The following is a 56,479-nucleotide window of genomic DNA, read 5'->3' as shown; positions in this document are numbered from 1 at the left end:
CGCTGTCCCTCATCCTGACCCAGATGGCGCTCATGAAGCGGCACAGGGTTCTCGCCGTGGACCTGGACCCCCAGCGCAACTTCACGGACGCCCTCTCCTTCATCCGGGGCTACTTCAAGGAGAGCCTGCGAGTGAAGGGGGCCCTTGCCCCAGAGGACGCCGAGGCCCCGGAGGATTGGATCGTCCTGGACTGCCCGCCGTCGATGGGGGCGATCTCCAAGGTCGCGCTGAACTTTGCCGACATCGCGCTGGTCCCCGTGCGGCCGGACCTCTTCTCGCTCTCCAACCTGGGCGTGCTCTACTCCGTCGCGCGGGAGTGCGGCAAGGACAGGAGCCAGCTGCCGCTGGTCAAGGTGGGGTACGACGCCACGCGCCTCGCTCAAATGGCGGAGGAGGTCATCGCCGGCGAGAGGTATCCCGTGGCGGCCAGCCTGCCCCTCAACCGCCTGATCCCCTACAACATCGCGTCCGGCCGCATCTGGTCCACCGGCCTGAGCGCGGAGGCCCGCGCGCCCTACGAACGAATGTTCGCGCGCCTCGTGACCGCCTATCAGCGTATGCTGGAGGGGGACTTCAGCACGGCCTGGCAGTAGGAGCCAGGGGCGCATCGAGCCCCTTTTGCGCGTTTCCTCGCCTGCGGTGACAAGGTTCTTTTGTGAAGTGATATAATGGGAGAGCATTTTTTAAAAAACTTCAGTATTACTTGCAAGGTGAGGCTGATAGTTGATGCTGCGCTATATTCTACGTAGGCTCCTGATGATGATTCCCGTGTTGGTTGGTGTTACGTTCATCGTCTTTTTCATCCTGGCCCTGACGCCTGGGGACCCGGCCGCCATCATCCTGGGTGACGGCGCGACGCCGGAGCTCCTGCAGCGGACGCGAGAGGAGCTCGGCCTCGATCGGCCCATCGTCGTGCGCTACCTGATCTACATGAAGGACGCCCTGCACGGGGACCTGGGGGTTTCCTACCGCAACCGAATCGACGTCATGGCCATGGTGCTGGAGCGCTTCCCCGCGACCTGCGTCCTGGCCCTGGCCGGAATTTTTGTGGCGCTCCTCATCGGAATCCCCACCGGTATCATCTCGGCGAAGCACCAGTACACCCTGCTCGACTACACGACGACCGTCCTGTCGCTCATCGGGGTCGCCATGCCCAACTTCTGGTTCGGGCTCCTGGTGGTCCTCATCTTCTCGCTGGGGCTTGGCTGGCTGCCCTCGCAGGGGATGGGCGAAGGGTTCGTGCCCCTCATGAAGAGCCTCATCCTTCCCGCCCTGACGCTCGGCACAGGCTGTGCGGCGACGATCGTCCGGATGACGCGCTCCAGTATGCTCGAGGTGATCCGACAGGACTACATCAGCACCGCGCGCTCCAAGGGCATTTCGGAGAGCGCCGTCACCATGCGGCACATGATGCGCAACGCGCTCATCCCCATCGTCACGGCGGTGGGGCTTCAGTTCGGGCACCTCCTGGGCGGCGCCATGCTGACGGAGACCATCTTCTCCTGGCCGGGGTTGGGGAGGCTCATGGTGGACTCCATCAAGTCCAAGGACATGCCGCTGGTGCTGGGGTCCGTCATCTTCCTGGCCGTCATGTTCTCCGTCGTCAACCTGGTGGTCGACATCATCTACGCCTTCGTGGACCCCCGGATCAAATCTCAGTACCAGAAGGCGTGAGGTGCCCCATGAACGATCGGATTTCGCAGGACAACGCGCAGCGCGAGCAGAGGTCCCTCTGGGAGGAGGCGTGGCGCCGGTTCCGCAAGAACCGGCTGGCCATCCTTTCTCTGGCCTTCCTGCTCCTGTTGGCCGCCGTCGCGGCGGTGACCATACTCTGGGATTTTGCCGACGGCCGGGCGTTCTACAACGCGCACGTCATCAAGCAGAACCTTCGCCTGAGGCTGAAGGGCCCCAGCGCGGAGCACATCTTCGGCCTGGACGAGTTCGGGCGCGACATGTTCCTCAGGATGCTCTGGGGAATACGCTATTCCCTCTTCATGGGGATGGCGGGCATCGCCTTTTCGACGCTTCTGGGAGGGCTCATCGGGGCCGTCGCAGGGTACTACAAGAGACTGGACAACGTTTTGATGCGAGCCATGGACGTCCTGCTGGCGATCCCTTCCATGCTCCTGGCGACGGCCATCGTGGCGGCTCTGGGGCCGGGGCTGGTCAACGTCCTGATCGCCATCAGCATCGCCTACGTCCCGACGTTTGCCCGCACGCTCCGCGCCTCCGTGCTCACGATCAAGGAGCAGGAGTTCATCGAGGCGGCTCGATCCGTCGGCGCGGACAACCCGCGCATCATCATGCGCTACATCGTCCCCAACTCGCTTGCCCCCCTGATCGTTCAGTCCACCCTGGGAGTCGCCGGCGCCATCCTCTCCATCGCGGGCCTGAGCTTCCTGGGCCTGGGCATCCAGCCGCCGACCCCGGAGTGGGGTTCCATGCTCTCCAACGCCCGAACGTACATCCGCGATGCGTGGCACATCACCATGATCCCCGGCGCGGGGATCATGCTCACCATCCTGGCGCTCAACCTCGTGGGCGACGGCCTGCGCGACGCGCTGGACCCGAAGTTGAAGAGCTGAGGCGGCCGACATGGAAAAGCTGATCGAGATCAAGGACCTTGCCATCCACTACGAGACCGACGACGGCGTCGTCAAGGCGCTGAACTCCGTTTCGCTGAGCCTCGTCAAGGGGCGGACGCTGGGCGTGGTCGGGGAGACGGGCGCTGGGAAGACGACGCTGGGCAAGGGCATCCTGCGGCTCATCCCCGCGCCGCCCGGACGGATCGTGTCGGGTTCGGTGCTGTTCGAGGGACAGGACCTGCTGAAGCTGTCGGAAGCGGAGATGCGCAAGATTCGTGGGCGCAGCATCTCCATGATCTTTCAGGACCCCATGACGAGCCTCAACCCCGTCATGACCGTCGGGGATCAGATCATGGAGGTCATCCAGGCGCACAAGAACCTCCGTCGTCAGGAGGCCTGGCAGGAGGCCTGCCGCATCCTGGAGATGGTGGGGATTCCCGGACAGAGGGGCAGGGAGTATCCCCATCAGTTCTCCGGCGGGATGCGGCAGCGGGTTGGCATCGCCATCGCCCTGGCCTGCGCGCCCACGCTCCTCATCGCGGACGAGCCCACGACGGCGCTGGACGTCACCATTCAGGCTCAGGTGCTGGAGATGATCCGGGACCTCAAGAAGGCGTTGGGCACCTCCGTCATCCTCATCACCCACGACCTGGGCGTCGTCGCCCACAACTGCGACTACGTGGCGATCATCTACGCGGGAACGCTGATGGAGTACGGGGTCCTGCGCGAGATCTTCAAGTCCCCCCAGCACCCCTACACGATCGGGCTCTTTGGCTCCATCCCAAGCCTTGAGAGGAAGTCGGACCGCCTGCGCCCCATCCCCGGCCTGATGCCGGACCCGACGAACCTGCCTCCGGGCTGTCCCTTCTCGGAGCGGTGTCCCCACAGCGCGGAGGTCTGCAGCAGGGAAGTTCCCGCGCTCGTGCAGCTTGGTGGCGAACACGCGGTGCGCTGCGTCCTGGCCAGAGGGAGGGTGTCGCATGACCGATGAAATCCTGAGGGTGGAGCACCTGAAGAAGTACTTCAGCACGAAGGGCGGGACGCTTCACGCGGTGGACGACGTGTCCTTCAGCATCCGCCGGCGCAGGACGCTGGGGGTGGTAGGGGAGTCGGGCTGCGGAAAATCGACGCTGGGCCGCAGCATCCTGCGGCTTCAGGAGCCGACGTCGGGCACGGTGCAGTTCAACGGAGAGGACATCCTGGGGTTTGGCGCGGCGCGGCTCAAGGCGCTCCGGCGCGAGATGCAGATCGTCTTTCAGGACCCCTTCGCCTCCCTGAACCCGCGGATGACCGTCTTTGAAACGATCACGGAACCCCTGTTGATCCAGGGCGTCTACGCCAGCCGAAAGCAGCCGGAGCTCCGGCAGAAGGTGCGCGAGATCATGGCCCTCGTCGGACTGTCCGAGCGCCTGATCAACGCCTACCCCCACGAGCTGGACGGCGGGCGGCGGCAGCGGATCGGGATCGCCCGTGCCCTGGCCCTCAGCCCGCAGTTCATCGTCTGCGACGAGCCGGTGTCGGCCCTCGACGTTTCGATCCAGGCGCAGATCCTGAACCTGATGCAGGACCTGCAGCGCGACCTGGGCCTGACCTACATGTTCATCACGCACGACCTCTCCGTCGTCAAGCACCTGTCCGACGAGATCGCCGTGATGTACCTGGGTCAGGTCGTGGAGCTGGCGTCCGCCGACGAGGTCTTCGCCAACCCGCTGCACCCCTACACGAGGGCGCTGCTCTCGGCGATCCCGACGCCGGACCCGGACTTTGTGACGGAGCGCATCATCCTGCGGGGCGAGATCTCCTCGCCGATCGACCCGAAGCCGGGCTGTCGCTTTGCCGGGCGGTGCGTCGATGCCACGCCGGCCTGCTCGGAGGCGGACGTGCCGCTGCGTGAGGTCGCTCCCGGCCACCTCTGCGCCTGCACGCTGTGCTGAGGCGGGCGTCACTCGACATAACCCGGGAGGCCCCGGTTATGGTGCTTAAATTCTTTTACAGGAGGTCTGTTTTATGAAGCGGTTCCATTCGGCATTGCTCATCGCGGCGCTCGTCCTCTCGCTCTCCCAGCCGGTTGCGCTGTCGGCGGCGGAGAACAAGGACACGTTGACCTGGGCTCAGGGAGCTGACGTCACGTCCCTGGACCCCCACATCGGCAAGGAGACCCCTGCCGTCATGGCGACGAACCAGATCTTCGACACGCTGTTCACGACGGACGACGAGGGGAAGATCGTGGGGCAGATCGCGGAGTCGTGGAAGTACCTCAGCGACACGGAGCTCGAGGTCCACGTCCGCAGCGGGATCAAGTTTCACGACGGCTCTCCCCTCTCGGCTTCGGACGTGAAGTTCTCCCTGGATCGGGCGATCGCCTCCACCGCAGTTTCCTACATCGTGAACTTCATCAAGGAGGTCCGTGTCGTGGACGATCACACCGTCGTCATCGAGACGGCCAAGCCCTACGCGGCGGCGCTGCGGAACCTGGCGCACCCCTCCTCGGCCATCGTTCCGGAGGCCTACGTGAAGGCCGACGAGGCGCGTTTCCGTCTGAACCCCGTCGGGTCGGGGCCCTACAAGTTCGTGAGCTGGAAGCAGGGAGACTCCCTGAAGCTGGAGGCCTTCGACGAGTACTACGCGGGCGCCCCCAAGACGAAGAACCTCGTGATGAAGGTCGTCCCGGAGGCCGCGCAGCGTACCATCGCTCTCGAGACGGGCGAGGTGGACATCGCAAACGACATCCAGGCCAACGACCAGCAGAAGGTCCGCGACAACCCCGACCTGACATTGAACGAAAAGGCAGGCCTGAACTGCTGGTACCTTTCGTTCAACATGAAGAAGAAGCCCTTTGACAACAAGCTGGTGCGCCAGGCGATCCGGCACGCCATCGACGTGAACACGATCATCGACTCCATCATGTACGGCGGGGGCGAGCCGGCCGGCGACCTCATCGCGCCGGGCGTGTTCGGCTACGCCGGAGACAAGCCCTATACGTACGACGTCGAGCTGGCCAGGAAGCTTCTGGCCGAGGCGGGATATCCGGACGGCTTCTCCTGCAAGCTGTGGGTGAACGACAATCAGACCCGCATCGAGGTCTGTCAGGCCATTCAAGCCATGCTGCTGGAGGTCGGCATCCAGTGCGAGGTGGAGGTCATGGAGTTCGGGAGCTTCATCGAGCGCACCTCCAAGGGCGAGCACGACATGGCGTACTTCGGCTGGACCACCTCGACGGCGGACGCCGATTACACCTACTATTCCCTGGTGTACTCCACGCAGACCGGCGCGCCGGGGAACCGCAGCTTCATCCAGGACCCCAAGGTCGATGAGCTGGTGGACCTGGGCCGCGGCAACACGGACGAGACGATCCGCCGCAAGGCCTACGCCGACCTGGAGCAGATCCTGCAGGACCTCTCCAACAACGCACCTCTGGTCTACAGCACGCTGAACTCCGGAACGTCCAAGAAGGTCCACGGCTTCGTCCTGGACCCCGCGGGATATCATAAGCTGGAGAACGTCACGGTCGAGAAATAGAGCTTTGCCGGGACGCCTCCAGGAGGCGGGGCTGTCGTTCCGGTCGGCAGCCCCGCTTTTCATTGCGGATTTTCTGGGCCGATGCAGGGGCGTGACCGAGGCTATGGGCTGAAGGGCCGAGTGTTGGAGGGGCATTGGACGGAGGGCAGGGCGTCGTTGACCGCTTTGGGGTCATAGGCGCTTCTTCATTAAGGCTTAGAGTGGCAGATAGGCGGTTTGATATGACATGCTGAACGATCGCACCGCGGACTTGGCTTCCCTCCTGGACCGCGACGAACTCTACCAGGATTTCCTACGGATTGCCTCCTTCGTGAGGCGCTCGGACGGCGAGGGGGAGGAGGCTGCCAGGCAGTACATCCAATCCCGGCTTGCAGGGGCTGGCGTCTCCTGCTCTCGAAGCGCGGAGAAGGGCCTTCTGGCCTTTGGGGGGCCGGGCGTTGTGACGCTCGCCGATGGGGCGTCCGGGAGGAGCTTCCCGGCCAGGGCGTGGAACTTCTCCGCGCCGGCAGACGGCGTGCGCGGCGTCGGCCACAGGATGGGCGCGGAGGACTTCCCCGTCTCGCCCCTGGACTACCTTTCCTCCCGCGTCCCGCACGGCACAAAACAGGACCTTGCGGGGCGCATCGTGCTGTCGCGCTCCTTCTCTCCGGAGGCCGTGCTCTCCGCCCAGGATCGCGGGGCGGCGGGCTTCGTCATCTGCTGGCCCACGGAGGATGAGCGGGAAATCCACCAGAGCGGCGTCGCGATGATGTGGGGGACCCCCCTTCCGGAGGAGACGAGGTGGCTGCCGGGCATCCCCGTGCTGGCAGTGAACGGGGCGGACGGCCGCGAGCTGATGAGGCGGGACGGCGCGGAGCTCTCTCTGTCCTGCTCCAGCGAGGTCCGGGTTTCGGACGTCGTCCGCCTTGAGGCGCGGGTTACCTCTACGGAGGGGCAGCCGTACTTCCTGCTGGTGGGAGCTCACCTGGACAGCAAGCACTACGGGGCTACGGACAACGCCACCGGCGCCGCTCTTGCCCTGGCGCTGGCTCTGGCGGCGGCCCGCATGGAGAGGCGGCGCTTCGGCCTGCGGGTCTGCTGGTGGTCCGGACACGAGTTCGGCAAGTACACGGGGTCCTCCAACTATGCCCGGGAGCACTTTGGGGAGGTTTTGAAGCACTGCCTCTGCTACACGAACATCGACATGCCGGGCATGAGGGGCGCGTCGGACTTCAGTTCCGTCACCGCCGGACCGGACCTGTTTGCCCTGGCGGCCGATGCGGTGTACGGCGTCACGGGACAACGAGGGGCCCCGGTGGGGCGCGTGCGCTCCTGGGATCAGTCCTTTCAGAACATCGGCGTGTCCCCCTTCTTCATCTGGACCTCCGCGCTGCCCCAGGGCGACCCCAACAGGACGGGCGGCACCTCCATGCCCTGGTGGTGGCACACCGAGGCGGATACGGTGGACTTCTGCGATCGCCAGGTGCTGGAGACGGACGCCGGGATCTATGCGTCGGGCCTGTCCGGCCTGATGAAAGCGGGAGAGGGCGTGCCCTTCGACGTCGCGGCGCTGTGCGACGCCCTGCAGGAGTGGCTTAAGGAGCTGCGGGGGGCCCTGCGCCCCTGGCTGGACCTGGGGACTCTGTGCGCGGCGCTCGACGGGTTTCAAGACGCATGGCGGGAGCGCGGCGGCACGGACCTCGCAGTGGCGCTGAGCGCCGTCAGGCTGCTGAACCGGATGTACTACGCTGCCCGCGGGCCTCACCTTCAGGATTGGAGCGGAGGGGCGGACTTCGTCCCCGGGCTTTCGGAGGCGGCCCGCCTCCTGCTGCGCGGCACGGGGTCGGACCGCGCCCAGGCCGTCCTCCTCAACTACGCGGCGTCGCAACTGAACCGCCTCCTCCTGTTGGTCGACGCCCTGAACGCTTTGCCCCTCCGCGGGGAGGGACCCGTACGGAGCACGGAATTGTTTTGACATTGTTTTGATTTTGAAAGGCAGGCGCGAGAGATATGGGAATGTGGGATAACGCATTTGAAACAAGGTGGTCCTGTGTTTTTCTGGCGGCGTACGTCGTCGTGATGCTGCCGGTCAAGTGCTTCTACTCCACGGAGTACGTTCCGTCGTGGAAGGGGCTGCCGCTCTTTATGGTGGGCTGGTTCTGGCTCACGGTGGCCGTCATGGTCCTGATCTTCCTGTTCTACTGGCAGGCGATGGGGCGTGAGGAGTATCGGGCGTTTGGGACGGAGGACTAATGGTCCGCGTTCCCTTCAGAGCTAAGGAGGATTTTGCAAATGGACGTCAGCACGATGTTGGTGCCTGCCACGGGGACGTTCTTTCTCGTCCTGGGCGGGTATTTCCTGATCATGGCCTTGATCGGCTTCTATTCGGCGCGCGAAACCAACTCGCTGAAGGAGTTCTTCGTCATGGGCGGCAAGGCCGGCGCGATCGTCAGCGGCATCGCCTACTTTGCGACGCAATACAGCATGAGCACGTTTATGGGGGTGCCCGCCGCATGCTACCGGCAGGGATATCCCGGATTGACGGTCTCCGTCCCCGGCCTGGTGTTCAGCATGATCATCCCCGCGCTGGTCGTGGGCAGGAAGCTGATCAAGCTGGGGCACGAGCAGGGGTTCATGACGATGGCGGACTACCTGGGCGACCGCTACGAGTCCAACCTGCTCCGCGGCCTTCAGGCGGTCCTGATGGTGTTCTTCATGGTCCCGATGATGGGGGCGCAGATCATCGGCGCGGGCATCATCTTCAACACGTTCACGGGCTATCCGGAGTGGATCGGCGTCGTCGCGACGGGGCTCATCGTCATCGTCTACTGCATGAGCGGCGGCATCCGTGGCGCCATGCTGACGGACGTCATCCAGGGGCTTCTGATGGTCGTCACGGCGGTCGTGGCGTTCTTCGTGGCTCTCGACATGGGCGGCGGCCTCGAGGCCATCAACGCAAAGCTGTTTGAGCTGAACCCCGCCTACATGGCCCATCCCGGCGCTACGGGCGCCTACCCCTGGCCCGCCCTCGTCTCGATGGTGGTCATGTGGAGCTTCTTCAACATCGGAAGTCCGACGCTGGCGACGAAGTTCTTTACGATGAAGAACTACAAGGTCATGTTTAAGGCGGTCATCCTGGGGACCCTCGGCATGTGGGTGTCCGCCACGCTCATCGAGTGGGTCGGCGTCCTGGGCATCGTCTCGGTCCCCGGCCTCGAAGGGAAGCAGATGGACTTCATCGTGCCTCTGATCCTTCAGAAGGGCGTGTCCCCCGTCTTCGCGTCTCTGATGATCGCGGGGATCATGGCAGCGGGAATGTCCACGATCGACAGCCTGCTGGTCGTGTCCTCGGGCGGCATCTCGAGGGACATCTATCAGAACCTGATGAACCGGAACGCCTCGGACGAGGAGATTCTGAGGCTCTCCCGCGTCGTGACCTGCGTGTTTGGGGTCGTCGCCATCCTGTTCGGAATCTGGCGTCCCAGCGCCATCTTCGACATCATCCTCTTCTCCTTTGGCGGCCTGACGATCTGGGCGACGCCCGTCCTCCTGGGGCTCTACTGGAAGCGCACGACGAGCGTGGGGGCCGTCACGGGCATCCTGACCGGCGTGCTGCTCTACATCCCGCTCTCGGCCTCGCCTCAGATATTGGAGAAGATCGGGTTGGGCAGCCTGGTGGAGATATCCTCGACCCTGAAGGGCTACACCTTTGGCTTCAACGCCCTGATCCCCACGTGGGTCGTGGCGATGGTCGTCACGGTGCTCGTCAGCCTTGTGACGAAGCCGGTTTCCGAGGCGACGCTGAAGCGTCATTTCGGCTGAGGCGACGAATTCGTTTTGAACCTGTCTGTATTGAGAAAGGAAGCGACTTCATGTATTTAGCGTCCTATTCGTGGAAAAAGGCCAGCGAGCTCACGGCGAAGCACGGGGAGGGGATCGTCGCCCTCCTGCCCATCGGCAACCTGGAGGAACACGGCCCCATCGGCCCTCTTGGGACGGACTACATTATCCCGGAATCCATGGCGTCCACGATCGAGGCCAGGTTGCCGGACAAGGTGCTCGTCCTCCCCACGATGCCCTACGGCGTCAGCCCTTCGTTGAAGGCCTTCCCCGGCACGGTGGACATCGGCGAGGAAGCCCTCACGGGCGTTCTCAAGGGCATCGTGGACGCCGTATTGAGCTGTGGCGTGCGCCGCGTGCTGTTCTTCAACGGCCACGGCGGCAACTGGCCCGCCCTCAGCACGGCGGCGCTCTACCTGTACCAGCGAGGAGGCCAGGCGGCCCAGATCGACTGGTGGGTGACCTGCGCGGAGATGAAGGCGGAGTGGAAGTGCGGCCACGGCGGCGGCATCGAGGCCTCCGCGGCCATGGCGGTGAGGCCGGACTGGGTGCATCCCGAAGACTGTTTTGCGAGCGAGGTCGTCCACTTCAGCGACACGCTTCGAAACGTCCACATCCACAACGTCCTCTTCGAGGGCGCTACGGTGAAGATGATCCGAAACGCCAAAGACTCGATCCCGTCGGGCGACGCGGGCTACGACGACAGCCCGAGCCGCGCCAGTCGGGAGACGGGACAGGCCATCGTCGACGCCGTGGTGGACTATACGGTCCGCTTTATCGGGGAGTTCTCGAAGATCGACCTCAGCATCGGCCGCAGGGAGGCGTGAGCCGTCCTCGGGCGGTTTCGCGTATAATAGCGGCGTGCTCCGCCCCCGGGCCGAGACACGCCCCAGGGAGGGATGCGACGAAATGGACGGGAAGAACCTGAAGAAGATTGTGGAGCTGCGCCACGAACTGCACGCGCACCCGGAGCTCGCGATGCACGAGGGCTGGACGAAACGGCGCTTGATGGACTTCATCGGGTCGAACACGACGCTTGCGGTGGTGGACTGCGGCGGGTGGTTCTACGCCTCTCGATACCGTGAGGGGACGCCAGCCGTCGCCTTCCGCGCGGACATGGACGCTCTGCCGATCCCGGAGACCATCCCGCTCCCCCATGCGTCAGAGACCCCGGGCGTCTCGCACAAGTGCGGCCACGACGGGCACAGCGCCGCCCTCTGCGGCCTGGCCCTGGAGCTGGAGGCCATGGAGTGCCCCCGGTCCGTCTACCTGATCTTTCAACAGGCGGAGGAGACCGGACAGGGGGGAGCCGCCGCAGCGGCCCTGTTGCCGGAGCGGCACGTCTCGGAGGTCTACGCCTTCCACAACCGGAGCGGCTATCCGGAGGGCAGCGTCATCCTTCGGAACGGCCTGTGCCAGTGCGCGTCCAGGGGGCTTACCGTCCGCATGACGGGCCGTCGGTCCCACGCCAGCGAGCCGGAGAAGGGAAACAACCCGGCCTTCGCCCTGGCGGCCTTGGTGGCGGAGGTGAGAGCCCTGTTGGCGCGCCCCCACCGGGGGATGGTGCTGGCCACGGTCGTCAACCTGTCGGTGGGCCATCGGGACTTTGGCATCTCGCCAGGCGAAGGCGAAGTGTCCATGACGCTGAGGGCCGACGACGAGGCGGAGATGGAGGCCTTCGAGGCGGAGGTGCGGGGCCGGGCCATCGCTCTGGCTGCGGCGGAGGGCCTGGAGGTGGGGTTCGACATCTCGGACCCCTTCCCCGCGACGGTGAGCGACGCCGGCTGCGTCGCAAAAATCGAGGCGGCGGCCGGACGGCTGAGACGTCCGGTCGTCTGGATGGAGGCCCCCTGGCGTGCGTCGGAGGACTTCGGCCACTACACGAAGCGGTGCCCCGGCGCCATCTTCTACGTCGGGAACGGCGCGGGCTGGCCCGCGCTGCACACGCCGGAGTATGACTTCAACGACCGCATCCTCGAGGCGGCGGTGGACGTGTTCCGCGAGGTCTACCGGGGCGCATAGCCGTCGGCGAAACGCCTTCGTCTTCAAGCCCCTGCGAAAGGACAAAGCAGCGCCCGGCCTTAGGCCAGGCGCTGCTTTGTCCGTGGGGATTGTGTGCCGCTTAAGGAGGCGACGCGAAGCATGCTACAGTTCTTGAAGGTATTGAAAGAAGTCTCGAATGGCCTTGCCGTTGGTCCAGGCGATGTTGACGGAATGGCTGAGCTGCAGCTCCCCGTCGGTGTGGATCAGGGTGTGGCAGACGAAGGCCCTGTCCGTAAATTCGAGGTCGAACTTGAAGCGGACGTTGAAGCTCTCGTCCATGGCCATGTACTTGCCCTCGTCGGACTCGTACAGCGCCAGCCCCTTGTTCAGCATGGTTCGTTCAAGGTACTCAACGATGACGCTCGAGATGTTTTTCATCCGGTACCTCCTTTATCGACGGCGCCGGCGGCCCTCCGAAACGGCTAGTCGCCGTGCTTTTCCATCGGAATGGCCGCCATACCGTGCTTCGTTCGATAGTCGTTCAGCGCGGCGTGAATGGCCTCCTCCGCCAGGACCGAACAGTGCATCTTGACGGGTGGAAGTCCGTCAAGCGCCTCGGCTACGGCCTGATTGGTCATATCCCAGGCTTCGTCGATGGTCTTGCCCTTGATGAGCTCGGTCGCCATGCTCGACGAGGCGATGGCCGACGCGCACCCGAACGTCTTGAACTTTACGTCCTCGATGACGTTCCGATCGTTCACCTTCAGGTAGATCTTCATGATGTCCCCGCACTTGGGGTTCCCCGCCTCACCCACTCCATCCGCGTCCTTGAGCTCGCCCACGTTGCGCGGGTTGGTGAAGTGGTCCATCACCTTCTGACTGTAATCCAGTGCCATGCTATCCCCTCCAAAAAGGGTGTTCTTATTGTACCTCATTCTCTCCGGGAACGAAAGAATCCCCGTAAACGAAAGACACTGAAACGGGGCAGATTTTCCTCTGGTGAAGCGCCCCCGCCTCGGTCTACAGCTCGCCGATTCCCTTGAGGTAGTCCTCCCACAGGGGGGACATCTCGCGGCGCCGGGCCACGATCTTCGGCAGCACGTCCAACACGTAGTCCACGTCCTCGTCCGTCGTTTCCCGGCCAAGCGTCAGGCGTAGGGAGCCGTGGGCCATCTCGTGGGACAGCCCCAGGGCCAGCAGCACGTGGGACGGGTCCAGGGACTCGGAGGAACAGGCACTGCCCGTGGAGGCGTAGATGCCCTTCGCGTCCAGGTCCAGCAGGAGCGTCTCGCCCTCGACGCCGATGAAGCTGAAGTTCGCGTTGTTGGGCAGGCGAAGTTCGCCCCGGGCACCGTTCAGCTTCGCGTGGGGGACCTTCGTCAGGATGCCGTCGATCAGGCGGTCCCGCAGGGCGGAGATGCGGGGCTTGTCCTCAGGAAGCCGGGACTTCATGAGGACAATGGCCGCCCCCAGCCCCACGATGCCCGCGATGTTCTCCGTGCTGGCGCGCCGTCCGTGCTCCTGAGCGCCGCCGTGAATGAAGTTCTCGAGGCGCAGGCCCTTCCTCAGGTAAAAGGCCCCCGTCCCCTTCGGGCCGTACATCTTGTGCGCGGACAGGGAGAGCATGTCGATGTTCAGCGCCCGGACGTCGATGTCCAGCTGGGCCGCCGCCTGTACGGCGTCCGTGTGGAACGGGATGCCGCGCTCGCGGCACAGCTCGCCGATCTCCCCGATGGGCTGGATGGTCCCCACCTCGTTGTTGGCGAACATTACGGAAACGAGGCCCGTCCGGTCCGTCAGGGCGGCCTTCAGGTCCGAAACGCGCACCCGCCCCTCGGAGTCCACGGGCAGGTAGGTGACCTTGAGGCCCTCCACCCTCTCCAGGTAGGCCGCCGTGTGGAGGATGGCGTGGTGTTCGATCTGGGTCGTGATCAGATGGTCCTTGCCCTGGGCGCGCATCCGCTCCATCGTGCCCTTCAACGCCCAGTTGTCCGCCTCGGTGCCGCTGGCGGTGAAATAGACCTCCGACGGGTCCGCGGAGAGCGCGGCCGCCACCTGTCCTCTGGCCTTTTCGATGGCCTCCCGGCTCCCCCTGGAGAGGGAGTAGACGGAGGACGGGTTGCCGTAGACTTCCGTGAAATAGGGCGTCATCGCCTTCAGGACCTGGGGGTCCGTGGGCGTCGTTGCCGCGTGATCCATGTAAACGCTTTTCATAGTACAGAACCTCCCTTCCGCAGGTCCCTTGGTACGTCCCGCGGTCAGTCCTGGTTTTTCGGTCGCTTCCCTCCCGTTGCAAAGGGCGGGAAAACTCCCATCCGACGCGCCTATGGGTGGGCCTCCTGGCGCTTCACCGCGCGCGCTACGGCGGCACGCCGCAGCGGGTCCACCGTCTTCCTTGCCCGGAGCGCCCTGTCCTTTTTGGCGAGGTCCTCCAGGGTCGTGCCGTCCAGGATGCCGTCGATGGAGATTCGTAGCCTGTTCCAGAGGTCGAAGGTCGAGCAGGTGGGGGCGTTCGCACAGCCCTTTTCGCTCTGGCAGGAGCCGAAGAGGATCTCCTCGCCCAGCGCGGCGATGACCTCCGATACCGTGATCTCCTTCGCCGGACGCGCAAGGAGATAGCCGCCCTGAGCCCCTCGCACGCTCTTCAGGATGTTGCTGCGGCGAAGCTTTGCGAAGAGCTGTTCGAGGTAGTTCACCGGAATGTTTTGACGCCGTGCGATATCGCTGACGGAAACCGGAGCGTCCTGCTGCTGAACGCAGAGGTCCGTCAGCGCTCTCAGTCCGTATCGGGTCGTGGTTGACAGCTTCATTGCGTCATCTCCCTTCTTCCGCAAAGCATAGCATATCGTATTAAGCCCATCAAGATTTGAAACGTCATGCGTTTGACGTATTCTGGCGCTTTTGCACGTCCGTTTTTTTGATGACGTGCTATAGTTATAACAACCGAGTAAAAACGCCTGAACCCTTGGAAGCGCTTTGTTAATAGGCTAAAGTGGTCTTTCTGGCCGCTGGGCCGCCGTTCAATCGACCCGATCAAATCGAGAGGAGATGCTTTTGCATGGCTGTGGACGAGAGGGTAACGTTGTCGCTGGACTTCCCCGACGGGCTTCCCGCGCGCCCGGAGTTCGACCCGCAGTACCGCCGCGCGCCGGACCGTGGGTACACCCTGAACGAGAAGGAAACGGTGCTGGCCCTGGCCAACGCGCTGCGCTACATCCCGGAGCGCTTCCATCGGGAGCTTGCGCCGGAGTTCCTGGAGGAGCTGCGCACGCGGGGTCGCATCTACGGCTACCGCTTCCGCCCCGAGGGCAAGCTGTGGGGCAAACCGATCGGCGAGTACCGGGGGCGCTCTGCGGAGGGGCGCGCCTTCCAGGTGATGATCGACAACAATCTGGACTTTGACGTGGCGCTCTACCCCTACGAGCTCGTCACCTACGGCGAGACGGGGCAGGTGTGTCAGAACTGGATGCAGTACCTCCTCATCAAAAGGTACCTGGAAAACCTGACCCAGGACCAGACGCTGGTGGTGGAGTCGGGGCACCCCCTGGGGCTCTTCCGGTCCAGGCCGGAGGCGCCGCGGGTCGTCGTGACCAACGCCCTGATGGTGGGGCTCTTCGACAATCAGGAGGAGTGGCACCGCGCCATGCAGCTCGGCGTGGCGAACTATGGCCAGATGACCGCGGGCGGCTGGATGTACATCGGCCCCCAGGGCATCGTACACGGCACGTTCAACACGGTGCTCAACGCCGGACGAAAGAAATTCGGCAACAAGCCGGACGTGCTGAAGGGACGACTCTTCGTCACGTCGGGCCTGGGTGGCATGAGCGGCGCGCAGCCCAAGGCCGCGGACATCGCGGGCTGCGTTTCCATCACGGCGGAGGTGGACGAGTCCCGCATCCGGACGCGCCACGATCAGGGCTGGGTGCAGGAGGTCTGCCGGACGCCGAAGGAGGCCTTCGACCGGGCTCAGGAGCAGATGAAGAAGGACGACGTCCACTCCATCGCCTTCCACGGCAACATAGTGGACCTGCTTCAGTACGCCGTGGACAAGGGCATCGGCATCGACCTGCTCTCCGATCAGACCAGCTGCCACGCGGCCTACGACGGAGGCTACTGCCCGGCGGGCATCACGTTCGAGGAGCGCACGCGCCTCCTGAAGGAGGACCCGGTGCGGTACCGCGCGCTGGTGGACGAGACCCTGAAGCGCCATTTCCATTTGATCAAGGCGTTGGTGGACCGCGGGACGTACTTCTTCGACTACGGCAACGCCTTCCTGCGCACGGTGTTCGACGCGGGCGTCACCGAGATCGCGAAGAACGGGAAGGACACCTACGACGGCTTCATCTTCCCAAGCTACGTGGAGGACATCATGGGCCCCATGCTGTTCGACTACGGCTACGGGCCCTTCCGTTGGTGCTGCCTGTCCCGTGACCCCGAGGACCTGCGGAGGACGGATCGGGCGGCCATGGACTGCATTGACCCGGACCGCCGTCAGCAGGACAAGGACAACTGGATCTGGATCCGGGACGCGGAGAAGAACGCTCTCGTGGTGGGGACCCAGTGCCGCATCCTGTATCAGGATGCGGAGGGGCGCGTGCGCATCGCGCTGAAGTTCAACGAGATGGTGCGCAACGGGGAGATCGGGCCGGTGATGCTGGGCCGTGACCACCACGACGTGTCGGGGACGGACTCGCCCTTCCGGGAGACGGCCAACATCAAGGACGGCAGCAACGTCATGGCGGATATGGCGGTGCAATGCTTCGCGGGCAACGCGGCGCGTGGCATGAGCCTCGTGGCGCTGCACAACGGCGGCGGTGTGGGCATCGGTCGGGCGATCAACGGCGGCTTCGGCCTGGTGCTGGACGGCTCCTTCCGCGTGGACGACGTCATCCGGAGCGCGATGAGCTGGGACGTCATGGGTGGCGTAGCGCGCCGGGCCTGGGCGCGGAACGAGGCGGCGCTCGAGACGTCGGCCGAGTTCAACAAAAAGCGCACGGGGGAGCACATCACCCTGCCGTACCTGGCGGACATGGACTACCTGACGGACCTCGTGACGAAGCACTAGAGGTCCGTCCGCCGGAACGCCTAAATTGAGGAGGGGTCGGGGTCTGCCCGACCCCTTTTGATATAATAGGCCCGAACGAGGCTGCGGCGCATGGTTTGTGTGGTGGATGCGGCGCAGGACAGGGACCGACGGCCTGGCCCCCTGAGAGGGGGAAAATGACGCGATGATTGTGGAGGGTTTTGGAGTGGAGGAATTGATGGGCGAGGGCCTGGTCCGCGAGGTGGTCTACCGCGGCGTGGGCTCTCCGGAGACGGTCGGGCGCGAGAGGATGCGCCGGATGGAGGAGCGTGCCGCCAAGAAGTTTGGCATCCCCAGCCTCCTCCTTATGGAGAACGCCGCCCTGGCGGTGGTGCGCGAGGTGGAGGACTACAGCGCGTTCGCCGTGGTCTGCGCGCCTGGGGGCAACGGAGGCGACGGCCTGGCCGTGGCTCGGCACCTGTGCCTCCTGGGGCGCGACGTCCGCGTCTACCTGGTCGGCAACCCCGATGGTGGGAGCGCCGACTTCAGGACGAATCTGGAGATCATGAGAAAGATGTCCCCGGAGTCGATCTACGCGCTGACGGAGGCGAGCTTCGAGGACTTCGAGTACGCCCTGAAGGGCTGCGAAACCTGCATTGACGCGATGTTCGGCATCGGCCTGAACCGTCCCGTGGAGGGCCTTCCCCGGCGCGCCATCGAGGCGATGAATCGGTACGCCCTCCACATCGTGTCCGTGGACGTCCCGTCGGGCGTTGACACCGACACGGGGGAGGTCCTGGGCGCGGCGGTGTGCGCGCACAAGACCGTCACCTTCCATCGGATGAAACCCTGCCTCGACCTGGCGCCGCAGTACGCCGGCGACGTCGTCGTGGCCTACGTGGGAATCCCCTGAGCCAGCCGTCCTTCCGGTCGGCCTGCGCGGGGCGTTTCAAACAGCTTTTCGGAGGTGTTGTGTTCTGTTGAGTCGTAAGGGTTTTGCGTTGTTCCTGTTCTGTCTGTCCTGCGCCGCCGTCCTGGCCGCGCGAGGGGCGAACGGAGCGCCTGAAAAGCCGAGAAAAAACGAGGGGGTGGAATCCGTGGAGAGCAGGACGAATGGAGAGAGCGGGGAGGAGCTGAGGCAGCGGATCGGGGACCTGGCCTGGAACGTCACCCAGAACGCCGCGACGGAGATGGCCTTCAGCGGGGAGTACGACCATTTCTTCGAGAAGGGCGTCTACGTGGACGTCGTGAGCGGGAAACCCCTGTTTTCCTCCAAGGACAAGTTCGACTCCGGGTGCGGTTGGCCCGCCTTTTCCAAGAGCATCGCGCCGGAGGCGGTGTCCCTGCGGGGTGACTCGTCCCACGGGATGACTCGCGTCGAGGTTCGGAGCGCGGGCGCCGACTCCCACCTCGGACACGTCTTCGAGGACGGTCCGGCGGAGCGGGGCGGAAAGAGGTTCTGCATCAACTCCGCGGCGCTTCGCTTCATCCCCTTTGACGAGATGGAGGCCGCGGGGCTGGGCCGTCTGAAGCGGGAGCTGTGGCCTGCGGACACGGCGGCGGCGGAGGCCGCGGCGCACGGGAAGGACGTCCGGGTCATCTACCTGGCGGGCGGCTGCTTCTGGGGGATGCAGAAGTTCCTGGACCAGTTCGACGGTGTGGTGGAGACGGAGGTGGGCTACGCCAACGGGAACGGCGTGGAGCCTACCTACCAGCAGGTCAGCAAGGCGAACACGGGGCACGCGGAGACGGTGAAGGTCCTCTACGACGAGGCGAAGCTCCCTCTGCGGCGCCTCCTGGAGCGCTACTTCATGGCGATCGACCCCTTCTCCAGGGACCGCCAGGGCGGGGACTACGGCCGGCAGTACCGGACGGGTATCTACTACACGGACCCCGCGCAGCAGGAGGCCATCCGCGAGGTCTGCGCCGCGGTGGAGGAGAAGGAGGGGAAGACGCTTGCGGTGGAGGTGCTCTCCATCGACAACTTCTCGCGGGCGGAGGAATTCCATCAGAAGTACCTGGACAAGAACCCGGGTGGCTACTGCCACATACCGGAGCGCCTGCTGAAACTGAAGTAAGGCGGATTGAGAAGGGGGGCGGGCGCTTCAGCGCCCGCCCCCCTTAAGCGTTTACACCCTCTCCTTCAGCCACTTCGCGATCTCCTGCAGCCGGGCCAGGCGCGGCTGGGGCCGGCCTGAGCGGGATAGTTCGTGGTTCTCGCCCTTGAAGACGCACATGCGGGACTCCACGCCCCCGCGCTTCAGTGCCGTGAAGAGCTGCAACCCCTGCCCCAAGTCACAGCGGTGATCCTCGTCGGAGTGGATGACGAGCGTCGGCGTCCTCATCCGGTCGGCGTACTTCAGGGGCGAACGGTCCCACAGGGTCTCCACGCTGTCCCCAACGTCCGCTCCGTGCTGGTCCGGGTCGAAGTAGTAGCCGATGTCGGTCATGCCGGTCATGGAGACCCAGTTGCAGATGCTGCGCTGGGTCACTGCGGCGCGGAAGCGGTTGGTGTGCCCGATGATCCAGTTGGTCATGAAGCCTCCGTAACTGCCGCCCGTCACGCCCAGGCGGTCGCCGTCCACGAAGGGCAGGGTTTGAACGGCCCAGTCCACGAAGGCCATCAGGTCCTCGTAGTCAACGGTCCCATACTTGCCCCGGATGTCGTCAAAGCCGCCACCCTTGCCGTCGCTGCCCCGCGGGTTGCAGAAGAGGACGGCGAACCCCTCCGCCGCCCAGCACTGCATCTCGTGGACGAACACGTCGCTGAAGGTCGCCTTGGGGCCGCCGTGTATGTGCAGGATGGCGGGGTACTTCTTCCCCACCTCGAAGCCGATGGGGCGCATGTACCAGCAGTCTAGCCCATCGGGCGTCCCGTTCTCCAGCCGGATGTACTCCGGGACGCTCAGGTCCGTCCCCTCGAGGGCCGCCGTGTTCAGGTCCGTCAGGCGCCGCTCCGCGCCGTCCTCGATCAGGTAGAGCTCCTGCAGGGACAAGCCCTCCAGGCCCACGACGACCGCGCGGCCGCCCTTCACGTCGAAGTCGTCCACGCTGCGGAGCATCCGCGTAACCTGCACGACCGCGCCCTGCGCGTCCACGGTCGAGAGTCGGGAGCGCCAGCCCTCGGTGGAAACGAACCACGCCTTGTCCCCGTCCACGACGAAGCTCTCCCCGATGGGGCCGATGCCGTACCGGCAGTCGCAGATGATGGAGTTGTGCAGGCTGCGGTCCCATTCCGGGGTCAGGCAGCGGGGGGCGGCGCCCTCCTGCGCCATGAAGAACCGCTTGTTCTCGTTGAGGCCGTGGCGCTTCATGTCCGTGCCCGCCAGCAGGACCTCCCCCTCGAAGAACGCGGCGCAGCCCCACGTGTACTGCCCCTGCGGCAGGCGCTCCTTCAGGGTCTTCGAGCTCAGGTCGATCTCCCAGACCCCCGTGGTCAGCGGCATGACGTCCTCGTACTCCGCACCGGTGAGGAGTACGCGCGTTCCGTCCGGCGACAGGCGCACCTGCCGGACGTCCATCGTCTCCGGGGTCAGGTCCTCCAGCGCAGAGCCCTCCAGGGTGAGGAGCGAGAGGCGGGACCTCTGCTGGGCCGTGAAGCCCTTGCCGTTGGAGTTGAAGGGGATCTGCTGAAAGACCATGTAGTCCGCGTCCTCGAAGCGCTCGCCCTTGCGGGGGTCCGTGGTCTTCAGGAGGAGCCTGCCGTCCCCCAGGTCCCACAGGGCCGTGACCGTGCGCGGCAGGGCGGCCAGGAAGCGGGCCTCGCCTCCGGCGACGTTCATGCGGTAGAGGCGGGAGTCCTTGGGCGCGTCCGGGGCAGGTTCGGGCTCTCCGGGCTGAGGGCTGCGGCCGCTGACGAAGATCAGGTCCCGCCCGTCTCGCGACCAGCAGAAGGCCCGCTCCATCCCGGAGAAGGTCAGCTGGGAGGTGTGGGCGGACGTCAGGTCGCAGAGCCAGAGGCAGGAGAGGTAGCGGTTGCCCTCAAGGTCCCCCTGGTGTACGGCGAAAGCCGCCTTGGCCCCGTTCGGCGAGATGCGCGGCGAGGAGATGAAGCGGTACTTCATGAGGTCGTGAAACTGAACGCGATTGAGCTCGTTTTTCTCCATAGTGTCGTCTCCCTCATCGTGCGCCCGGTCCTGCGGACGCTTTCTTTTTATCCTGCATCCCTACATCAAAAAGACGGCCCGCATCGCCTCGTTCGCCGTCCGTCATCCCCCGGCGGGACGCTCGTGATTATTATACCGTTTCGGAGGGGCCGGATGCGGAGGGACCAGGCGCTCATTCGGCGCGTCGCGTCGGAGTTTCAAGCCGCGACCCTGCGGCGTGTGCCCTATGGACCGGATCAACGGGAAAGCATCCGTCCGATCCCTTGAACCAGGGCGTTGAAGCTGGTCGAACGATTGCTTCCGTCCACTCTTAGGCAGGGAGCTATCCTCTCCGAGCCACTCAGTTTCTGATAGCTTTGTTTCGTCAGCATCCTGAGCTCCTGACATGCGTTGGACAGAGCATCCGGCGTCCTGTATTTTTTTTGTTCCTGGCGGTGTGTCAGGCCGGACAGGCCAAGCCCTTCTTCGACGGCGCGCAGGTCGCCAAGGTAGAAGCTCTCAAGCTCGTGACAGGCTATCCTGATGAGGGTGCGATCCTCCTTCCCCGTCTTCCTGACGAGTTCTTGCAGGTTTTGTTTGACGGCGAGGCAATCTCCCGCATCCTGATCCCTCAGGACGAGGAACCACGAGTCGGGCTTTCTCCACAGCCGAATTCTCCTCACCAGCTGCTTTTCCAAATCCTGTTTGCCCTCGAAGGGGATGTAAACGGCCTCGCAGTCCTCCGGGATGAGGTGCGGTAGAATGCCCCGAAGCATCGCTTCTGCCGAGCGCTCCTCCAAGAGGCAGACCAGAGTGCTCATCGGGGATCCGCCTTGCCGAAGAGCCCCTGTTTCCAGAGGTATCCCATCTGGTCCCCATCCTTCATATAGTCCACGATCTGGGGGTCGTCGCTGGCGCGTCGGATGTCGGTGAACCCGGCCTCGTTCTTCTCCAGCCAGAAGACCTCGTCCACCTCGATGGCATTCAGGAAGTCCGGGGAATGCGTGGACACGAATACCTGCCCTCCCCTCAGGGCGTATTCGCGAAACTCCTCCGCAAGTGCGGGCAGGAGTTTGGGGTAAAGCTGATTCTCCGGCTCCTCGACGCATAAAAAGGGATGCGGCTGGGGATCGTGCAGCAGGACGAGGTAGGCAAACATCTTGATGGTCCCATCGGAGACGAACTTATCGATAAAGGGGTCCTCGAAGGTGTCGTTCCTGAACTTCAGCAGCAGCCTTCCGTCGAGCGTGTCCTCGGTCTCGATGTCGCACACGCCCGGGACCCGCTCCCGCATCTTACGGAGGATGCGTTGAAAGACCTCCGGGTGGGAATCATGAAGGTTTTTTGCGACCTGTTGGAGGTTGTCTCCCGTGACCGAGAGGTGATCGGCATCTCCAACCGCCTCCTTGACGCCTCGAGCCATACTGACGTGAAAATCTGAAACGTGCCAGTTTTCTATCAGCTGACGCAGTTCATTGGCTGCCTTGAACTTTTGGAACTGTCCCAACCCCTTGATGGCGAGGACATCCCGCTGTCCCAGGTCCTGCCTCTCCTTCGTCAGCTCCTCGTCCGTCTTGTCGAAATCCTCCTCGTTCGTGACCGCTTCCCCGACGCCGCTGGAGAAGTCCAGGAAGTGGAAGGGCGACCCATGAGCCCCCCTTTTGTAGCGCAGAATCTCGCGCACGATGCACGGCGACTTCCCCTCAAGCCCGATCTCCAGGCTGTACGTCACCAGGCGCTCCCTTCCCGTGATCGGCATACGATACTGCATCTCGATGGAAAGGTTCTCCCCGTCGGCTCCACGTGAAACCACCTCATGAAATCCGCCCCGGGTCCGGAGGGCTCGGGTAACGTTGAACGTCAGGCAATCCCGGAGGAAGCCGAACACGTCAAAAAGGGTGCTCTTTCCGGAGCCATTTGCCCCAACCACTACGCAAAACCGCGGGACGTTTGACATCTCCGCGTTCTTGTAGGTCTTGAAGTTTCGCAGGCAAATCTTCTCGATCTTGATCATCGTATTCCCCCAGTGTCCTTCGTTCGGGACCTTGAAGCTCCAGCGTTGACCCGTTGACGAAGGAAGGTGTCCTTTCCGTTTAGTCGAGTATACTACGAAGTGACCGGCGGCGCTGGCCCGCAGGCTTGACTCTCCCCGACGGGGGTGCCTGCGATGATTCTTGCCGGAGGGCGGGGGCGGAAACGCGAAGGGAGGAAAAGCTTGATGAGCGTCCTGCTGGGGGTGCTGGTCCCCGGCGGGACGCTCGTGATTATTATACCGTTTCGACGGGAATAGGATGTGGACGGAGCAGACGCTCATTCGGCGCGTCGCGTCGGAGTTTCAGGCCGCGATCCCGCGGCACAGGCGACGTCGGGCTGCCGTCTGTGTCGCAGGGTCGCCTCTCTCAAAGGGTGAACTCCCGCTGAAACGCCGGATCGGTCTCCGGAAAGTCCAGGCGGTTGTGGGTCCCGCGGCTCTCCTTGCGGTTCAGCGCCGCTTCGGTGATCATCAGGATGGCCAGCGCGGACTGGCGCGTCAGGTCGTCCCGTGCCGTCGCCGGCTCGTCCAGGATGGCCTTCACGGCGGAGCGGGCCGCCTCCAGGTCGGGGCCGTTCCGGTAGATTCCCAGGGCGTGGGCGGCGATGCCTCGCAGCTTCGGCAGGACCTTCCCGCGCAGGGTTGCGTCCTGAGTGCATCGCACAGGGTGAGGGGAGATCGCGCGGTCCAGGCCGCCGTCTTTTGCGATGCCCTCCGCGCAGAGGAGCCCCGAGAGCACGGCCTGGCTCGCGGCGTTTCCGGCGCAGCGGCAGGCGCCGTGCAGCCCGCCGCAGGCCTCGCCCACGGCGTAGAGCCCCTGGACGTCGGAGCGATAGTCGGCGTCGACCCGAATGCCTCCGGAGAAGCTGTGGGCCATGGGCCCTACCTCCAACAACTGTCGGTTGGGGTCGCAGCCGTTCTTCATGAGGCGGTCGTAGAACCAGGGATAGGATTGCAAAACCGCGCGGTCGATGTGGCGCAGGTCCAGAAAGACGCCGCCCCTGGGACTGCCCTTGCCGCTTTGGACCTGCTTCCAGGCCTCGCGGTTGATGAGGGACTTGGGCGCGCCGCCCTCTCCCTGGGGCCGGACGGACAGAAGGAAGCGCTCGCCCCGGGAGTTCAGAAGGTGCCCGCCCTCCCCCAGCATGGCGGTGGGGGCCGGCTCGCCCACCGTGCCCGGCGGGTCCATCATGACCATGGGCTCAAACTCCAGAAACTCCATGTCGATCATCGCGGCTCCGGCCTCTTTGGCCATTCCCAGGGTGTTGCCCTGGACGTCGCCCGGATAGGTGGTGGGGCCAAGAAGGCCGCCCACGCCGCCCCAGGCTGCGACCGTCGCCGGGGCATAGACGTTGTGTGGTTCGCCGTCCTGCAGGACCGTGAACCCCTCGATGCGCCCGTCCCGCGTCAGGAGACCCGTCACCGGACACCTGCGATGGACCTCGATGCCCGCCGCCTCGAGGCGCGGCAGCATGGCTTCCAGGATCTCGGCCCCGATGAGCCGGGTGGTCTGGCAGAGGGAGCGGGGGTGCGTGTGACCGGAGACGTGGCGGCGCTTGAGCGTCCCGTCCTCGTTGCGGGCGAAGGTCACGCCCCAGCGGCACAGGAGCTCGTAGCCGTCCGCCGTCCGGCTCGTCATCCGACGTACCGTTTCCCGATCGGCGATGTCGTAACCCGCGTGCAGCATGTCCGTGCAGTACAGCTCCGGGGTGTCGCCGTAGGGGTTGTCCGGCAGGACGAAGTTGATGGCCGCGATGAAGGGCGTCCCGCCGAAGCCGTTTGCGTAGAGGGCGATGTCGCGCACGCCCAGCTCGTGGAGGCGGGCTGCTGTGGCGAGGGCGGCCAGTCCGCTGCCCGCGATGGCCACGCTGTGCCGGCTCATTCGGAAGTCCCCCCTTCCGTGAGGGCGCGCTTCCGCTTCAGGGAGTTGACGGCCAGGACCGCGATGCCCAAAACGGCGCCCACGACGGAGCTGACGTACTCCGGGGCGATCAGGCACAGGGTTGCCACGAACAGCAGCGCGCGCTCGATGACGTTCAGCTCGCCCTTGAAGTAACCGGCCACGACGACGGCCAGGAAGAAGGTTCCGGCTCCCAACTGAAGCGTCGAGACGGCGATCTCCGCCACGGAGCCCTGAAGCAGGATGGCGGGGTTGTACACGAACACGAAGGGGACCATGAAGCCGACCATCGCGAAGGTGAAGCCCTTCATGCCCGTCTTCATGGCGTTGGCCTCTGCGATGCCCGCTGCGGTGTAAGACGCCACGCAGACGGGCGGGGTGATCTGAGCCATGATGCCGTAGTAGAACACGAACATGTTGGCGCAGAGCCTGGCGACGGGGCCGCTCATGCCGCTGGCCAGCAGGATGGGCTGGATGCAGGGCACGAACAGGATGGCGCCCACCAGGTAGGCGGCTACGGTGGGCAGCGCCATGCCCAGGATCATGCAGCCGATCATGGCGATGCTCAGGGCGAGGAACAGGTTGCTGGTCCCCAGGGCGCTGATCAGGTTGGAGAGGTTGGTGGCCAGGGAGGTCTGCCCCGTGACGACGTTGATGATGATCCCGCACGCCGCCGTTGGGATGGCGATGCTGGCGGCCTGACGCGCGCCGTCCATGCAGCAGGCGGCGAGACCTCTGAGGTTGATGCAGTCGTCCCGGTTGAAGAAGCGGTTGAGGACGTTGCAGACGATGCAGGCGAAGATGCCGACCATGCCGGACCGCATCAGCGAGGCGCCGCGGATGATCCAGACCACCAGCAGGATGGCCGGGATCAGCAGGTAGAGGCGGGGCAGGATGGCCCGCTTTATCTGGATGGTCGCGTCCACGTTGGCGTTGAGGTGGGAGGTGCGCCTGGCGGCGAGGCGGTCCACCAGGACGAACACCGCGAAGTAGTAGGCCAGCGCGGGGATGATAGCCGACGCCGCGACGCTCATGTAGTTGATCCCCAGCATCTCGGCCATGATGAAGGCGCCGACGCCCATGATGGGCGGCATGATCTGCCCGCCGGTGGAGGCCACGGCCTCGACGGCTCCGGCCTCCTCCGGGGCGTAGCCGATCTTCTTCATCATGGGGATGGTCATGACCCCCGTGGTGGCGACGTTGGCCACGGCGGAGCCGGAGATCATGCCCATGAGGCCTGAGGAGAGCACCGCGGCCTTGGCCGGACCCCCTGCGGATTTGTTGGACACGTTCATCCCCATGTCGATCAGGAGCTGGCCGCCGCCGATGGTGGAGAAGAACGCTCCGAACACGATGAAGTAGAACAACGTGCTGGCGCTCGTGTAGAGGGGCGTGCCGAACACGCCGCTCTCCGTCATGGTCATGCCCGCGGTGAACTGGTTCAGGAACTTGAGAAAGCTCTTCGGCTTCGTGTAGAGGATGCCGGGCAGGTGGGGGGACGTCCAGGCGTAGAGGATGAAGACGGCGATGAAGGCGGCCAGAGTCATCCCAAGCGTCCTGTACACCGCCACGAGGAGCAGCCCCACGGTGACGATCATGCAGGCGTAGTCGATGCCGTAGACGGGGGAGATGCTGACCACGTAGTCGGTCAGGCGGGCGTTCTGGGTCAGGACGTACCACAGGAGGTAGGCGATCCCCGCGAAGGCCGGGAGGTCCAGCCAGTTGGTCCATGCGTAGCGGTTGAGCTCCGTCGGGTCCGGCGCGTGGCCCTGGGATTCCGCGGCCTTCCGCACCTTTTTGCGATGGTTGTGGTCCGCGGGGAAGTAGATGAAGACCAACGTCAGGGCAAACACCAGGTGCAGCGGGCTCTGCAGCATGGGGGGAAACTGTTTCACGAGGGCGATGTAGAGCTGGAACGCGAAGAACGCCGTGGTGACGACGACGGCGGCAACGGTCCGCGGGGCGATCTTCTTCTCGGTATTCAAGTCGCTCACTTCCTTACTTGTAAGGATTTTAATAATGGGGAGCCGGGGCGATCCCGGCTCCCCGCACTGCGCCGGCATGGGGCGCAGGGTCAGTTCATGTACTTACCGCCGTTGACGTTGATGGATTCGCCAACGATGAACGTGGACATGTCCGACGCCAGAAAGACGGTCGCGTTCGCGACGTCCGCCCCACAGCCCAGCCGTCGGACGGGGATGGACTTCAGGACCTCCTCACGGTACTCCGGGGCCCACTGCCTCGTCATGTCCGTCTCGATGGGACCGGGGCAGATCGCGTTGACGCGGATTCCGAAGGGAGCCAGGTCCCACGCCAGCTTCTGCGTCAGGGAGTTGATTCCGGCCTTGGAGACGCCATAGGGAAGGGCGGCGTTCGGGTGTGCCGTCTTTCCGGCGGAGGAGGACAGGTTGATGATGCAGCCGCTGCGCTGCCTCAGCATGTGAGGCACCACGCACTTGCACGTGCAGAAGGCGCCCGTCAGGTTCGTTCGCAGCACGCGCTCCCACTCCTCAAGGGATAGGTCCGCGAAGGGGGTTCGGCTGTTGACGCCCGCGTTGTTCACCAGGACGTCGATCCGGCCGAAGGCGTCCAGGCAGGCCGCCGTCAGGCGCTCCGCAGTGGAGTAGTCGCCGATGTCGCCTGCCGCGCACTCACAGCGAACACCCGTTGCGCGGATGCGGTCCCGCAGGTCGGATTGTTCTCGCGTGCCGTGGATCACCACGTCGGCGCCGTTCTCCGCGAAGGCGAGGGCGATGTCCCTGCCGATGCCGCGGGACGAGCCCGTGACGATCGCGGCCTTCCCCTTCAGGAGGCTTTGCATGGCGCCGGGGCTATTCGTCCACCTGGACGCCGATCTCCTTGTAGTATCGGATCGCGCCGGGGTGCAGGGGGGCGCCGTTGAGCTCTTTTTTGGCGGCGGTCTTGAGGTCGAACCAGCCCAGAGAGGCGACGAACTTGGCCATCTCGTCCTTGTTCTCGCAGATGGCCTTGGTCAGCGCGTAGGCGAGCTCCTCGTCCATCGCCGCGGGGACCAGGACGTTCTGCTGTGACCCCATGGTCTTGATGTCCCTGTCCTGCTTGTTCCAGGTGCCGGCCGGCATGACGATGGGGGCGTAGCCCATCTTCTGCATGTTGGCGAGCGTCGCGTCGGAGAGCTGGACGAAGAACATGTCGTGGGTGAGGGCGATCTCGGTGGTGGTGGCCTGTCCTGCGTCGATGTGGTCGATGGTCATCTCGTACAGGTCGTCCTGAAGGCCGCTCTTGATGGCGTCGGTGCCGGTCTTTTCCCATTTGGCAAAGGAGTTGAACTCCTCGACGGAGATGCCGCAGGCCTCGATGACGCGCTCAGCCGTCAGCTCCCCAAGGGACCCGTTCTTCTTCGTGACGATCTTGACGGGGTGCTTTTTCGCGATGAGCTCCTCCAGGGTCGTGATGCCCGTCTCGTCCACGAACTTCTTCGTGAACATGACGTTCGTGAAGGTGTGCCCAAGGCCCCCGCCGATGCTGCGGACGTCCTTGCAGCCGCCGAACTGATACTGATCGGGCGTGCGCTCGTAGCTCCAGAGGGAGGGGCCGGCGTTGGAGACGATCAGGTCGCAGTCCTCGTTCTGGATCAGCATGGGGGCGCCCACGCCGCCGGGGGAGTTGGTGGTGAGGTCGATGGTCGAGCCCTGGGGCAGGCCCTTCACCAGCACCGACTGGATGGCGGCCGCCACCGAGTAGGCTCCGGTCCCCACCTCCTGGGCCGCAAAGGTCAGGTTGACGGGCTGCGTCAACTCGGCCGACGCAGCGGCGGCAAACGCGAGGATCAACGACAACGCAAGGATCTTCTTCATGGTTCTTCCTCCTTCAAAAAGTAAGACGTTTTTTGCTGCACGCCGCCTCAGTCGGCGGCGAAAATCCGGACCAAACCTTCAGGCCTCCTGCGGGGGTTACAGGAAGGGTGGTTCCATCCCCTCAGGACAAAGGGCCTGAGTGAGTACGAATTTCATGCCAGGTCCCTCGATTCCGTGTGATCGGGCTGCGCCGCAGGGGCGCTGCCTCTGTGTCTCACCGCTTCCCCCGGTGCTCCGCCAGCCGGATGCCGTAGTCCATCGCGTTGACCAGGCTCAGGGCGTTGGCGCCGCCGCTGCCGGCGTGGCCGTACCCCGTGCCGTGGTCCACGCTGGCGCGGATGATCGGCAGGCCGAGCGTCACGTTGACCCCCGCCACAGCCTCCCAGCGCTTTTCGGCCTTGTTGTAGACGAACCCCTTCACCTTCAGGGGGATGTGCCCCTGGTCGTGGTACATGGCCACCACGATGTCGTACCAGCCTCCGATGGCCTTGCTGAAGATCGTGTCGGGCGGCGTGGGCTTGCGGTCGGGGACGTTGATCCCCTGAGCCAGCGCCGTGTCGATGGCCGGCTGAATCTCCTGAATGTCCTCCGTGCCGAACATGCCGTTCTCGCCGCAGTGGGGGTTCAGGCCCGCCACGCCGACCTTCGGGTCCCGGATGCCCAGGGCCAGACAGGCGTCGTTTGCAATTCGGATGCAGTCCAGCACCCGGTCCTTCTTCACCCGGTCACAGGCCTCACGGAGGGAAACGTGGGTGGAAACGTGGACGACGCGCAGGTTCTCGTGGGCCAGCATCATGGTGTACTTCTGCGTGTGCGTGTAGTCGGCGTAGATCTCCGTGTGCCCCGAATAGTGATGCCCCGCCAGGTTGATGGCCTCCTTGCTGAGGGCGTTCGTGATCGTGGCGTCCACCGTGCCCGCCATGGCCATCTGAATGACCCTCACCACGTACTGAAACGCGGCCTCGCCGCCCAGCTTCGTGACCCCCAGCCCAAAGGGTTTCGGGGCCGCCGGGTCGCCGGGGATGTCGGAGGCTTTCACGAGGCCCAGGTCGAGGACGTCAATGACGCCGGGGGTGAAGGCGGCCTCGCTAACGGCCTTGATGGGGTGGACCTCCAGGTCCGCTCCGGAGAGCGTCCGGGCCGCCGCCGCGGCGTACCGGATGCTGGATGCGTCGCCCACCACGAGGGGGCGGCAGCGATCGTAGACCGCCGCGTCGGCCAGGGCCTTGACGGTGATCTCCGGCCCGTTGCCGAAGGGGTCCCCCATGGTGATGCCGAGGATGGGTTTGTCCATGGAACATGCCTCCTTAAAAAGACAGTGCGGGGCCTAATGGAGCCCGTTCTCCCTGCAGCGCTCCAAGGCCTCCTTCAGCGCCTTCATGCCTTCGTCGGACAGGCGGCAGAAGGGCCTGCGGCAGGACCCGACGGGATAGCCCAGAAGCCCCGTGGCGATCTTGATGATCGTGTTGGGGTTGCCGTACTTGAAGCAGTTTCGGAAGGTTCGGATGCTGTCCTGGACCCTCATGGCCCGTTTGAGGTCCCCGGCGGCGAAGGCCTCGTAGATCTCCGCCATGGTGTGAGGGAAGACGTTGGCGCAGCCCGCGATGCCGCCCCTGCCTCCGAAGACCAGGCCGGGAAGGATCAGGGCGTCGTTGCCGGAGAGGACGCTGAAGTCCTTGTCCAGGCCGCTCGTCAGTTCGATGTACTGCTTGAGGTTGTCGAAGTTCCCGCTCGAATCCTTGGCCCCTGCGATGTTGCGGGCGTCCCTGGCCAGGCGCGCCACCGTGGCGGGCGCCAGGGCGTTGCCCGTGCGGGGTGGGATGTTGTAGAGCACGATGGGCAGGTCCACGGCCTCGGCCACCGCTATGTAGTGGTCGTAGAGCTCGTCCTGGGAGGCCGCGGCGTAGAAGGGGGCCACGATGGAGAGGGCGTCGGCGCCCAACTCCTGAGCCCGACGGCTCAGCCGGACGGTGTCCGCCGTGGTGATGCAGCCCGTCCCGGCGTAGACGGGAACCCGCCCCCGCACCTCGTCGACCACAGCCGTCAGCACGCGCTCCTTCTCCGCGTCGCTCAGGGCGTAGCCCTCTCCGTTGGTTCCAAAGGCGAAGATGCCGTGGATGCCCGCGTCGATCATGCGGCGGACCTGGCTGCGAAGCTCCCCCTCGTTGACGCTCTCGTCCTCGTTCATGGGGGTCAGGATGGGGACGATGATGCCCCTCATGTCGATCTTCTTCAAGGTCGTTCTCCTCCTCTGTCCTGCCTGTTCGGCTCGTAAAATGCTACAGGATCTCCTGATAGATCCGGCGGGCGTCCTCCTCCGTGACGGGGCGGCGGTTGTTCACCAGGAGGCGCGTGACCTGCATTCCGGACTGTACCAGCGATTCCAGGTCTTCTTTGGGCACGTTGAACTCCTTCAGGCTGGTGGGGATGTCGAGGTGCCTCACGATCTCCTCGATGCGGGCGATGACGGCTGCGCTCTTGGCCTCCGTCGAGGAGGCGTCGCCGTGGATGCAGCGGTCGTAGGCGTGGGCCAGCAGCTCCCGACAGGCGGGCTCGTTGAAGCGCATCACGGGCGCCAGCAGGATGGCGTTGGAGACGCCGTGGGCGATGTGATACCTGCCTCCGAGGGGGTAGCTCAGCGCATGGACCGCCGTGGTGCCGGAGGCCGTGATGGCGATGCCGCCGTAGAAGCTCGCGATCTGCATCATGCGCTTGGCCTCCATGGCCTCCGGGTCGTCGCAGGCCCGCTCGATGTTGTTCAGGGTCATGTCGAGGGCCTGAAGGGCAAAGAGGTCGCTGAAGGGGTTGGCCTTGTTGCTGGTGTAGCACTCGATGGCGTGGGCCAGGGCGTCCAGCCCCGTGGCCGCCGCGATCTTGCGGGGGAGCTTCTTGATCATCACGGCGTCCAGGACGACGTAGTCCGCGATCATGTGCGCGTTGACGATGCCCACCTTCAGCTCCTTTTCGGGGACGGCCACGATGGCGTTGGGCGTGGCCTCGGCCCCCGTCCCCGCCGTGGTGGGGATCATGAGGGTCTTGACGTGCTTGCGGGCGCGCCCGGGGTCCTCCAGAAGCTCCTTGATCCCGTACTCGTTGGTCATCAGGACGCTCGACAGCTTCGCCGTGTCCATGACGCTGCCGCCGCCCACGGCCATGATGAAGTCCGCTCCGCTCTCGCGGCACTGGTCCACCAGCTTCTGGGCCTGAGCGTAGGAGGGCTCGGCCGGTAGGTCGTCCAGTACGGTGAACTCGACGCCCGTCCTGCGAACCTCCGCCATGGGGGGCTCCAGGAGCCCCGCACCCTCGATCCCCTTGTCGGTGAAGACGGCCAGCTTCTTCACGCCGTTTTCGGACAGGACGTTCCCCACGTTCGTCAGCGCGTCCTCGCCACTGTAGACCGCGCGCGGCATCTTCAGATCGTACTTCGTCAGCATCAGGCTTTCTCCTCTCTCCCGGCGCCAATCCGGTCGGCCAGGCAGCACAAAAGGTCCGGCTTGCCAAACCCTCCGGACTTGGCAAGGATGTAGCAGGCCCTTCCCCCGTAGACGAAACTCGTCAGGACGACGCCCGGAGCCATCTCGCAAACGGGCGTCAACTCGTGTGTCCCCACGGCCTGCATCAAGGCCAGCAGCGTGTCCCCGCCGACGCACAGCAGCGTGGCCTCCAGCCCGCGGTCCAGAAGCCCCCTGGTCAGCTCAGCCAGCGCTTTGGATACCCGCACCCGGGTCTGGGCCAGGCTCAGTCCCATGGCTGCGGCCCGCTCCTGCGTCTCCGCGCTGCCCTCCGGGTCGTTCGTGTCCAAGATCACCCGGCCGCACCGACGGACCCTCGCCAGGCAGTCCTCGATCAGGGCGTAGCCCTCATCTCCCGACGGCCAGGCCTCGTCGAGCTTCTGCCGCACGCTGAGATGGACGTGCTGGAAGCCGCATCCCTCGGCGGCGGCCGTCTGGCGCCGCGTCACGGGGTTGACGCTGCCGCAGGCCATGAGGAGTGCCGGGGGCAGGGAGGGGACCGCGGCGGGGCGCGCGGCCGGCATCAGGAGGTCTGCCAGGACCGAGGCGAATCCGGCGCAGCCCGCCGACAGGCGCAGGCCCTCCGGGCCGAGGGCGCGTGCGGTGAGCTTCAGGTCCTCGTCCGTCGCGGCGTCGTGGATCTGGATGCCCTGGCCCGTCCCCGGCTCCCCCGGCCTGCGGACGAAGACCGCCTTTGACGTCTGCTGGGCGATGACGTCACCGATCCGGGAAAAGCGCACGGGCTCGAAGGGGTCCCGACCGAAGACGCTCTGGTCCAGGGGCAGGCCGTCCACGTACTGGACGCCGTCCCGCGTGATCCGGCCCATGGAGGGGAAGGCGGGGACGAAGGGCAGGCTCTGAACGCCCGCTGCGTCCATGGCGGCCGCCAACTCGCTGCCGACGTTCCCTCGAAGCCCGGAGTCCGTCTTCTTGTAGATGTAGGGGACGCCCGCGCGAAGTGCCGCCGACACGGCGCGATGGACCGCCGCGTAGGCGGCCTCCGGAGCGAGGTGCCGCGTCTCGGCGTCCAGCACCAGCACCTGCGCTTCGTCTCGGCTGAAATCCCGGTCGAGGCCCGTCACGACCCGCGTGGAGGCCCCATGGGCCGCGAACTGCACGCCCGTGTCCAGCGCTCCCGTAAAGTCATCGGCTACGATCAAAAGGGATACCATCGTCCACGCCCCTCAAGTCCGATTTCGTCGTTCGACCTAGACTGTTAAATAGTGAAACAAAGTCAACGTCTGCTGGTCCGATTCGCCATAATCGCTATAATATCTTTGTGGAATCTCCTCGAATGACCTCATTATACAAGGTGATTTTGGATTTGCAAGAATTTTAAGCGGATGATTTTGTTTCGTTTTGAAACAAACCCCGAAGTTGAGGGAAGGAAGGGGAATGAGGATGGAGCGGCGGATCAGGCTTTTGGGCGTTGCTCCCTACGAGGGCATGGAGGCCTTGATGCAGAGGCTGGCGGGGGAGTACCCGCAGGTTGAGCTGACGTCGTTCGTGGGGGACATGGAGCAGGGGTTGGAGGCGGTGCGGAGCAGCTTTCACGGGAACTATGACGCCCTCATCTCAAGGGGCGGCACGGCGCGGATGCTGCAGGAACACCTGACGCTTCCGGTCATCGAGATCGAGGTGTCCGCCTACGACGTCCTCTGCGCCCTGAAGCTGTCGGACGACGTGGCGGCCCCAACGGCCATGGTGGCCTTCGCCAATATCACGAACAGCGCGCGACAGCTCTGCGAGCTCATGGGCCGTCCGATCGAGATCGTGACCATCGACTCCCCGGAGGAGGTGGAGCCCACCCTGCTTCGCCTGCGGGAGAGGCGTTTCGAGGTCGTCCTGTGCGACGCGATCTCCCACGCCGCGGCCAGGCGGTTGGGGATGAACTCCTTCCTCATCGCATCGGGCGCCGACAGCGTCCGGCGGGCCTTTGAGCAGGCGGTCCGGCTCTACGACAGCCAGGCGCAGCTGTGGGCGGAGAACCGTTTTTTCAAGGAGGTCATTCAGGGGCAGGTGGGGCAGACGGTCGTCTTCGACGACCGGGGACGGCTATTTCTCTCCTCCATCGAGAACCCTTCCCCTCGGCTGCTGGCGCTGCTGAGGGGAGAGCTTGAGAGGGCCGGCGCGGCTCAGGAGCGTCGAATTCTGCGCAACATGGACGGGATGCTCTACTCCATCCGCAGCCGGCGCGTCGAGGCCGGGGGGCTCGCCTGCACGGCATTCTTCTTCACGGCCCACCGGTCGCCCCTGTCGCCCCGCCAGATGGGCATCCGCTTCCTGACGCGGGAGGAGGCGGGGCGCATCTACGACGGCAGCCTGCTGAGCCTTGACGACGGCATCGCGGACTATCGGCAGGACCTGGACCGCATCAATCGGAGCGAAGCCCCCGTCATGATTACGGGAGAGGACGGCACGGGCAAGGAGCCCATGGCCTGCGCGCTCTACGTGCAGGGTGCCCTGAGCCGAAACCCCTTTGTTGCCGTCAACTGCAGCCTACTGACGGAGAGGAGTTGGAGTTTTTTGACGGAGCGCCACTCCTCACCCCTCTACGGGGAGGCCTGCACGCTCTACTTCTCGAACCTGGACGCGCTGAGCCCGGAGCGCCGCCGACAGCTCCTGGCCATCCTCTCCGACATGGAGGTGTGCCGCCAGAACCGCGTCCTCCTCTCCTGCGCGTGCCGTCAGGGGGAGTACGCCTCCGAGGTCGGGTCCCTGTTCATGGACAGGCTGTGCTGCCTTTCCCTCTGCCTGAGGCCCCTGAGGGAGACCGCGTCCCGCATCCCCCTTCTGCTGAGCCTTCTGCTGAATCGCCTGAACGCGGACCTGCCGCGCCCGATCCTGGGGGCGTCTCCCGAAGCGCTGCGCCTCCTCCAGGAGTTCCCCTGGCCCCACAACGCCACTCAGTTCCGAAGGGTGGTGGGGGAGCTGGCGGTGACGGCTCAGGGGCGCATCACCGCGGAGGACGTGCGGCGGACGCTGGGGCGTGAGCATCATGTTGGGATGCTCTCGCCCAACGCGGAGAACGCCTCCACCCCCCTGGACCTGAACCGCACCCTGGAGGAGATCAACCGGGACGTCGCCCTTCGGGTGCTGGAGGAGGCGGGGGGCAACCGCACCGCCGCAGCCGGACGGCTGGGCATCAGCCGTACCACGCTCTGGCGAATGATCCGCGCGCGTTGACGCCGGAGGGCAGGTGGCAGCGGGGAACGACAAAGGGGGGCCTCCAAGCGGAGGCCCCCCTTGCGTGCGATCGGTAAAGGGCTTAGCCCTTCACCACGATGTTGACCAGGCGGTCGGGCACCGCGATGACCTTGAGGACGGCCTTGCCCGCGAGCTTCTCCTGCACGGTCGGGTCCGAGACGACGCTCCTCTCAAGCTCCTCCCTGGAGAGCCCTGCAGGGCGCTCCAGCTTGGCGCGGACCTTGCCGTTCACCTGAACGACGATGGTCGCCACGTCCCGGACCAGCGCCTCCGGGTCGGCCTCCGGCCAGGGGGCCGTGCTGATCACCTCCTGGTGCCCCAGCATCTCCCAAAGCTCCTCCGCGATGTGGGGGCAGAAGGGAGAGAGGCAGTGCAGGAGGGCCTCCACGGCCTCGGCGCGCAGGGAGTCCGCCGTCTCCCCCGTCTCCTTCAGGGCGGTCAGGCTGTTCGTCAGCTCCATCAGACGGGCGATGGCCGTGTTGAACTGCTTCTCCGTCTCGATGTCGCACGTCACGTCGCGGATGGTGGTGTGGATCTTCCGCTTGAAGTCCCGCAGGGCGTCCTCCTTGAGCTCTCCCATGGGGACGACGCGACCCCTGTGGGCCTTGAGCGTCGACAGGTTCTCCTCCACGCAGCGCCACACGCGGCCCAGGAAGCGGCTGGACCCCTCCACGCCCTTCTCCGACCAGTCCAGGTCGTTCTGGGGCGGTGCAGCGAACAGGATGAAGAGCCTCACGGTGTCCGCGCCGAACCGGTTCACGATCTCCGTGGGGTCCACCACGTTGCCCAGGGACTTCGACATCTTGGCGCCGTCCTTGATGACCATGCCCTGCGTCAGCAGGTTGGTGAAGGGCTCCCGCACGCGGATCAGGCCGATGTCCGCCAGGAACTTCGTGAAGAACCGGGCGTAGATCAGGTGCAGGCAGGCGTGTTCGATGCCGCCGATGTACTGGTCCACCGGCATCCAGTAGTCCACGTCGGCCCTCTCGAAGGGGTGATCTGTGTCGCCGGGGGAGCAGTAGCGGTCGAAGTACCAAGAGGAGCAGAAGAAGGTGTCCATGGTGTCGGCCTCGCGCTTGGCCGGGCCGCCGCATCGGGGACAGGTCGTCGCCAGCCAGTCCGGCAGGTCCAGCAGCGGGGAGTGCCCCACCTCCTTGACCGTCACGTCCTCCGGCAGGCGCACGGGCAGCTGGTCCTCCGGCACGGGCACGTCGCCGCACTTGGGGCAGTGTACGAAGGGGATGGGCGTGCCCCAGTAGCGCTGGCGGGAGATCAGCCAGTCGCGCAGGCGGAAGGTGACGGTCCTCTTGCAGTAGCCGTTTTTCTCGCCCCAGTCGATCATGGCGGGGATGGCCTCCTCGGTGGTCATGCCGTCGAAGTGGCCGGAGTTGGCGACGATCCCGTACTCCGTGAAGGCCTCCGTCATGGTGTCGCCGTCCAGGAGCGTGCCGTCCTTCGGCTGGACCACGGGGACGACGGGGATGCCGTACTTGCGGCAGAACTCGAAGTCGCGCTGGTCCCCCGCCGGCACGCCCATGATGGCCCCCGTGCCGTAGTCCGTCAGGATGTAGTTGGCCAGCCAGATGGGAGCGGGCTTGCCCGTGACGGGGTTGATGCCGCTGAAGGGCGTCTTGAAGCCCAGCTTCTCCGCGCTGGCGTCGGAGCGCTCGATGGAGCTCTGTGCCGCGGCCTTCTGAACGAACTCCCGCATGGCCTCGGCCTCGTCCTGGGGCATGTGCTCCATCATGCGCTGCACCAGCTCGTGTTCCGGAGCCAGGGCGATGAAGGTGACGCCGAACACCGTGTCGAAGCGCGTGGTGTAGACCTCGATGCCGCAGTCCAGCTCAGGGACCCGGAAGGTCAGATCGGCGCCCTCGGACCGACCGAGCCAGTTCGTTTGCATGATGCGCACCCGCTTGGGCCAGCCCTGCAGGTCCTTCTCGATGTCGTCCAGGAGCTCCTGAGCGTAGTCCGTGATCTTGATGAACCACTGCTTCAGGTTCTTCTTGGAGACGGGGTTGTGGCACCGCCAGCAGCGGCCGTCCTCCACCTGCTCGTTGGCCAGCACGGTGCCGCAGGTGTCGCACCAGTTGACGGGCGCCTCCTTGCGGAACACGAGGCCCTTCTTGTACATCTGAAGGAAGATCCACTGGTTCCAGCGGTAGTACTCGGGAAGGCACGTGATGGCCTCACGGTTCCAGTCGTAGCTGTAGCCCATGCGCTTCAACTGCTTCGTCATGTAGTCGATGTTGTTGAGCGTCCAATCGTGGGGTTTCGTCTTGTACTTGATGGCGGCGTTCTCCGCAGGCATGCCGAAGGAGTCGAACCCCATGGTGTAGAGCACGTTCCGGCCCCTCTTGCGCAGAAAGCGCGCCAGCATGTCGCCCATGGAGTAGTTGCGGATGTGCCCCATGTGAAGCGCTCCGCTGGGGTAGGGGAACATTTCAAGGCAGAAGAACTTCTCCTTTGACGGGTCCGGCTTCGCCTCGAAGCAGCGGGTCTCGGTCCACTTCCTCTGCCACTTCGACTCTATCGCCTGAAAATCGTACGGCATTGCAGAATCCTCCCTCGGCCGCCTGAGCAGGCCTTAATTAAGTACAGACGATTATAGCCTTTTGGGGCGCTTGTGCAAAGGCCGCCCCCCTTGCCTCAATTGTATAGATGCTATACAATAGGCGCCATGAAGATCATCAACGAGGCCAACGAGGAGAAGGTCAGCTATCGCCTGCTGAACGTCATGCTGAAGCTGCAGGAGGCGCAGGAGCGGCTGCACCGTTACGGCACCGACACGCCCCTATTTGCGGCGGAGATTCACCTGATCAAGTGCGTTAAGGAGAACCCGGACCGGCACATGGCGGCTCTGGCGGAGGTGCTGGGCGTGACGCGGGGAGCCGTGTCTCAGATCGCGATGAAGCTGGAGGAGAAGGGGATGCTCGTCAAGGAAAAGGACGAGGGCAGCAGCCTCCGCCGCATCCTGAGGGTGACGCCCGACGGCGAGCGGGCTTACCGCTTCCACGAGCGCCTTCACGCGGATTTCGACCGCCTGGTGGAGGGCCTCCTCTCGGGCGCGGCGGAGGGAGAGAGGCTTTTTCTGCTGAACTTTCTGGGCTCGCTGGACGCCGCTCTGGAGGGGAAATTTCAGTCCTGCGCCCACCGGTGAGTTGGTTGGGGTTTGTAGGGGGGGTACGCGTTCTTAATTGTATAGCAACTATACGTATTGGAAAGATATCGGGGAGGTTGGCACGATGACTGAGGAAGCACGGGATTTTCGGGGGAAGGGCAGGGCCTTCAAGGGCGCGTTCGGAGGGGAGAACTACCGGAGGTTTGCCGCACTGTTCGGCTTTCAGGAGCGGTTTTATCGTCAGGCCGTGGGGGACCTGCGGCTTGGGGAGGGCGGCAGAGCGCTCGACCTGGGCTGCGGCCCTGGCGGGCTGAGTTACGCTTTGGCTGAAACGAGCCCCGCCAGCGCGTCGATCGTCGGGGCGGACATCTCGGACGACCAGCTGGAGTGCGCGCGTCGGGGAGCGGGGGCCTTCGCCTGCAAGGTGGAGTTTTTGAAGGCGTCCATGGACGAGCTGCCCTTTCCCGACGGGCACTTCGACCTGGTCATGACCTCGATGGCGCTGCACGAAACGCCCCCTGCGGTTCGGCGTGCCGCCATCGCGGAAACGGCACGGCTGCTGCGGCCGGGCGGAACCTTTCTGCTGGTGGATTGGAGCCGACCGCGCTTCGGCCTCTGGGGGATCGTCTGGTACCCGTTCTGCCGCTGGGGCGAGCGGAACCGGGACAACTGGAACAACGCCTATCCCGCGATCTGCCGCGAACGGGGCCTGAGCCTGACGGAGGACCGCTACATCAACTCCATCTCCCGGCGCCAGGTGTTCGTGAAGGAGCGGTGAAGGAGAGGAGGCCCCACGCGGGCAAGCCGTGAGCCTGCCCGCATGAGGGCCTCCTGCGCTTTTTATTCCGAAGTTATGGCCCTGACCTCCTCCGTGGACATTCCCGTCGCCTGTGCGACCTGTTCCAGCGTCAGGAGACCGGAGGCGGCGAGCTGCCGCACGACGTCCGCCCGACCTTTTGCCTCGCCCAATGCGCGTCCCTGCTCAAGCCCTTCTTTGCGCCCCTCCTCGAGCCCCTGTTTGTGGCCTTCGGCAAGGCCTTGATTGCGGGCATCCTTGAGGAAAGCCCGCCGATCCCACTCCGCCTGCCGAAGCTTCGCCGCTGCAGAACGGACCCTTTTGACCGCCGGAGCGTGTCCTGCAAGCAGGATGAAATCCTTGGAAATCCCCATTGAAGGGAGCCCTCGAAAACGCTATAGTATAAGGGATAGTGATGTTATCAATTCGGTTTGTTAATACTGTGAGGCCTGAGTGCGCCGGAGGATTGGACTCGAACTCGGGAGCGAGTTTGCGCCGTTGGGGATCGCGGGGCGCGGAGCTTTTTTTCGGAAAACGTTTTGTCGAACGAGGAGTGAGTGGTATGGCGGAGAAGTTTATCTACAGTTTGAAGGAAGGAAAGGGCGATCAGAAGCTGCTTCTGGGGGGCAAGGGAGCCAACCTGTGTCACATGGTGCAGAGCGGCCTTCCCGTGCCGCCCGGCTTCATCCTGACCACCGAGGTCTGCCGCAGGTACATGCAGGACCCGAAGATCATGGACGCGGTCTGGGACGAGGTCAAACGTTACGTCAAGGAGCTTGAGAAGGAGGCCGGCAAGGGCTTCAACGACGGAAAGAACCCGCTTTTGGTCTCGGTGCGGTCCGGCGCCCCCATCTCCATGCCGGGCATGATGGAGACGATCCTGAACCTGGGCCTGAACGACGAGACCGTCGAGGGGCTGGCTTCCGTTTCCGGCAATCGGCGCTTCGCGTTCGACAGCTACCGCCGCTTTATCCAGATGTTCGGGAGCGTCGTGGACGAGGTGAGCTCCGACCGGTTCGAGCAGGCCCTCTCGGCCTGCAAGAAGGCGCTCGGCGTCGCCCAGGACTTCGAGATCCCCGCCGAGGCGCTGGAGAAGCTGGTGGCCGAGTTCAAGGCGATCTACAAGGCCGCTGTGGGCCGGGACTTCCCCACCGACCCATGGGAGCAGCTTCGCAGGGCCATCGAGGCCGTGTTCAGGAGCTGGAACATCCCGCGCGCCGTGACCTACCGCAAGATCAACAAGATCGCGGACGACCTGGGGACGGCGGTGAACGTCATCTCCATGGTCTTCGGCAACCTGGGTGACGACTGCGGCACGGGCGTCTGCTTCACGCGCAACCCCTCCACCGGCGAGAACAAGCTGTACGGCGAGTTCCTCATCAACGCTCAGGGCGAGGACGTGGTGGCAGGCATCCGCACCCCCATGCCCATCGGCCAGTTGGAGGGGGCCATGCCGGAGATCTACAGGGAGCTTTGCAGGCTGACCGGCCAGTTGGAGAAGTCCTACAGGGACATGCAGGACATCGAGTTCACCATCGAGCGCGGCAAGCTCTTCCTGCTCCAGACCCGGACGGGCAAGAGGACGGCTGCCGCGGCGGTGAAGGTTGCCATGGACATGGTGGGCGAGGGCCTGATCGACACCAAAACGGCCGTGGCCCGCGTGTCGCCCGAACAGGTGGAACAACTGTTGCACCGCCAGGTGGACAAGAACGCGCCGCAGGAGGTGCTGGCGGTCGGCCTCCCCGCCTCGCCGGGCGCCGGGGTCGGGATGCTGGTCTTCTCCGCCGACGAGGCCGAGGCGTGGGCCCATCAGGGCAAGTCCGTCGTCCTGGCGCGCCCTGAGACCTGCCCGGACGACATCCACGGCCTCTTTGCATCGGCCGCTGTGGTGACGAGCCGGGGCGGCATGACCAGCCACGCGGCGGTCGTCGCCCGCGGCATGGGCAAGCCGGCGGTCTGCGGCTGCGAGGAGGTGGAGATCGACCTGGAGGCCGAAACCCTGACCAGCCGGGGCAGGACCCTGAAGAAGGGGGACACCGTGACGGTGGACGGCTCATCGGGCCGCGTCCTCCTGGGTGAGGCGCCGTTGATCGAGGCGACCTTCTCCGAGGACTTCAAAAAGCTGCTGGGTTGGGCGGACGAGGCGGCCGAGCAGGAGGTCTGGGCCAACGCGGACACGCCAGAGGACGCCCGCCGTGCCCGTGAGTTCGGGGCCAGGGGCATCGGCCTCTGCCGCACGGAGCACATGTTCATGGCGACCGACCGGCTGCCGGTGATGCAGCGGCTGGTCGTGGCCGACTCCCTTGAGGAGCGCGTCGAGGCGCTGAACAAGCTGAAGGTCATGCAGAAGGACGACTTCGTGGGGATCTTCAAGGCGATGGAGGGATACCCGGTCATCGTTCGCCTGCTTGACCCGCCCCTGCACGAGTTTCTTCCCAAGGAGCCGGCCCTCCTGGAGGAGCTGGGCGAGTTGGAAAAGAAGGGCCGCGGGACCTCACCGGAGGCCGAGAAACTGCGGAGGACCCTGAACAAGGCCCATCAGCTTCACGAGGCCAACCCGATGTTGGGCTTCCGGGGCTGCCGCCTGGGGATGGTCTACCCCGAGATCTACGAGATGCAGATCAACGCCATCTTCGAGGCCGTGGCGGAGCTGACGAAGGCGGGCGTCAAGGTGAGGCCGGAGGTCATGATCCCGCTGGTGGGGACGCGGGCGGAGATGAAGTTCTTCCGCGAGATGGCCGACCGCATCGCGGGTGAGGTCATGAAGGCCTCCGGGACGGACTTCACCTACCTCGTCGGGACGATGATCGAGGTGCCGCGCGCGGCCCTCGTGGCCGACCAGTTGGCCGAGTACGCGCAGTTCTTCAGCTTCGGAACCAACGACCTGACCCAGACGACCTTCGGCTACTCGCGGGACGACGCCGAGGGCAAGTTCCTGTTCCAGTACATCGACAAGGGCGTGTTCAAGGAGAACCCCTTCAGCGAGCTGGACCGGGACGGAGTGGGCGGCCTGATGCGAATCGCGGTGGAGAAGGGGCGGAGCGTCGCCCCCAAGCTTTCGGTGGGGATCTGCGGCGAGCACGGCGGCAACCCGTCCTCCATCGCCTTCTGCCACTCGATCCACATGAGCTACGTCAGTTGCTCGCCCTTCCGCGTGCCCGTGGCGCGCGTGGCTGCGGCCCACGCGGCGATGGGCACGCTCAAGTAAGCGACGCTGCCTCGTGCGCGGCACGAAGGGCCGGCCCCCTGGGGACCGGCCCTTCGTCTATGGGAACGCCTGAGTGTTATTTTTATCATAAAATATGTTACCATATCCCCTGCGTTCTCTTAGACAAAGATTTCGCTGAGGGTGACGACAGGGGAATTCTGATAGCTTAATCGTTATGGAGGGATTTTTTATGAGGCGATTTGCGAGGTGGCTCTGTGCGCTGTGGCTGTTGTCGCTCTGCGGGGCGTCCGGTGCGGCGGAGACGTCAAGGCTGGTCTACTCGTGTGGCAGCAACGCGGGAGGGGACCTGAATCCGCACCAGTATTCTTCAAACCAGATGTACGCTCAGGACATGATCTACGAGCCGCTGGTCCGCTATGCCGGGTCCGGTGAGATTGAGCCCTGCCTGGCCGAGAGCTGGGAGGTCTCCCCGGACGGCAGGGTCTACACCTTTCACCTCCGCAGGGGCGTGACCTTCTCCGATGGGACGCCGTGGAACGCACAGGCCGCGAAGGCGAACTTTGACGCCGTGATGGCCAACGCGGGACACCATGCCTGGCTGGGCCTGATTGGAGAACTCGAAGGGACGGAGGCGGCGGACGAACACACGCTGCGCCTCATCCTGAAGGATGCCTACGGGCCGACCCTGGCGGACCTCTCCCTCATCCGTCCCCTCCGCTTCCTGAGCCCCGCGCAGTTCGGTGCGGACGGGGGCACGGCCAAAGGGATCAAGGCCCCCGTCGGAACGGGGCCATGGGTCCACGCCGAGGCCCGGAAGGGGGAGTACGACCTGTTCAGGCGCAACGAGTCCTATTGGGGCAAAAAGCCTGAGCTTGCGGAGGTGCTGGTCAAGGTGGTCCCGGAGGGAGATTCGCGCGTGGCGGCTTTGGAGACGGGGGACCTGGACCTGATCTTCGGGGCCAGCGGTCATGGGGCTGCCCAGATCAGCCTCGAGGCCTTCAAGCGTCTGGAGGCGACGGGGCGCTTCGAGACGGGCGTCTCCAACCCCAGGGCCACCCGCGCCCTGGCCATCAACTCCGCAAGGGGGGCGGGCAGGGACCTGGCGGTGCGCAGGGCCGTTCAGCACGCCATCGACCGCGACGCCATCATCAGGGGCGTGTTCCTGGAGGTGGAGCCCCCCGCGCCCTTCCTCTTCAGTACGGCCATGCCCTACTGCGACGCGGGCCTCGCTCCCTACGAGCGCGATTTGGAAAAGGCGAAGGCGCTCCTGGAGGAAGCCGGCTGGAAGCAGGAGGGGAACTACCGCTCAAAGAACGGCCAGGAGCTGGCGTTCGACCTCTGTTTCGTCGGCAACGACGCCGAGCAGAAGACGATCGCCGAGGTGGTGCAGTCCGACCTCAGGAAGGCCGGGATTCGGGTCAACCTGATCGGGGAGGAGAGCGACGCCTACTTCAAGCGCCAGCGGGACGGGGAGTTCGGCATGATCTTCAACGACACCTGGGGCGCCCCCTACGATCCCCACGCGATGTGCGCCTCCATGCGGGTTCCTTCCCACGCGGACTATCAGGCCCAGTCCGGCCTGCCGATGAAGAAGGAGCTCGACGAGAAGATTGGTCTGGTGCTTCGGGCCACGACGGACGCGGAACGGTCCGCACTGTACAGGGACATTCTGACCACCCTGCACGACCAAGCCGTCTACTTCCCCATCTCCTACAAGACGCTGGTGAAGGTCCACAGGAAGGGGTTGGCGGGCGTCGGATTCCCCGCCTTCGTGGACTCGGTGCCCTTCGACACGATGTCCTGGGAGTAGGCGGCACGCGATGGTCCGGTTCATCGTCAGGCGCTTCCTCGTCCTGATCCCCATCCTGATCTGCGTTTCGATCCTGGTGTTCCTCGTCCTGAGGCTGGCTAAGGGAGATCCGGCCATGGCCTACCTGCGGATGGCGAACATTCCTCCCACCGAGCAGGCCCTGGCCGAGGCGAGGCGCGAGCTGGGACTGGACCGGCCGATCGCGGAGCAGTACGCTGCGTGGGCTGCGAAGGCCGTCCGGCTGGACTTCGGCCGCTCCTACGTGACGGGCAAGCCGGTGCTCCAGGAGGTGCTCTACTACCTTCCCGCTACGTTGACGCTGGCCGGGTGGGGGCTTCTCTTTACCCTCCTGGTCAGCGTTCCCCTGGGAGTGGCCGCAGCGCTCTACAAGGATCGGCTGGCCGATCACTTCACGCGGGCGCTGGCCTTCGTCGGGGTCTCCATGCCGAGCTTCTGGCTGGGCTACCTGCTCCTGTACCTCTTCTCCGTCAAGCTGGGGTGGCTGCCCCCCATGGGGCGTGGCGGCGCGGCGCACCTGGTCATGCCGGTTGTCACGCTGTCGGCCATGTCGATCGCCGTCAACATCCGCTTCCTGCGGGCGAACCTGCTGGAGCACATGCGTTCCCGCTCCGTCTTCTACGCCCGCGCCCGCGGCCTGACGGAGCGGCGGGTGGTGTGGGCGCACGTCATGAAGAACTCCATGATCCCCATCGTCACCGCTACGGGCATGCACCTGGGGGAGATGCTGGGAGGGGCCGTCATCGCGGAGAACATCTTCGCCTGGCCGGGACTGGGGCGCTACGCGGTCCAGTCGGTCCTGAACCGGGACTACCCCGTGCTCCAGTGCTTCATCCTCCTGATGACCGTGATCTTCGTCTTCTGCAACCTCTGCGTTGACATCCTCTACGCGCTGGTGGACCCGCGCGTCCGACTGGAAGGAGAGGCCCGATGACTGCCCGACTGTTGCGCAACAAGGTCTTCTGGGTGGCCGCGGCTCTGCTCCTCCTGATCGGTCTGGCGGCGCTCCTGGGCCCCTGGATGGGGCTGCCGGACCCGCAGGAGGTGAACCTGGCGGCCAAGCTGCTGCCGCCGAGTGCGGGACACCTGCTGGGGACCGACCACCTGGGGCGCGACGTGCTGTCCCGCCTGATCTTTGGCTCCCGCGTTTCGCTGGGGTCCGTCTTCCTCATCCTGTTGCTCATCGTGACCTTCAGCACCTTTGCCGGGAGCGTCGCGGGCTTCTTCGGCGGGGTGCTGGACTCCGCCATCATGCGCACCTGTGACGTGTTTCTGACCTTCCCCACGATCATCCTGGCCATGTTCTTCGTCGCGGTGCTGGGCACGGGGCTGACGAATGTCATCGTCGCGATCTTCTTCACGCACTGGGCCTGGTACGCCCGCATCGTGAGGGGGATCGTCATCTCCCTGAAGAACCGCGAGTTCGTGCTGGCCGCGCGGGTCGCCGGGACCAGCCGGTGGCGCATCGTGGCGCGCCACATCCTGCCGGCCCTGGCCCCGCAACTGCTGGTGCTCTCCACCCTCGACATCGGACACATGATGCTGCACGTGGCGGGCCTCTCCTTCCTTGGGCTTGGCGTCCAGCCCCCGATGCCCGAATGGGGCAGCATGATCAACGACGCGCGCCAGTACCTCTGGACCCAGCCGCAGCTGCTGCTCTATCCGGGGCTGGCCATCTTCGTCAGCGTCATGGCCTTCAACCTGCTGGGCGACGCCATGCGCGATGCGTCCGACTTCGACTTCGTGGAGGCGGAGTCATGAGCGCGCCGCTGTTGGAGGTGCGGGGCCTCCGGATCGAAACGTCGGATCGGGCCGCAAGGCCCCTGGTCCGGGACGTCTCCTTTGCGGTCCGCCGCGGGCGCGTCACCTGTCTGGTGGGGGCCAGCGGATCGGGCAAGTCGCTCTCCTGCACGGCAGTTCCGGGCCTGCTTCCACAGGGCGTGAGGCGCACGGGGGGGGCGATCTGCTTCGAGGGGCGCCCGCTCGACGCCCTTCCCGCCAGGGAGCTCCGCGAGCTTCGCGGGACGCGCATCGCCATGGTCCTGCAAGACCCCGCCAGCTGCTTCGACCCCCTGTTCTCCATCGGCTCCCACTTCAGGGAGACCCTGGCGGCCCACGGAGGGGACTTCGGTTGGCGCGGGCGGGCCGAGGCTGCCCTGAAGGAGGTCGGGCTTGAGGACGCCGGCAAAATATGCCGCGCCTACCCCTTTCAGCTCAGTGGGGGGATGCTCCAGCGGGTGATGCTGGCCCTGGCCCTGTTGAACGACCCCAGCCTGCTGATCGCGGACGAGCCGACGACGGACCTGGACACCGTGGCCCAGCGCCGGGTGCTGGACCTGATCGACGCCGCGCGGCGTCGGCGGGACATGGGGGTCCTCCTGGTGACGCACGACTTCGGCGTCGTGGCCCGCGTGGCCGACGACGTGGTGGTGCTGGAGGAGGGCGCTGTGGTGGAGGACCGCCCCGTCGGAGAGCTCTTCAGGTCCCCGCGGCACCCGGTGACGGTCGCGTTGGTGGAGGCGCACCGCGCGCTCTGCGCGCGCCTCGGCCTGCCGCAGGAGGGAGGGGACGAACGATGAGCGCACTTCTGTCTTTAGAGGGCGTTCGCCGCACCTACCGACGCGGGGGGCTCTTCACCCGGGCGGAGGCTCTGCACGTGCTGCGCGGCGTGGACCTGGACCTTTCGGAGGGGACTTCCCTGGGGCTTGTGGGGCGCAGCGGGTGCGGCAAGAGCACTCTGGGACGGGTGATCCTGGGCCTGGAGCGCCCGGACGCCGGGACCGTGCGGTTCCTCGGAGAGGACGTGGCTTCTCCCGCGCGGCGCGCCGAGTTTCGGCGCAGCGTGCAGGCGGTGTTTCAGAACGTGCGGGACTCCGTGAACCCCCGGATGACCGCCGGGGAGATCGTCGCGGAGCCGTTGCGCAACTTCTTCAGCCTGACGAAGGGAGAGGCAGTGGAGCGGTCCCGCCCCCTGCTGGAGCAGGTGGGGCTGAAGGCGACGGACGCGGACAAGTACCCCTCGCAGTTCAGCGGGGGCGAGCTCCAGCGGGTCTGCATCGCCCGCGCCCTGGCGCCGAACCCGCGCGTGGTGGTCTTTGACGAGGCGGTCAGCAGCCTGGACATGCTGGTGCAGGCGCGGGTGCTGAAACTGATCGAGCGCATCCGCGACGAGCAGGGGCTGGCGTTCCTCTTCATCTCCCACGACCTGAGGGTGGTGGCCGGGCTCTGTCGCGAGGTGGCGCTGATGGCGGACGGCGTGATCGCGGCGCGGGGACGCTCCGTCGAGGAACTGGCGGCGACGGGACACCCCGTCATCGAGGAGCTGCTGGCCTCCCTGCCCCCCGCGTTCCCGCGCCGCTGAGGGGAAGATTCGTCGTATAATACCCCTGTACCGCGCTCCGCTTCGGACGAACGCGGGCCTTATTTTTGAAGGGGGGACGGAGCGCAATGACGTTTGGAAGGGTGGAGCGCAGGAGGTCAACGGCTGCCGGAGGTGCGGGAAGATGAAGCACAGTGCCATCGCGGGCTACGTCGCCGCGCTGACCAGCATCCTGATCTGGGGCACGACCTTCATCGTATCAAAGGTCATCCTGGAGGACTTCAGGCCGGTGGAGGTCATCCTGATCCGCATGGTCCTGGGCCTGGTGGCGCTCTTCCTGGCATCCCCCCGCCTCCCGCGGGTCCGGACGGTGCCGGAGGAGCTCTCCTACGCCGTCGCGGGATTCTGCGGTATCGTGCTCTACTTCCTGTTGGAGAACACGGCCCTGACGCACGGCCTGGCCTCCAACGTGGGGGTCATCATCTCCGCCGCCCCCTTCTTCACGGCGACCCTGAACCGCCTCTTCTACCGTTCGGACCGGCTCCAGGTGCGGTTCTTCGTCGGCTTTGCCCTCGCGATGACGGGCATCGGCCTCATCAGCTTCAATGGGGTCCGGATGCAGATCTCGCCTCTGGGGGACCTGCTGGCCCTGGGAGCGGCCGCCAGTTGGGGCCTCTACTCCGTGCTGGTGCGGCGGGCCGGCGGCTTCGGCCTCAGCACCCTTCAGGCGACGCAGCGCATCTTCCTCTACGGCGTCCTGTTCCTGGCGATCCTGTCGCCGTTCCTGGGCCTCAGACCGAACCTCGCCCACCTGGTGCAACCGAAGTTTTTCCTCCCCTTCCTCTACCTCGGGCTGGGGGCGTCGGCCCTGTGCTTCTTCGCGTGGAACTTTGCCGTCGAGGCGCTGGGGCCGGTGCGGACCAGCGTCTCCGCCTATTTGATCCCCGTCGTGGCCGTGGCGGCAGGCGCCCTGGCCCTGGGAGAGCCCGTGACGCCTCTGTCCCTCCTGGGGACGGTGCTGATCCTGGGGGGCCTCGCCGTCTCCGAGTGGAGGGCGGGAAGGGGCTCTGACGGCGGCGAAAGAGCGACAAAAAGGCGACAATAATGAAGGAGGCGCCCTGGGGCGCCTCCTGACGAAACGGGCGGGAGATGGACTGCGCCCCTCTTAACGGTTCAGGTACGCCGCGACGCGGTCCTTGACGCGCCCGCCGTCGGCGCGGCCCGCCGCCAGGGCCAGCACGGCCTTCATGAGCCTGCCCATGTCGCGGGGTCCGGAGGCTCCCGTGTCCTGGGCGGCCTGACGGACCATCTCGTCCAGGGCTGCGTCCTCCAACTGGGCCGGGAGGTAGGGCTCCAGGATCGCCGCCTCCGCCAGCTCCGCTTCCGCGCGGTCCCGCGCTCCGCCGGCAGCGTACTGCTCCGCGGCCTCCCTGCGCTGCTTGATCAGGCGTCGGATCACCGCGTGCACGTCCTCGTCCGCGATCTCCGCGTCGCGCCCCTTGTCGGCCGCGAGCTTCTGCAGCTCCGTCTTCAGCATCCGCAGGGAGGAGAGGCGCCTCTCCTCCCGTGCCTTCATGGCGGCCATCAGGTCGGCCGCGATCCGATCCGTCAGCTTCATCGCGATCACACTCTCCTTTCGCGAAAAGAAAAAATGGGGGCCTCAGCCCCCATCGACACGCAACCTTAGCCTGCGTTCCTGTGCCTCATGCTCTTGCGCTTCCGCGCCGCCTCAGCTCGCTTGAGTTTCTTGGCGTCGCTGGGCTTCTCGTAGTGCTCGCGCTTGCGGGCCTCACGCAGAGTCCCCACCTTGGCCACTTCCTTTTTGAAGCGCCTCAGCGTATCCTCAATGTTCTCTCCTTCTTTGCGGGTGACAGTCGTCATGAACAGATCCCCCCTTCCTCTTCTCCGACTAGCCCGGAGGCCAGCCGAAATTGCGTCCCGACAGCAGATGAATGTGAAGGTGAGGTACCGTCTGACCGCTTCCTTCTCCCGTGTTGATGACCATACGATAGCCATCCTTCTCAAGGCCAAGCGAGAGCGCGACCTTCACGGCGGCGCCCATCAGGACGCCCCAGACGGCCGAATCCTTCACCTCGGCCGAAGATGCTACGTGACACCTTGGGATCACCAGGAGATGCGTTGGAGCCTGGGGTGCAACATCACGAAAGACCACGACGTCCTCGTCCTGATAGACGAAGTCCGTCGGTATCTCGCCGCCTGCGATCTTGCAGAAAATACAGTCGCTCATGATTCCCACCCCCTTTTGCAGAACCTGCGGGCGAACATGGCCGCCGCTCTCGTAAAACGTTACGAAGCAAGCCATGCCACCTTTACAGGATATACAATTCTATAACATATTCGCGCAAGATACAATAGAACGCAGGAGGCAATCTGCCCCGGATGATATAAAATTGAGTTCACCTGAATTTTGTGAAAGGTGGAGGATGTTGCAATGGAGGGCGTGAGCGTTCGGGATGAGGCGCGGGAGCTGAACGGAGAGATGGTGAGCTGGCGTCGGCACATTCACCTTCATCCGGAGGTGGGGTTCGACGTCGGGGACACGGCGGCCTTCGTCGTTGAGCGGTTGAAGGAGGCGAGGGCCGAGGAGGTCCGGACGGGGGTCGGGAAAAGCGGCGTCACCGCGATGATTCGGGGCGCCCGGCCCGGGCGCACGCTGGCGCTGCGCGCGGACATGGATGCCCTGCCCGTCGCGGAGGCGACGGGGCTGCCCTTCGCGTCCGCGCACCCCGGACGGATGCACGCCTGCGGGCACGACGCGCACACGGCCATGCTGCTGGGGGCGGCCGTCCTGCTGGGGCGGCATCGGGAGGACCTGCGGGGCGCCGTGAAGCTGATCTTCCAGCCAGCGGAGGAGATCGGGATGGGGGCCATGGCGATGATCCAGGACGGCGTCCTCGAGGACGTGGACGCCATCGCCGGGCTGCACACGGGCAGCCTGTGGAACGGTGCCGATGCGGGCGAGATCGGCTTCAAATCGGGAGCCGTCATGGCCGCGGCGGACGTCTTCACCATCGAGGTGAGTGGGAAGGGCGGCCACGGGGCCCAGCCGGACCGCTCGGTGGACCCCATCTCGATCGCCTGCCAGATCTACGCTACCCTCCAGACCGTCATCAGCCGGGAGACACCGCCCCTGGACCCCGCCGTGCTGACCGTGGGGAGCTTCCAGGCGGGCTCCGCCCCCAACGTCATCCCCGACTCCTGCACGATGAAGGGCACCATCCGCTCCCTCTCGAAGGAGACGCGCAGCTCACTGCAGGACCGCATCCGGACCATCGCCGAGGGCGTCGCCGCAGCCATGCGCGGCAGTGCTCAGGTCGCCTTCAGGTATGGACCGCCCCCCGTGGTCTGCGACCCCGGCATGACGGAAAAGCTTGTCCGCGCCGCGGGAGCGGTCGTGGGGCCGGAACACGTTCGCCCAATCGACGAGCCGGCCATGGTGAGCGAGGACATGGCCTTCTACATGGAGAAGGTGCCGGGCGTGTTCTTCTCGCACCCCTCAACCCTTGGCGGCGGGCTGGACTTTCCCCATCACCACCCGAAGTTCACCGTCAACGAGGACGTGCTCTGGACGGGGGCCGGGACCTTTGCGGAGCTGGCGCTGACGTGGCAGGAGGACTAGGGAGCGTCATGCGGAACGTACCCATGAAGCAGGATGGAGAGGCGGCGGCGGGGGACATTCGGGAGGCGGTGCGCGCGGCGTACAGCGCGGCCATCGAGGGACGGGAGGCGGGGTGCTGCACGGCCCCCGACGCCGTCACGGACATGACTCAGGGCAACTACTGTGCTGCGGACCTCGCTGGGACGGGGGAAGCGGCGGAGCAGTCCTTCGGGTGCGGCGACCCCGTCCGCGCGGCGCTCCTCAAGCCGGGGGAGCGCGTGTTGGACCTGGGGTGCGGCGCAGGGCTGGACCTGATCCTGGCGGCCCGGGACGTGGGGCCGTCGGGCCAGGTCTACGGCCTGGATATGACCCCCGCCATGCTGGCCCGCGCCCGAAAGAACCTCGCGAAGCTGGGCCTGAGGAACGTCACGCTCCTGAAGGGCCACATCGAGGCGCTCCCGATCTTCGACGGCGGGGTGGACGTGCTGCTCTCCAACTGCGTCATCAACCTGTCCCCGGATAAGGACGCGGTGTTTGGCGAGGCGTTTCGGGTGCTGGCGCCCGGCGGCCGCTTCTGTGTTTCGGACGTCGTGTTGCTGCGCCCCGTTCCGGAGATGCTGCGCAGGAGCAAGACGGCCTGGAGCGGGTGAATCGCCGGTGCTCTTCCGTCGGAAGAGTATCGGCGAAAACTTGAGGTGGCAGGGTTCGTTCAAGTCAGCGTCAGGCCGACGAAACCCCATGCGATCAATGCAGATGTCGTTCGGCAGGAGGCGGGAAGCCTGAGCGCGGAGGACGAGGCGGCCCTTGCGGGGCTCTCCGCCAGTGCGCTCATCACGGCGATACGGCCCTAGCCCATCAGGGCGAACGAAACGTCGTTGACGTTGGTGCCCGTGGGGCCGGTGATCACGAGGGAGTCCACGGCCTTCAGCGCAGTCCATGCGTCGTTGTCCCGCAGGACGGCCTCGACGTCCAGCCCGCTGGCCTCCAGCGCCTCCGCCGTCGTCCCGTCCACGATGCCCCCGGCCGCGTCTGTGGGGCCGTCCGTGCCGTCCGACCCCACGGAGACGACCACGACGTCCCGAAGCCCCCGTATGCCGCGGCACGCCGACAGGGCCAGCTCCTGATTGCGTCCGCCCCTGCCCTTTCCCGTCACGCGCACCACGGTCTCGCCGCCCGCGATGACGGCACAGGGGGCTGCGATGGGGCGACCGCTGGCGCGAACCTCCCGCGCGATGGCGGCCAGGAACGCGCCGGCCTCCCGCGCCGTGCAGGAGAGCGTGGAGGTCAGGAGCAGCGGCGTGTAGCCCAAGAAGGCGGCGGCCCTCTCGGCCGCCGCGCAGAGCGACGCCACGCTGCCCGCCGCTACGGCCGTGGCGTTGTCCAGTTTTTTGGGCGTTTCGCGTTTCATGGCCTCCGTGAGGCGGGGGTGGAGTGCCAGCCCGTACTTCTCCACGACGCGCAGGGCGTCCTCCGACGTGGAGGCGTCGGGACAGGCCGGCCCCGACGCGATGCTGTCCAGGCGGTCGCCCAGCACGTCCGACAGGGCCACCGTCAGGACGCGGGCCGGCGCGCAGAGCTTCGCGAAGCGCCCTCCCTTCACGGCGGACAGGTGCTTGCGGACCGCGTTGACCTCCACGATGTCCGCTCCGCTGGCCAGGAGCTGGCCCGTCACGCCCGCCACGTCCCCCAGCGTCACGCCCTCCGCCGGCAGCTCGAAGAGCGCCGACCCGCCGCCTGAGACGAGGAACAGCACCGTATCCTCCGGCGACAGGCCCCTCACGCGCCGCAGGAGCGCCTCCGTCCCCCGGACCGCGTTCTCGTCCGGCACCGGATGCCCCGCCTCAAAGGCCTCAATGCCCCGCATCTCCCCCAGCGAATGGCCGTATTTGGTGATGAGGACGCCGCCGGCCAGCCGGTCTCCCAGTAGCTCCGAGGCGGCTTTCGCCATGCGCCACGCCGCCTTGCCGATGGCGGCCAGCACCACCCGTCCTCGCCCCGCCTCCCTCAGCCGGGCGGCGAGCTCTCCACGCCCCAACGCCTCCCTCACCGCCGCTTCGGGCAGCACGGCGTCAATAGCCCGCCTCACGATCTCCAGCGCGTCCTCCCGCAGCTTATCCATCCCGCGCACCTCCCCGACGGCCTGGGACGAATCGTCCCAGGCCCCTTCATTATAGCCTGAATTACCACAGCTCTTTGACGGCCTTTTCGATCCTTTCGCAGGCCTCGACGAGCTCTTCGTAAGCGGCCGCATACGAGAGGCGCAGGTAGCCCTCACCCTCCGACCCGAACGCACTTCCCGGAACCAGCGCCACTTTTGCGTGGTCGAGCATGTACTCGGCGACCTCGGCGGACGAGCGGCCCAAGCTCTTGACGTTGACGAAAACGTAGAACGCGCCCTTCGGATTGTTGCAGCTCAGGCCGTCGATCGCGTTGAGCGCCTTGACGACGTAATCCTTGCGCCTTTGATACTCGCGGCGCATCGCCTCGACGTCCTCGTCGCATTCGCGAAGGGCGACGACCGACGCATCCTGGACGAACGACGGCGCGCACGTCACCGTGTATTGATGAACGCGCACGCACGCCTGAACGATCTCGCGCGGGGCGCACAGATAGCCAAGGCGCCATCCCGTCATCGAGTACGCTTTGGACATGCCGCCCAACGTGATCGTCCGCTCCTTCATTCCTGGCAGCGAAGCGATGCTCACGTGCTCCACTCCGTCGTAGATGAGCCGTTCATAGATCTCGTCCGACAGGACCAGCAGATCGTGTTTCCGTGCCGTCTCGGCAAGGCGGTCCAGGGTTTCGCGCGAAAAAACGCCTCCGGTCGGGTTGCTTGGATCGACGAGGACCAGCATTTTTGTTCGGCTCGTTATCTTGCTCTCAAGCTCCGCGAAGTCCACCTGGTAGTCGTTTTCCTCCTTGAGGCTGTACGTCGATGGAACCGCTCCCAGGGATTCCGGAACGTGGATGTAGTTCAGCCACACCGGATTGGGGACGAGGACCTCGTCGCTCGGGTTCAGAAACGCCGCCATGCCGGCAAAGGTTCCTTCTCCGACGCCGACGGTAACCAGGACTTCGGACGGGTCGTACCTCACGTGGTTCTTCTCGCGCATCTTGTCGGCGATTGCCGTCCTCAGCTCTGGCGTCCCATAATTCGACGTGTAAAAGACGTGTCCCTGAGCCAGGCTCTCGGCCGCTGCGCGCTTGATCCTCTCCGGCGTATCAAAATCCGGACGGCCGATCTCCAGGTGGATCACGCGCTCACCCGCCTGTTGCATCTTCGTCGCCTTCTCCATCATCTTGCGTATGCCGGAGAAGGGCAAGGCGTTCATCCGTTCTGCCGCAACGTAGCTCACCGTCGTATCCTCCCTGTCGTCAGCTGTTGTAGACATCGCGGTTCAGCGCTCCCTCTTTGGCGTTCACGATCACGTTGACCGCTGCGTCGCCGATGACGTTCAGCGTGAGGAGCGACATCTCGACCGGGCGGTTGATCGCGACGACCAGCGCGTAGCCGACCAAACACGCCTCGGTCGTAAACCCCAGGCCGGCCATGACCGTGAAGATCATCGTCGTTCCCGCGACCGGGATGGCCGGCGTCCCCGCCGCTGCGCATATCGTCAGGACCGCCATGACGACGAGCGTGGACAGCGTTACCGGGATGCCTGCGCTCGTTGCGATGAACGTCACCGCCACCATGTGCATGATCGAGGTTCCGTTCATGTTGATCGTCATGCCCAGCGGAAGCACGAAGCTCGTTATCTCCTCGCTGCATCCGAGTTCGTCGAGGTTCGTGCGCATGTTGATCGGCAGAGTCGCCGCCGACGAGTTCATCGCGAAGCCGAACACGCCGACCTTCGCCATCTTCTTGATGAACTTGAACGGGTTCAGGCCGGTCAGCAGAAAGATACCTATCGGGTAGACCGTCAGGAGCACCAGGAAGAGCGTGAAGATGGCGGTCCCCATGTAGGCGGCGGCCGGTTTCAGGTATTCAACGCCGTAGACGGCGAACGTGCGGGAGATCATGCAGAAGATCGCGAACGGCCCCACCTTGTTGAGCAAAAAGGTCAGCCACATGTTGATGACGTCGCTGAGGCCCTCCAGAACGCTTTTGAGTGACTGGGCCTTCTTTCCGAGCTTGTTCATGCAGATACCCAGGATGACGGCGACGACGACAACCGCAAGGATCCGCGTGTTGACGCCCATGACGTTGATGATGTTGTTCGGTATGGCGTCGACGATGACGCCAAGCGGGTTGTACGGTGCGATCTGGGCCGTCTTCGTGACCTCGCCGCCCGGAAGGACCACCGTGAACCACCCCATCCCCCGGGCTCCGTAGGCGATCGCTCCCGCTATCAGGCACCCGACGGAGTAAAAGCCCAAAAAGCCGATCAACGAACGGACGGCAATGCGTCCGAGCTTCGCGGCCTCGGAGATGCTGCACATCGCGAGGCTGATCGAAACGAGGACCAGCGGGACGATGGCAAGCTGGAGGCCGTTCATGAACACCTGGCCGATGATGTAGAACAGTCCGAGCGATCGGACGCCTTCGGGGCGCGTGATGTCCTGAAACAGCAGGCCGTTGATGAGCTTCCACGTCCCCTCGCCGCCATTTGACAACAGGTATTCCCTCAGAAACAGGCACCCGATGCCGACGGCAAGACCACAAACGAGAGCAATGAGCATCTTGTGAACGATAGTGGTTTTTCCCTTCATTTGCTGCATCCCCCTTGGGTATGGTTTTGTAACCGCCATCCCCAATATAACAGGGCTTTTACTTTAAGGAAAATTGATTTTTTCTTTGTGAAATATTCAAGAAATTTATCTAGGGAAGTGCTGGTTAATCTTCGGCCCTCCTTCGGGCGTCGATGCTGCAAGTCAGACCGCACCGCCAAAGGCCTCCCCGATCTTTATCGGGAATTTCAGGTCTCTCAGGTATTCTTCGACGGCGCTCTCAAAGAGGGCCATGGCTCTATGGCGCGCCAGTTTTGGAGCCTGTCGCTTTATTTTGTAAACGCTGCGGTTCGGAGGGGCGTTCTCTATCTCGCTGACGTAGAGGCGCCGCCCCCTCGCCAGCTCGGCAATGACGGATTCCGGTGCGATCACCCAATGGTCGGGTTGGCTCCACA

At 65.1% G+C, this 56,479-nt stretch carries 50 protein-coding genes and 1 pseudogene (1 of these 51 running past the window's edge); 27 read left to right on the top strand and 24 right to left on the bottom strand.

Annotated features, from left to right (window positions below):
- From ACO41U_RS01665 to ACO41U_RS01615, 11 genes are all read left to right on the top strand, one after another.
- Positions 1 to 593: the 3' portion of a ParA family protein gene (locus tag ACO41U_RS01665; protein ID WP_485941221.1), read on the top strand. The gene continues 55 nt to the left of window position 1, outside the view; only the last 593 of its 648 coding nucleotides appear in the window; the start codon falls outside the window, past its left edge; the stop codon is at positions 591 to 593.
- 133 nt (positions 594 to 726) lie between these two features.
- Positions 727 to 1,674, top strand: coding sequence for an ABC transporter permease (locus ACO41U_RS01660; protein ID WP_298779838.1), 948 nt, complete (start codon positions 727 to 729; stop codon positions 1,672 to 1,674).
- Positions 1,675 to 1,682: 8 nt separating this feature from the next.
- Entirely contained in the window at positions 1,683 to 2,585 is a 903-nt protein-coding gene (locus tag ACO41U_RS01655; RefSeq protein ID WP_485941220.1) for an ABC transporter permease, read from the top strand.
- 10 nt (positions 2,586 to 2,595) lie between these two features.
- Positions 2,596 to 3,576, top strand: a complete 981-nt coding sequence (locus ACO41U_RS01650) for an ABC transporter ATP-binding protein (protein ID WP_485941219.1) — start codon at positions 2,596 to 2,598, stop codon at positions 3,574 to 3,576.
- Positions 3,566 to 4,519, top strand: a complete 954-nt coding sequence (locus ACO41U_RS01645) for an ABC transporter ATP-binding protein (RefSeq protein ID WP_485941218.1) — start codon at positions 3,566 to 3,568, stop codon at positions 4,517 to 4,519. Before ACO41U_RS01650 ends, ACO41U_RS01645 begins: the two co-directional genes overlap by 11 nt.
- Positions 4,520 to 4,592: 73 nt before the next feature.
- Positions 4,593 to 6,104, top strand: coding sequence for an ABC transporter substrate-binding protein (locus ACO41U_RS01640; protein WP_485941217.1), 1,512 nt, complete (start codon positions 4,593 to 4,595; stop codon positions 6,102 to 6,104).
- A gap of 226 nt (positions 6,105 to 6,330) precedes the next feature.
- On the top strand, positions 6,331 to 8,058 hold the full coding sequence (locus ACO41U_RS01635; protein ID WP_485941216.1) for a M28 family peptidase: 1,728 nt from the start codon (positions 6,331 to 6,333) through the stop codon (positions 8,056 to 8,058).
- A 41-nt stretch (positions 8,059 to 8,099) separates the two neighbouring features.
- Complete coding sequence (locus ACO41U_RS01630) at positions 8,100 to 8,336, top strand: hypothetical protein (protein ID WP_485941215.1); 237 nt, start codon at positions 8,100 to 8,102, stop codon at positions 8,334 to 8,336.
- Positions 8,337 to 8,375: 39 nt separating this feature from the next.
- The gene (locus ACO41U_RS01625; protein ID WP_485941214.1) at positions 8,376 to 9,905 is read left to right on the top strand and encodes a sodium:solute symporter family transporter; all 1,530 of its coding nucleotides are present in this window, start codon (positions 8,376 to 8,378) and stop codon (positions 9,903 to 9,905) included.
- Between the two features lie 50 nt (positions 9,906 to 9,955).
- A complete protein-coding gene (locus tag ACO41U_RS01620; RefSeq protein ID WP_485941213.1) occupies positions 9,956 to 10,750 on the top strand; it encodes a creatininase family protein in 795 nt (264 codons plus the stop codon).
- A gap of 82 nt (positions 10,751 to 10,832) precedes the next feature.
- Positions 10,833 to 11,945: a M20 metallopeptidase family protein gene (locus ACO41U_RS01615; protein WP_485941212.1), complete on the top strand. Its 1,113-nt coding sequence runs from the start codon at positions 10,833 to 10,835 to the stop codon at positions 11,943 to 11,945.
- Positions 11,946 to 12,068: 123 nt separating this feature from the next.
- Here the strand turns inward: ACO41U_RS01615 and ACO41U_RS01610 are convergent, their stop codons facing one another.
- From ACO41U_RS01610 to ACO41U_RS01595, 4 genes are all read right to left on the bottom strand, one after another.
- Complete coding sequence (locus ACO41U_RS01610) at positions 12,069 to 12,344, bottom strand: hypothetical protein (protein ID WP_298779861.1); 276 nt, start codon at positions 12,342 to 12,344, stop codon at positions 12,069 to 12,071.
- Positions 12,345 to 12,388: 44 nt separating this feature from the next.
- Entirely contained in the window at positions 12,389 to 12,802 is a 414-nt protein-coding gene (gene nifU, locus ACO41U_RS01605) for a Fe-S cluster assembly scaffold protein NifU (RefSeq protein ID WP_485941211.1), read from the bottom strand.
- Between the two features lie 124 nt (positions 12,803 to 12,926).
- Complete coding sequence (nifS, locus tag ACO41U_RS01600) at positions 12,927 to 14,120, bottom strand: cysteine desulfurase NifS (protein WP_298779865.1); 1,194 nt, start codon at positions 14,118 to 14,120, stop codon at positions 12,927 to 12,929.
- 110 nt (positions 14,121 to 14,230) lie between these two features.
- The gene (locus ACO41U_RS01595) at positions 14,231 to 14,716 is read right to left on the bottom strand and encodes an RrF2 family transcriptional regulator (RefSeq protein WP_298779867.1); all 486 of its coding nucleotides are present in this window, start codon (positions 14,714 to 14,716) and stop codon (positions 14,231 to 14,233) included.
- Positions 14,717 to 14,964: 248 nt separating this feature from the next.
- Here ACO41U_RS01595 and ACO41U_RS01590 point away from each other — a divergent pair, with 248 nt between their 5' ends.
- The 3 genes from ACO41U_RS01590 to msrB all read left to right on the top strand — a co-directional run bounded on the left by ACO41U_RS01590 (position 14,965) and on the right by msrB (position 19,007).
- On the top strand, positions 14,965 to 16,971 hold the full coding sequence (locus ACO41U_RS01590) for a urocanate hydratase (RefSeq protein ID WP_485941210.1): 2,007 nt from the start codon (positions 14,965 to 14,967) through the stop codon (positions 16,969 to 16,971).
- Positions 16,972 to 17,134: 163 nt separating this feature from the next.
- Positions 17,135 to 17,842: an NAD(P)H-hydrate epimerase gene (locus ACO41U_RS01585; protein WP_485941209.1), complete on the top strand. Its 708-nt coding sequence runs from the start codon at positions 17,135 to 17,137 to the stop codon at positions 17,840 to 17,842.
- 67 nt (positions 17,843 to 17,909) lie between these two features.
- Complete coding sequence (msrB, locus tag ACO41U_RS01580; protein ID WP_485941208.1) at positions 17,910 to 19,007, top strand: peptide-methionine (R)-S-oxide reductase MsrB; 1,098 nt, start codon at positions 17,910 to 17,912, stop codon at positions 19,005 to 19,007.
- Positions 19,008 to 19,058: 51 nt separating this feature from the next.
- Here the strand turns inward: msrB and ACO41U_RS01575 are convergent, their stop codons facing one another.
- From ACO41U_RS01575 to ACO41U_RS01525, 11 genes are all read right to left on the bottom strand, one after another.
- Complete coding sequence (locus tag ACO41U_RS01575; protein WP_485941207.1) at positions 19,059 to 21,035, bottom strand: S9 family peptidase; 1,977 nt, start codon at positions 21,033 to 21,035, stop codon at positions 19,059 to 19,061.
- A 236-nt stretch (positions 21,036 to 21,271) separates the two neighbouring features.
- Positions 21,272 to 21,835, bottom strand: a complete 564-nt coding sequence (locus ACO41U_RS01570; RefSeq protein WP_485941206.1) for a DUF4276 family protein — start codon at positions 21,833 to 21,835, stop codon at positions 21,272 to 21,274.
- Positions 21,832 to 23,028 carry an AAA family ATPase gene (locus tag ACO41U_RS01565; RefSeq protein ID WP_485941205.1) on the bottom strand — a complete coding sequence of 399 codons (1,197 nt, stop codon included), beginning with the start codon at positions 23,026 to 23,028 and terminating at the stop codon, positions 21,832 to 21,834. Before ACO41U_RS01565 ends, ACO41U_RS01570 begins: the two co-directional genes overlap by 4 nt.
- Positions 23,029 to 23,413: 385 nt before the next feature.
- The gene (locus ACO41U_RS01560; RefSeq protein WP_485941204.1) at positions 23,414 to 24,928 is read right to left on the bottom strand and encodes an FAD-binding protein; all 1,515 of its coding nucleotides are present in this window, start codon (positions 24,926 to 24,928) and stop codon (positions 23,414 to 23,416) included.
- Positions 24,925 to 26,931 (bottom strand): TRAP transporter permease, encoded by a 2,007-nt coding sequence (locus ACO41U_RS01555; RefSeq protein ID WP_485941203.1) that lies wholly within the window; start codon positions 26,929 to 26,931, stop codon positions 24,925 to 24,927. The genes ACO41U_RS01560 and ACO41U_RS01555 overlap by 4 nt, the downstream gene beginning before the upstream one ends.
- Before the next feature lie 89 nt (positions 26,932 to 27,020).
- On the bottom strand, positions 27,021 to 27,767 hold the full coding sequence (locus ACO41U_RS01550) for an SDR family NAD(P)-dependent oxidoreductase (RefSeq protein WP_485941202.1): 747 nt from the start codon (positions 27,765 to 27,767) through the stop codon (positions 27,021 to 27,023).
- Positions 27,768 to 27,777: 10 nt separating this feature from the next.
- Entirely contained in the window at positions 27,778 to 28,782 is a 1,005-nt protein-coding gene (locus ACO41U_RS01545; RefSeq protein WP_485941201.1) for a TAXI family TRAP transporter solute-binding subunit, read from the bottom strand.
- Positions 28,783 to 28,996: 214 nt separating this feature from the next.
- Positions 28,997 to 30,076 (bottom strand): PdxA family dehydrogenase, encoded by a 1,080-nt coding sequence (locus ACO41U_RS01540; protein WP_485941200.1) that lies wholly within the window; start codon positions 30,074 to 30,076, stop codon positions 28,997 to 28,999.
- Positions 30,077 to 30,109: 33 nt separating this feature from the next.
- Entirely contained in the window at positions 30,110 to 31,018 is a 909-nt protein-coding gene (gene dapA / locus ACO41U_RS01535; RefSeq protein ID WP_485941199.1) for a 4-hydroxy-tetrahydrodipicolinate synthase, read from the bottom strand.
- A 43-nt stretch (positions 31,019 to 31,061) separates the two neighbouring features.
- Positions 31,062 to 32,216 (bottom strand): iron-containing alcohol dehydrogenase, encoded by a 1,155-nt coding sequence (locus ACO41U_RS01530; RefSeq protein ID WP_485941198.1) that lies wholly within the window; start codon positions 32,214 to 32,216, stop codon positions 31,062 to 31,064.
- Complete coding sequence (locus ACO41U_RS01525) at positions 32,216 to 33,466, bottom strand: four-carbon acid sugar kinase family protein (RefSeq protein WP_485941197.1); 1,251 nt, start codon at positions 33,464 to 33,466, stop codon at positions 32,216 to 32,218. The genes ACO41U_RS01530 and ACO41U_RS01525 overlap by 1 nt, the downstream gene beginning before the upstream one ends.
- Before the next feature lie 229 nt (positions 33,467 to 33,695).
- Here ACO41U_RS01525 and ACO41U_RS01520 point away from each other — a divergent pair, with 229 nt between their 5' ends.
- Positions 33,696 to 35,480 (top strand): PrpR N-terminal domain-containing protein, encoded by a 1,785-nt coding sequence (locus ACO41U_RS01520; RefSeq protein WP_485941196.1) that lies wholly within the window; start codon positions 33,696 to 33,698, stop codon positions 35,478 to 35,480.
- A gap of 82 nt (positions 35,481 to 35,562) precedes the next feature.
- On the opposite strand, the gene leuS is transcribed toward ACO41U_RS01520, so the two are convergent.
- Positions 35,563 to 38,055 (bottom strand): leucine--tRNA ligase, encoded by a 2,493-nt coding sequence (leuS, locus tag ACO41U_RS01515; RefSeq protein ID WP_485941195.1) that lies wholly within the window; start codon positions 38,053 to 38,055, stop codon positions 35,563 to 35,565.
- A gap of 126 nt (positions 38,056 to 38,181) precedes the next feature.
- Here leuS and ACO41U_RS01510 point away from each other — a divergent pair, with 126 nt between their 5' ends.
- Together ACO41U_RS01510 and ACO41U_RS01505 are read left to right on the top strand one after the other, a co-directional pair.
- Positions 38,182 to 38,661, top strand: a complete 480-nt coding sequence (locus ACO41U_RS01510) for a MarR family winged helix-turn-helix transcriptional regulator (protein WP_485941194.1) — start codon at positions 38,182 to 38,184, stop codon at positions 38,659 to 38,661.
- A gap of 85 nt (positions 38,662 to 38,746) precedes the next feature.
- Entirely contained in the window at positions 38,747 to 39,400 is a 654-nt protein-coding gene (locus ACO41U_RS01505) for a class I SAM-dependent methyltransferase (protein WP_015556153.1), read from the top strand.
- A 62-nt stretch (positions 39,401 to 39,462) separates the two neighbouring features.
- Here the strand turns inward: ACO41U_RS01505 and ACO41U_RS01500 are convergent, their stop codons facing one another.
- Complete coding sequence (locus ACO41U_RS01500) at positions 39,463 to 39,792, bottom strand: hypothetical protein (RefSeq protein ID WP_485941193.1); 330 nt, start codon at positions 39,790 to 39,792, stop codon at positions 39,463 to 39,465.
- A 188-nt stretch (positions 39,793 to 39,980) separates the two neighbouring features.
- On the opposite strand from ACO41U_RS01500, the gene ppdK reads away from it, so the two are divergent.
- The 7 genes from ppdK to ACO41U_RS01465 all read left to right on the top strand — a co-directional run bounded on the left by ppdK (position 39,981) and on the right by ACO41U_RS01465 (position 48,839).
- Complete coding sequence (ppdK, locus tag ACO41U_RS01495; RefSeq protein WP_485941192.1) at positions 39,981 to 42,626, top strand: pyruvate, phosphate dikinase; 2,646 nt, start codon at positions 39,981 to 39,983, stop codon at positions 42,624 to 42,626.
- Positions 42,627 to 42,816: 190 nt separating this feature from the next.
- The gene (nikA, locus tag ACO41U_RS01490) at positions 42,817 to 44,397 is read left to right on the top strand and encodes a nickel ABC transporter substrate-binding protein (RefSeq protein ID WP_485941191.1); all 1,581 of its coding nucleotides are present in this window, start codon (positions 42,817 to 42,819) and stop codon (positions 44,395 to 44,397) included.
- A gap of 10 nt (positions 44,398 to 44,407) precedes the next feature.
- Positions 44,408 to 45,349, top strand: coding sequence for a nickel ABC transporter permease subunit NikB (gene nikB, locus ACO41U_RS01485; protein ID WP_485941190.1), 942 nt, complete (start codon positions 44,408 to 44,410; stop codon positions 45,347 to 45,349).
- The gene (gene nikC / locus ACO41U_RS01480; protein WP_485941189.1) at positions 45,346 to 46,176 is read left to right on the top strand and encodes a nickel ABC transporter permease subunit NikC; all 831 of its coding nucleotides are present in this window, start codon (positions 45,346 to 45,348) and stop codon (positions 46,174 to 46,176) included. Before nikB ends, nikC begins: the two co-directional genes overlap by 4 nt.
- On the top strand, positions 46,173 to 46,994 hold the full coding sequence (locus tag ACO41U_RS01475) for an ATP-binding cassette domain-containing protein (protein WP_485941188.1): 822 nt from the start codon (positions 46,173 to 46,175) through the stop codon (positions 46,992 to 46,994). The genes nikC and ACO41U_RS01475 overlap by 4 nt, the downstream gene beginning before the upstream one ends.
- On the top strand, positions 46,991 to 47,776 hold the full coding sequence (locus ACO41U_RS01470) for an ABC transporter ATP-binding protein (protein ID WP_485941187.1): 786 nt from the start codon (positions 46,991 to 46,993) through the stop codon (positions 47,774 to 47,776). Before ACO41U_RS01475 ends, ACO41U_RS01470 begins: the two co-directional genes overlap by 4 nt.
- A 142-nt stretch (positions 47,777 to 47,918) precedes the next feature.
- A complete protein-coding gene (locus tag ACO41U_RS01465; RefSeq protein ID WP_485941186.1) occupies positions 47,919 to 48,839 on the top strand; it encodes a DMT family transporter in 921 nt (306 codons plus the stop codon).
- 60 nt (positions 48,840 to 48,899) lie between these two features.
- Here ACO41U_RS01465 and ACO41U_RS01460 read toward each other — a convergent pair whose 3' ends face one another.
- The 3 genes from ACO41U_RS01460 to ACO41U_RS01450 form a co-directional block, all read right to left on the bottom strand.
- Positions 48,900 to 49,352 carry a GatB/YqeY domain-containing protein gene (locus tag ACO41U_RS01460; RefSeq protein ID WP_485941185.1) on the bottom strand — a complete coding sequence of 151 codons (453 nt, stop codon included), beginning with the start codon at positions 49,350 to 49,352 and terminating at the stop codon, positions 48,900 to 48,902.
- Between the two features lie 65 nt (positions 49,353 to 49,417).
- The gene (rpsU, locus tag ACO41U_RS01455; protein ID WP_298779067.1) at positions 49,418 to 49,615 is read right to left on the bottom strand and encodes a 30S ribosomal protein S21; all 198 of its coding nucleotides are present in this window, start codon (positions 49,613 to 49,615) and stop codon (positions 49,418 to 49,420) included.
- A gap of 28 nt (positions 49,616 to 49,643) precedes the next feature.
- A complete protein-coding gene (locus ACO41U_RS01450; RefSeq protein WP_298779064.1) occupies positions 49,644 to 49,982 on the bottom strand; it encodes a histidine triad nucleotide-binding protein in 339 nt (112 codons plus the stop codon).
- Positions 49,983 to 50,186: 204 nt separating this feature from the next.
- On the opposite strand from ACO41U_RS01450, the gene ACO41U_RS01445 reads away from it, so the two are divergent.
- From ACO41U_RS01445 to ACO41U_RS01435, 3 genes are read left to right on the top strand one after another with little or no spacing between them, the layout of a single operon-like run.
- Entirely contained in the window at positions 50,187 to 51,374 is a 1,188-nt protein-coding gene (locus ACO41U_RS01445) for a M20 metallopeptidase family protein (RefSeq protein ID WP_485941184.1), read from the top strand.
- Positions 51,375 to 51,382: 8 nt separating this feature from the next.
- Positions 51,383 to 52,003: a methyltransferase domain-containing protein gene (locus ACO41U_RS01440; protein ID WP_485941183.1), complete on the top strand. Its 621-nt coding sequence runs from the start codon at positions 51,383 to 51,385 to the stop codon at positions 52,001 to 52,003.
- Between the two features lie 45 nt (positions 52,004 to 52,048).
- Positions 52,049 to 52,204, top strand: coding sequence for a hypothetical protein (locus tag ACO41U_RS01435; protein WP_485941182.1), 156 nt, complete (start codon positions 52,049 to 52,051; stop codon positions 52,202 to 52,204).
- Here ACO41U_RS01435 and ACO41U_RS01430 read toward each other — a convergent pair.
- The 4 genes and pseudogenes from ACO41U_RS01430 to ACO41U_RS01415 form a co-directional block, all read right to left on the bottom strand.
- The gene (locus tag ACO41U_RS01430) at positions 52,201 to 53,472 is read right to left on the bottom strand and encodes a glycerate kinase type-2 family protein (RefSeq protein WP_485941181.1); all 1,272 of its coding nucleotides are present in this window, start codon (positions 53,470 to 53,472) and stop codon (positions 52,201 to 52,203) included. The genes ACO41U_RS01435 and ACO41U_RS01430 overlap by 4 nt on opposite strands.
- A 61-nt stretch (positions 53,473 to 53,533) precedes the next feature.
- A complete protein-coding gene (locus ACO41U_RS01425) occupies positions 53,534 to 54,709 on the bottom strand; it encodes a pyridoxal phosphate-dependent aminotransferase (protein WP_485941180.1) in 1,176 nt (391 codons plus the stop codon).
- Between the two features lie 19 nt (positions 54,710 to 54,728).
- Positions 54,729 to 56,066, bottom strand: coding sequence for a dicarboxylate/amino acid:cation symporter (locus ACO41U_RS01420; RefSeq protein WP_485941179.1), 1,338 nt, complete (start codon positions 56,064 to 56,066; stop codon positions 54,729 to 54,731).
- 162 nt (positions 56,067 to 56,228) lie between these two features.
- Positions 56,229 to 56,479 (bottom strand): annotated as a pseudogene (locus ACO41U_RS01415) (LysR family transcriptional regulator); the annotation flags it as partial.

Source organism: Fretibacterium sp. (assembly GCF_057312375.1).
Note: the sequence above shows the minus strand (reverse complement) of the source record. Positions and strands in the feature narration are given on the sequence as shown.

Excerpts from the sequence above, each read along its gene's own strand:
- ACO41U_RS01445 (WP_485941184.1), top strand. The coding sequence starts at position 50,187 with ATGGAGGGCGTGAGCGTTCGGGATGAGGCGCGGGAGCTGAACGGAGAG.
- ACO41U_RS01660 (WP_298779838.1), top strand. The coding sequence starts at position 727 with ATGCTGCGCTATATTCTACGTAGGCTCCTGATGATGATTCCCGTGTTG.
- nikA (WP_485941191.1), top strand. The coding sequence starts at position 42,817 with ATGAGGCGATTTGCGAGGTGGCTCTGTGCGCTGTGGCTGTTGTCGCTC.
- ACO41U_RS01505 (WP_015556153.1), top strand. The coding sequence starts at position 38,747 with ATGACTGAGGAAGCACGGGATTTTCGGGGGAAGGGCAGGGCCTTCAAG.
- ACO41U_RS01615 (WP_485941212.1), top strand. The coding sequence starts at position 10,833 with ATGGACGGGAAGAACCTGAAGAAGATTGTGGAGCTGCGCCACGAACTG.
- ACO41U_RS01520 (WP_485941196.1), top strand. The coding sequence starts at position 33,696 with ATGGAGCGGCGGATCAGGCTTTTGGGCGTTGCTCCCTACGAGGGCATG.
- ACO41U_RS01440 (WP_485941183.1), top strand. The coding sequence starts at position 51,383 with ATGCGGAACGTACCCATGAAGCAGGATGGAGAGGCGGCGGCGGGGGAC.
- nikC (WP_485941189.1), top strand. The coding sequence starts at position 45,346 with ATGACTGCCCGACTGTTGCGCAACAAGGTCTTCTGGGTGGCCGCGGCT.
- rpsU (WP_298779067.1), bottom strand. The coding sequence starts at position 49,615 with ATGACGACTGTCACCCGCAAAGAAGGAGAGAACATTGAGGATACGCTG.
- nifS (WP_298779865.1), bottom strand. The coding sequence starts at position 14,120 with ATGAAAAGCGTTTACATGGATCACGCGGCAACGACGCCCACGGACCCC.
- ACO41U_RS01525 (WP_485941197.1), bottom strand. The coding sequence starts at position 33,466 with ATGGTATCCCTTTTGATCGTAGCCGATGACTTTACGGGAGCGCTGGAC.
- ACO41U_RS01610 (WP_298779861.1), bottom strand. The coding sequence starts at position 12,344 with ATGAAAAACATCTCGAGCGTCATCGTTGAGTACCTTGAACGAACCATG.
- ACO41U_RS01460 (WP_485941185.1), bottom strand. The coding sequence starts at position 49,352 with ATGAAGCTGACGGATCGGATCGCGGCCGACCTGATGGCCGCCATGAAG.
- ACO41U_RS01450 (WP_298779064.1), bottom strand. The coding sequence starts at position 49,982 with ATGAGCGACTGTATTTTCTGCAAGATCGCAGGCGGCGAGATACCGACG.
- ACO41U_RS01465 (WP_485941186.1), top strand. The coding sequence starts at position 47,919 with ATGAAGCACAGTGCCATCGCGGGCTACGTCGCCGCGCTGACCAGCATC.
- ACO41U_RS01585 (WP_485941209.1), top strand. The coding sequence starts at position 17,135 with ATGATTGTGGAGGGTTTTGGAGTGGAGGAATTGATGGGCGAGGGCCTG.
- nifU (WP_485941211.1), bottom strand. The coding sequence starts at position 12,802 with ATGGCACTGGATTACAGTCAGAAGGTGATGGACCACTTCACCAACCCG.
- ACO41U_RS01650 (WP_485941219.1), top strand. The coding sequence starts at position 2,596 with ATGGAAAAGCTGATCGAGATCAAGGACCTTGCCATCCACTACGAGACC.
- ACO41U_RS01565 (WP_485941205.1), bottom strand. The coding sequence starts at position 23,028 with ATGATCAAGATCGAGAAGATTTGCCTGCGAAACTTCAAGACCTACAAG.
- ACO41U_RS01545 (WP_485941201.1), bottom strand. The coding sequence starts at position 28,782 with ATGAAGAAGATCCTTGCGTTGTCGTTGATCCTCGCGTTTGCCGCCGCT.
- leuS (WP_485941195.1), bottom strand. The coding sequence starts at position 38,055 with ATGCCGTACGATTTTCAGGCGATAGAGTCGAAGTGGCAGAGGAAGTGG.
- ACO41U_RS01640 (WP_485941217.1), top strand. The coding sequence starts at position 4,593 with ATGAAGCGGTTCCATTCGGCATTGCTCATCGCGGCGCTCGTCCTCTCG.
- ACO41U_RS01590 (WP_485941210.1), top strand. The coding sequence starts at position 14,965 with ATGGCTGTGGACGAGAGGGTAACGTTGTCGCTGGACTTCCCCGACGGG.
- nikB (WP_485941190.1), top strand. The coding sequence starts at position 44,408 with ATGGTCCGGTTCATCGTCAGGCGCTTCCTCGTCCTGATCCCCATCCTG.
- ACO41U_RS01625 (WP_485941214.1), top strand. The coding sequence starts at position 8,376 with ATGGACGTCAGCACGATGTTGGTGCCTGCCACGGGGACGTTCTTTCTC.
- ACO41U_RS01510 (WP_485941194.1), top strand. The coding sequence starts at position 38,182 with ATGAAGATCATCAACGAGGCCAACGAGGAGAAGGTCAGCTATCGCCTG.
- ACO41U_RS01475 (WP_485941188.1), top strand. The coding sequence starts at position 46,173 with ATGAGCGCGCCGCTGTTGGAGGTGCGGGGCCTCCGGATCGAAACGTCG.
- ACO41U_RS01620 (WP_485941213.1), top strand. The coding sequence starts at position 9,956 with ATGTATTTAGCGTCCTATTCGTGGAAAAAGGCCAGCGAGCTCACGGCG.
- ACO41U_RS01570 (WP_485941206.1), bottom strand. The coding sequence starts at position 21,835 with ATGAGCACTCTGGTCTGCCTCTTGGAGGAGCGCTCGGCAGAAGCGATG.
- ACO41U_RS01630 (WP_485941215.1), top strand. The coding sequence starts at position 8,100 with ATGTGGGATAACGCATTTGAAACAAGGTGGTCCTGTGTTTTTCTGGCG.
- ACO41U_RS01655 (WP_485941220.1), top strand. The coding sequence starts at position 1,683 with ATGAACGATCGGATTTCGCAGGACAACGCGCAGCGCGAGCAGAGGTCC.
- ppdK (WP_485941192.1), top strand. The coding sequence starts at position 39,981 with ATGGCGGAGAAGTTTATCTACAGTTTGAAGGAAGGAAAGGGCGATCAG.
- ACO41U_RS01470 (WP_485941187.1), top strand. The coding sequence starts at position 46,991 with ATGAGCGCACTTCTGTCTTTAGAGGGCGTTCGCCGCACCTACCGACGC.
- ACO41U_RS01540 (WP_485941200.1), bottom strand. The coding sequence starts at position 30,076 with ATGGACAAACCCATCCTCGGCATCACCATGGGGGACCCCTTCGGCAAC.
- ACO41U_RS01595 (WP_298779867.1), bottom strand. The coding sequence starts at position 14,716 with ATGAAGCTGTCAACCACGACCCGATACGGACTGAGAGCGCTGACGGAC.
- ACO41U_RS01550 (WP_485941202.1), bottom strand. The coding sequence starts at position 27,767 with ATGCAAAGCCTCCTGAAGGGGAAGGCCGCGATCGTCACGGGCTCGTCC.
- ACO41U_RS01420 (WP_485941179.1), bottom strand. The coding sequence starts at position 56,066 with ATGAAGGGAAAAACCACTATCGTTCACAAGATGCTCATTGCTCTCGTT.
- ACO41U_RS01575 (WP_485941207.1), bottom strand. The coding sequence starts at position 21,035 with ATGGAGAAAAACGAGCTCAATCGCGTTCAGTTTCACGACCTCATGAAG.
- ACO41U_RS01645 (WP_485941218.1), top strand. The coding sequence starts at position 3,566 with ATGACCGATGAAATCCTGAGGGTGGAGCACCTGAAGAAGTACTTCAGC.
- ACO41U_RS01560 (WP_485941204.1), bottom strand. The coding sequence starts at position 24,928 with ATGAGCCGGCACAGCGTGGCCATCGCGGGCAGCGGACTGGCCGCCCTC.
- ACO41U_RS01430 (WP_485941181.1), bottom strand. The coding sequence starts at position 53,472 with ATGGATAAGCTGCGGGAGGACGCGCTGGAGATCGTGAGGCGGGCTATT.
- ACO41U_RS01530 (WP_485941198.1), bottom strand. The coding sequence starts at position 32,216 with ATGCTGACGAAGTACGATCTGAAGATGCCGCGCGCGGTCTACAGTGGC.
- ACO41U_RS01635 (WP_485941216.1), top strand. The coding sequence starts at position 6,331 with ATGCTGAACGATCGCACCGCGGACTTGGCTTCCCTCCTGGACCGCGAC.
- ACO41U_RS01500 (WP_485941193.1), bottom strand. The coding sequence starts at position 39,792 with ATGGGGATTTCCAAGGATTTCATCCTGCTTGCAGGACACGCTCCGGCG.